Origin of the sequence: Microbulbifer sp., assembly GCF_036563125.1 — a bacterium.
In the GTDB taxonomy this organism is placed as follows: domain Bacteria; phylum Pseudomonadota; class Gammaproteobacteria; order Pseudomonadales; family Cellvibrionaceae; genus Microbulbifer.
Genome location: NZ_DATCMV010000155.1, coordinates 1 through 56,221 on the forward strand (window position 1 = coordinate 1; position 56,221 = coordinate 56,221).

At 59.9% G+C, this 56,221-nt stretch carries 48 protein-coding genes and 1 other RNA gene; 36 read left to right on the forward strand and 13 right to left on the reverse strand.

What is annotated here, in order from left to right:
• Both VIL80_RS12955 and VIL80_RS12960 read right to left on the reverse strand, forming a co-directional pair.
• On the reverse strand, window positions 1-808 hold an 808-nt coding region (locus VIL80_RS12955), incomplete at its 3' end, for a M48 family metalloprotease (RefSeq protein WP_332036517.1).
• A 9-nt stretch (window positions 809-817) separates the two neighbouring features.
• Complete coding sequence (locus tag VIL80_RS12960; RefSeq protein ID WP_332036518.1) at window positions 818-1,414, reverse strand: LemA family protein; 597 nt, start codon at window positions 1,412-1,414, stop codon at window positions 818-820.
• Window positions 1,415-1,711: 297 nt separating this feature from the next.
• Here VIL80_RS12960 and VIL80_RS12965 point away from each other — a divergent pair, with 297 nt between their 5' ends.
• Window positions 1,712-2,902 carry an acetyl-CoA C-acyltransferase gene (locus VIL80_RS12965; RefSeq protein ID WP_414684558.1) on the forward strand — a complete coding sequence of 397 codons (1,191 nt, stop codon included), beginning with the start codon at window positions 1,712-1,714 and terminating at the stop codon, window positions 2,900-2,902.
• Window positions 2,903-2,972: 70 nt separating this feature from the next.
• Here VIL80_RS12965 and VIL80_RS12970 read toward each other — a convergent pair whose 3' ends face one another.
• From VIL80_RS12970 to VIL80_RS12985, 4 genes are all read right to left on the reverse strand, one after another.
• Window positions 2,973-3,572: a BON domain-containing protein gene (locus VIL80_RS12970; protein WP_332036519.1), complete on the reverse strand. Its 600-nt coding sequence runs from the start codon at window positions 3,570-3,572 to the stop codon at window positions 2,973-2,975.
• A 3-nt stretch (window positions 3,573-3,575) separates the two neighbouring features.
• Window positions 3,576-4,169, reverse strand: a complete 594-nt coding sequence (locus tag VIL80_RS12975; RefSeq protein WP_105101674.1) for an SIS domain-containing protein — start codon at window positions 4,167-4,169, stop codon at window positions 3,576-3,578.
• A 27-nt stretch (window positions 4,170-4,196) separates the two neighbouring features.
• Window positions 4,197-4,556 carry a YraN family protein gene (locus tag VIL80_RS12980; protein ID WP_332036520.1) on the reverse strand — a complete coding sequence of 120 codons (360 nt, stop codon included), beginning with the start codon at window positions 4,554-4,556 and terminating at the stop codon, window positions 4,197-4,199.
• 76 nt (window positions 4,557-4,632) lie between these two features.
• Window positions 4,633-6,537 (reverse strand): penicillin-binding protein activator, encoded by a 1,905-nt coding sequence (locus VIL80_RS12985; protein WP_332036521.1) that lies wholly within the window; start codon window positions 6,535-6,537, stop codon window positions 4,633-4,635.
• 35 nt (window positions 6,538-6,572) lie between these two features.
• Between VIL80_RS12985 and rsmI the strand changes: the two genes are divergently transcribed.
• Both rsmI and rnpB read left to right on the forward strand, forming a co-directional pair.
• A complete protein-coding gene (gene rsmI, locus VIL80_RS12990; protein ID WP_332036522.1) occupies window positions 6,573-7,415 on the forward strand; it encodes a 16S rRNA (cytidine(1402)-2'-O)-methyltransferase in 843 nt (280 codons plus the stop codon).
• 55 nt (window positions 7,416-7,470) lie between these two features.
• An RNA gene (gene rnpB, locus VIL80_RS12995) (RNase P RNA component class A) lies at window positions 7,471-7,835 on the forward strand.
• 73 nt (window positions 7,836-7,908) lie between these two features.
• On the opposite strand, the gene VIL80_RS13000 is transcribed toward rnpB, so the two are convergent.
• Complete coding sequence (locus tag VIL80_RS13000; protein WP_332036523.1) at window positions 7,909-8,586, reverse strand: phosphoadenosine phosphosulfate reductase domain-containing protein; 678 nt, start codon at window positions 8,584-8,586, stop codon at window positions 7,909-7,911.
• 555 nt (window positions 8,587-9,141) lie between these two features.
• On the opposite strand from VIL80_RS13000, the gene mraZ reads away from it, so the two are divergent.
• The 19 genes from mraZ (at window position 9,142) to mutT (ending at window position 32,694) form a co-directional block, all read left to right on the forward strand.
• Window positions 9,142-9,585, forward strand: coding sequence for a division/cell wall cluster transcriptional repressor MraZ (gene mraZ / locus VIL80_RS13005; protein ID WP_318954903.1), 444 nt, complete (start codon window positions 9,142-9,144; stop codon window positions 9,583-9,585).
• Window positions 9,586-9,644: 59 nt separating this feature from the next.
• Complete coding sequence (gene rsmH / locus VIL80_RS13010; RefSeq protein ID WP_332036524.1) at window positions 9,645-10,571, forward strand: 16S rRNA (cytosine(1402)-N(4))-methyltransferase RsmH; 927 nt, start codon at window positions 9,645-9,647, stop codon at window positions 10,569-10,571.
• A gap of 6 nt (window positions 10,572-10,577) precedes the next feature.
• Window positions 10,578-10,853: a cell division protein FtsL gene (ftsL, locus tag VIL80_RS13015; protein WP_332036525.1), complete on the forward strand. Its 276-nt coding sequence runs from the start codon at window positions 10,578-10,580 to the stop codon at window positions 10,851-10,853.
• A gap of 107 nt (window positions 10,854-10,960) precedes the next feature.
• Window positions 10,961-12,721, forward strand: coding sequence for a peptidoglycan D,D-transpeptidase FtsI family protein (locus VIL80_RS13020; RefSeq protein ID WP_332036526.1), 1,761 nt, complete (start codon window positions 10,961-10,963; stop codon window positions 12,719-12,721).
• Window positions 12,722-12,735: 14 nt separating this feature from the next.
• Window positions 12,736-14,262, forward strand: a complete 1,527-nt coding sequence (locus VIL80_RS13025) for a UDP-N-acetylmuramoyl-L-alanyl-D-glutamate--2,6-diaminopimelate ligase (protein WP_332036527.1) — start codon at window positions 12,736-12,738, stop codon at window positions 14,260-14,262.
• Window positions 14,259-15,629: a UDP-N-acetylmuramoyl-tripeptide--D-alanyl-D-alanine ligase gene (locus VIL80_RS13030; RefSeq protein WP_332036528.1), complete on the forward strand. Its 1,371-nt coding sequence runs from the start codon at window positions 14,259-14,261 to the stop codon at window positions 15,627-15,629. Before VIL80_RS13025 ends, VIL80_RS13030 begins: the two co-directional genes overlap by 4 nt.
• Window positions 15,630-15,640: 11 nt before the next feature.
• Window positions 15,641-16,726, forward strand: a complete 1,086-nt coding sequence (gene mraY / locus VIL80_RS13035; RefSeq protein WP_332036529.1) for a phospho-N-acetylmuramoyl-pentapeptide-transferase — start codon at window positions 15,641-15,643, stop codon at window positions 16,724-16,726.
• Between the two features lie 35 nt (window positions 16,727-16,761).
• On the forward strand, window positions 16,762-18,168 hold the full coding sequence (gene murD / locus VIL80_RS13040; protein WP_332036530.1) for a UDP-N-acetylmuramoyl-L-alanine--D-glutamate ligase: 1,407 nt from the start codon (window positions 16,762-16,764) through the stop codon (window positions 18,166-18,168).
• A complete protein-coding gene (gene ftsW / locus VIL80_RS13045; RefSeq protein ID WP_332036531.1) occupies window positions 18,161-19,390 on the forward strand; it encodes a putative lipid II flippase FtsW in 1,230 nt (409 codons plus the stop codon). The genes murD and ftsW overlap by 8 nt, the downstream gene beginning before the upstream one ends.
• Window positions 19,390-20,487: an undecaprenyldiphospho-muramoylpentapeptide beta-N-acetylglucosaminyltransferase gene (gene murG, locus VIL80_RS13050; RefSeq protein ID WP_332036532.1), complete on the forward strand. Its 1,098-nt coding sequence runs from the start codon at window positions 19,390-19,392 to the stop codon at window positions 20,485-20,487. The genes ftsW and murG overlap by 1 nt, the downstream gene beginning before the upstream one ends.
• A gap of 43 nt (window positions 20,488-20,530) precedes the next feature.
• Complete coding sequence (murC, locus tag VIL80_RS13055; RefSeq protein WP_332036533.1) at window positions 20,531-21,988, forward strand: UDP-N-acetylmuramate--L-alanine ligase; 1,458 nt, start codon at window positions 20,531-20,533, stop codon at window positions 21,986-21,988.
• 18 nt (window positions 21,989-22,006) lie between these two features.
• A complete protein-coding gene (locus tag VIL80_RS13060; protein ID WP_332036534.1) occupies window positions 22,007-22,837 on the forward strand; it encodes a cell division protein FtsQ/DivIB in 831 nt (276 codons plus the stop codon).
• A 92-nt stretch (window positions 22,838-22,929) separates the two neighbouring features.
• Window positions 22,930-24,168: a cell division protein FtsA gene (ftsA, locus tag VIL80_RS13065; protein WP_332036535.1), complete on the forward strand. Its 1,239-nt coding sequence runs from the start codon at window positions 22,930-22,932 to the stop codon at window positions 24,166-24,168.
• Between the two features lie 63 nt (window positions 24,169-24,231).
• Window positions 24,232-25,440: a cell division protein FtsZ gene (gene ftsZ / locus VIL80_RS13070; protein ID WP_332036536.1), complete on the forward strand. Its 1,209-nt coding sequence runs from the start codon at window positions 24,232-24,234 to the stop codon at window positions 25,438-25,440.
• 467 nt (window positions 25,441-25,907) lie between these two features.
• Window positions 25,908-26,819, forward strand: a complete 912-nt coding sequence (lpxC, locus tag VIL80_RS13075; protein ID WP_318954889.1) for a UDP-3-O-acyl-N-acetylglucosamine deacetylase — start codon at window positions 25,908-25,910, stop codon at window positions 26,817-26,819.
• Window positions 26,820-27,097: 278 nt separating this feature from the next.
• On the forward strand, window positions 27,098-28,036 hold the full coding sequence (locus VIL80_RS13080) for a M23 family metallopeptidase (RefSeq protein WP_332036537.1): 939 nt from the start codon (window positions 27,098-27,100) through the stop codon (window positions 28,034-28,036).
• A 170-nt stretch (window positions 28,037-28,206) separates the two neighbouring features.
• Entirely contained in the window at window positions 28,207-30,942 is a 2,736-nt protein-coding gene (gene secA / locus VIL80_RS13085; RefSeq protein ID WP_332036538.1) for a preprotein translocase subunit SecA, read from the forward strand.
• Between the two features lie 136 nt (window positions 30,943-31,078).
• Window positions 31,079-32,278, forward strand: coding sequence for a bifunctional glutamate N-acetyltransferase/amino-acid acetyltransferase ArgJ (gene argJ / locus VIL80_RS13090; RefSeq protein ID WP_332036539.1), 1,200 nt, complete (start codon window positions 31,079-31,081; stop codon window positions 32,276-32,278).
• Window positions 32,278-32,694: an 8-oxo-dGTP diphosphatase MutT gene (gene mutT / locus VIL80_RS13095; RefSeq protein ID WP_332036540.1), complete on the forward strand. Its 417-nt coding sequence runs from the start codon at window positions 32,278-32,280 to the stop codon at window positions 32,692-32,694. The genes argJ and mutT overlap by 1 nt, the downstream gene beginning before the upstream one ends.
• Window positions 32,695-32,950: 256 nt before the next feature.
• Here the strand turns inward: mutT and nagX are convergent, their stop codons facing one another.
• From nagX to VIL80_RS13120, 5 genes are all read right to left on the reverse strand, one after another.
• On the reverse strand, window positions 32,951-34,048 hold the full coding sequence (gene nagX, locus VIL80_RS13100; protein ID WP_332036541.1) for a transmembrane glucosamine N-acetyltransferase NagX: 1,098 nt from the start codon (window positions 34,046-34,048) through the stop codon (window positions 32,951-32,953).
• 93 nt (window positions 34,049-34,141) lie between these two features.
• The gene (locus VIL80_RS13105; RefSeq protein WP_332036542.1) at window positions 34,142-35,122 is read right to left on the reverse strand and encodes a glycoside hydrolase family 16 protein; all 981 of its coding nucleotides are present in this window, start codon (window positions 35,120-35,122) and stop codon (window positions 34,142-34,144) included.
• A gap of 206 nt (window positions 35,123-35,328) precedes the next feature.
• Window positions 35,329-38,445, reverse strand: coding sequence for a chitinase C-terminal domain-containing protein (locus tag VIL80_RS13110; RefSeq protein ID WP_332036543.1), 3,117 nt, complete (start codon window positions 38,443-38,445; stop codon window positions 35,329-35,331).
• Window positions 38,446-38,706: 261 nt separating this feature from the next.
• Window positions 38,707-39,165, reverse strand: a complete 459-nt coding sequence (locus VIL80_RS13115) for a hypothetical protein (RefSeq protein WP_332036544.1) — start codon at window positions 39,163-39,165, stop codon at window positions 38,707-38,709.
• Window positions 39,166-39,407: 242 nt separating this feature from the next.
• Window positions 39,408-40,550: a fatty acid desaturase gene (locus VIL80_RS13120; protein ID WP_332036545.1), complete on the reverse strand. Its 1,143-nt coding sequence runs from the start codon at window positions 40,548-40,550 to the stop codon at window positions 39,408-39,410.
• A 156-nt stretch (window positions 40,551-40,706) separates the two neighbouring features.
• Between VIL80_RS13120 and VIL80_RS13125 the strand changes: the two genes are divergently transcribed.
• The 3 genes from VIL80_RS13125 (at window position 40,707) to VIL80_RS13135 (ending at window position 46,690) form a co-directional block, all read left to right on the forward strand.
• The gene (locus VIL80_RS13125) at window positions 40,707-40,883 is read left to right on the forward strand and encodes a hypothetical protein (protein ID WP_332036546.1); all 177 of its coding nucleotides are present in this window, start codon (window positions 40,707-40,709) and stop codon (window positions 40,881-40,883) included.
• A gap of 162 nt (window positions 40,884-41,045) precedes the next feature.
• The gene (locus VIL80_RS13130; protein WP_332036547.1) at window positions 41,046-43,109 is read left to right on the forward strand and encodes a hybrid sensor histidine kinase/response regulator; all 2,064 of its coding nucleotides are present in this window, start codon (window positions 41,046-41,048) and stop codon (window positions 43,107-43,109) included.
• Between the two features lie 116 nt (window positions 43,110-43,225).
• Window positions 43,226-46,690 (forward strand): EAL domain-containing protein, encoded by a 3,465-nt coding sequence (locus VIL80_RS13135; protein WP_332036548.1) that lies wholly within the window; start codon window positions 43,226-43,228, stop codon window positions 46,688-46,690.
• A 45-nt stretch (window positions 46,691-46,735) separates the two neighbouring features.
• On the opposite strand, the gene VIL80_RS13140 is transcribed toward VIL80_RS13135, so the two are convergent.
• Entirely contained in the window at window positions 46,736-47,539 is an 804-nt protein-coding gene (locus tag VIL80_RS13140) for an inositol monophosphatase family protein (RefSeq protein WP_318954876.1), read from the reverse strand.
• Between the two features lie 197 nt (window positions 47,540-47,736).
• On the opposite strand from VIL80_RS13140, the gene trmJ reads away from it, so the two are divergent.
• The 11 genes from trmJ to rlmN form a co-directional block, all read left to right on the forward strand.
• Window positions 47,737-48,549 (forward strand): tRNA (cytosine(32)/uridine(32)-2'-O)-methyltransferase TrmJ, encoded by an 813-nt coding sequence (trmJ, locus tag VIL80_RS13145; protein ID WP_332036549.1) that lies wholly within the window; start codon window positions 47,737-47,739, stop codon window positions 48,547-48,549.
• A gap of 229 nt (window positions 48,550-48,778) precedes the next feature.
• Window positions 48,779-49,270, forward strand: coding sequence for a Fe-S cluster assembly transcriptional regulator IscR (iscR, locus tag VIL80_RS13150; RefSeq protein ID WP_332036550.1), 492 nt, complete (start codon window positions 48,779-48,781; stop codon window positions 49,268-49,270).
• Between the two features lie 114 nt (window positions 49,271-49,384).
• Complete coding sequence (locus tag VIL80_RS13155) at window positions 49,385-50,599, forward strand: IscS subfamily cysteine desulfurase (RefSeq protein WP_332036551.1); 1,215 nt, start codon at window positions 49,385-49,387, stop codon at window positions 50,597-50,599.
• A gap of 45 nt (window positions 50,600-50,644) precedes the next feature.
• Window positions 50,645-51,049 carry a Fe-S cluster assembly scaffold IscU gene (iscU, locus tag VIL80_RS13160; protein ID WP_318954872.1) on the forward strand — a complete coding sequence of 135 codons (405 nt, stop codon included), beginning with the start codon at window positions 50,645-50,647 and terminating at the stop codon, window positions 51,047-51,049.
• Window positions 51,050-51,096: 47 nt separating this feature from the next.
• Window positions 51,097-51,420: an iron-sulfur cluster assembly protein IscA gene (iscA, locus tag VIL80_RS13165; RefSeq protein WP_332036552.1), complete on the forward strand. Its 324-nt coding sequence runs from the start codon at window positions 51,097-51,099 to the stop codon at window positions 51,418-51,420.
• Window positions 51,421-51,508: 88 nt separating this feature from the next.
• Complete coding sequence (gene hscB / locus VIL80_RS13170) at window positions 51,509-52,033, forward strand: Fe-S protein assembly co-chaperone HscB (protein ID WP_332036553.1); 525 nt, start codon at window positions 51,509-51,511, stop codon at window positions 52,031-52,033.
• 39 nt (window positions 52,034-52,072) lie between these two features.
• Window positions 52,073-53,953 (forward strand): Fe-S protein assembly chaperone HscA, encoded by a 1,881-nt coding sequence (gene hscA, locus VIL80_RS13175; protein ID WP_332036554.1) that lies wholly within the window; start codon window positions 52,073-52,075, stop codon window positions 53,951-53,953.
• Window positions 53,954-54,004: 51 nt separating this feature from the next.
• Window positions 54,005-54,343, forward strand: coding sequence for an ISC system 2Fe-2S type ferredoxin (gene fdx / locus VIL80_RS13180; protein ID WP_332036555.1), 339 nt, complete (start codon window positions 54,005-54,007; stop codon window positions 54,341-54,343).
• A 24-nt stretch (window positions 54,344-54,367) separates the two neighbouring features.
• Window positions 54,368-54,562: a Fe-S cluster assembly protein IscX gene (iscX, locus tag VIL80_RS13185; RefSeq protein WP_414684560.1), complete on the forward strand. Its 195-nt coding sequence runs from the start codon at window positions 54,368-54,370 to the stop codon at window positions 54,560-54,562.
• 177 nt (window positions 54,563-54,739) lie between these two features.
• The gene (gene ndk / locus VIL80_RS13190; RefSeq protein WP_332036557.1) at window positions 54,740-55,165 is read left to right on the forward strand and encodes a nucleoside-diphosphate kinase; all 426 of its coding nucleotides are present in this window, start codon (window positions 54,740-54,742) and stop codon (window positions 55,163-55,165) included.
• Window positions 55,166-55,267: 102 nt separating this feature from the next.
• Window positions 55,268-56,221 (forward strand): dual-specificity RNA methyltransferase RlmN (rlmN, locus tag VIL80_RS13195; protein ID WP_332036558.1); only part of this gene is annotated, 954 nt, incomplete at its 3' end.

Here is a 56,221-nt window from a genome sequence, read left to right on the forward strand (position 1 = left end):
GGCTGCGGGTGAACTGTACCGCTGAGGCGTCTGCGAGGTATTCCCGCTGGCGGCTCACCGCGGACTTGATCAGGTTGCCGAAAAGGGTCCCGGTGTAGCCGATTGCGACAAGGCCGGCGCCAATGCCGAAGAGCGCAGCGCGCCCACGGCTGTCGCGACTGCTGCTCCAGTAGCTGCCGCGCACCAGCCAGCTGCCGACCAGGCCGATGAACAGAATACCGTGCAGCAGGCCAACAATGCGGATATTGAGGCGCATGTCGCCGTTAAAGATATGGCTGAATTCATGGGCTACAACGCCCTGCAGTTCGTCGCGGTTCAGCTGTTCGATACAGCCGCGGGTAAGGCCGATCACTGCATCCGCAGGCTGATAACCGGCGGCAAAGGCGTTGATGGCATTGTCATCCAGCACGTAGACCTCCGGTACCGGCGTGCCCGAGGCGAGTGCCATTTCCTCTACCACATTCAGAGCGCGCTGTTCCGCCAGCCCCCTTGGTGCAATATTGATCTTGCGCCCGCCGAGGGATTCCGCCACTGCGCGCCCGCCCGCGGCCAATTGCTGCAGGCGGTAAAAACTGGCGAGGGCAATCACCGCGGTAATGGTAATCGCGATGCCGGCGACAGTATCCCAGCCCAGTGCCGCGAGCATCCCTCCAATGCCGGCTTCCGGTCCCGGTGCATCGGACGCTCGGCCTATAAAGGCAAAGAAAACGGTGGTGATGGCAATCAACCCGATTACCGCCGCAGCAAACAACAATACCAGCAGGCTGGTATTCCGGCGGGCCTTGTCCTGATATTCAAAAAAATTCATGGGGATGCGTCAGAACTGTACCCGGGGCGCGGCCTGGAACGCTTCGGAGTCTGCGAACTCCAGCAGTTTGCCGTTTTCCCGGTGGCCGAAGAAACTCGCAAAAAACACCGGCGGGAAACTCTGGCGGAATATGTTGTAGGTGGTGACGCCGTCGTTGAATGCCTGGCGCGCGAAGGAGACCTTGTTTTCGGTACTGGTCAGTTCTTCCATCACCTGCTGAATGGTCTGGTTGGCTTTCAGGTCCGGGTAGGCTTCCATCACCACACTGAGACGGCCCAGGGCGCTGGCAAGCACACCTTCCGCATTGCCAAGATCGGCGATGGCAGCAGCAGAGCCGGGGTTGTTGGAAGCGGCTTTCAGGCCTGCCAGTGCGGTATTGCGTGCGCTGATTACCGCTTCGAGGGTTTCCCGCTCGTGCTTGAGGTAGCTTTTGGCGGACTCTACCAGGTTGGGAATCAGGTCGTAGCGGCGTTTCAGCTGTACTTCGATCTGTGCAAACGCGTTCTCGTAGCGGTTCTTGAGGGAGACGAGACGGTTGTAAATGCTGATGACGTAAAACACCAGGGCGGCGAGAACTACCAGCCAGACAATGGTCGAAATATCCATAAAGTGCGCATTCCTGTGATTGTGCGTTCTTGGGTTGTACGTTCCTGGGACGAAACTGTTGTTATCGGTCATGGCAATTGAGGCGGACAGGTTTATCCGCCAATTGCGCCAGATACTAACATGGCGACCGCTGCCGGGTGCCATGGCGAATACAGCCAAGGGCTTTGGCGAATACAACGAAGGGCGGATGGTATCGAGTGCATGAGTGTGGGGTATAATCCGCCGCAAAATAACTATTCATCGCGATCCCGGTCAGCCTGAGACGGCGATGTCCGTTACAACTGGAGAAAATTCAGCATGAGCGAGCAAATTACAGACCCTGTTGTCATTGTCGGTATTTCCCGTACCCCGATGGGGGCCATGCAGGGCGCCCTGTCCGGGCTGAGCGCGCCGGAACTTGGTGCCGTTGCCATCCGCGGCGCCCTTGCCGATGCCGGAGTGGCGGCAGCGGATGTGGACGAAGTGCTGATGGGGTGTGTGCTCCCGGCGGGCCTTGGCCAGGCGCCGGCGCGCCAGGCCGCACTGGGTGCCGGTATTCCGGAAGGTACGCCCACCACCACGATCAACAAGGTGTGTGGTTCGGGCATGAAAACCGTGATGATGGCGCGGGACGCACTCCTCTGTGGAGATGCCAAAGTCGTCGTGGCCGGCGGCATGGAGAGCATGAGCAATGCGCCTTACCTGCTGCCGAAAGCCCGCGGTGGTATGCGCCTGGGCCATGGCGAGGTTTTGGACCATATGTTCACCGACGGTCTGGAAAATGCCTACGACGGTCAGCTGATGGGTAATTTCGCCGAGTGCACCGCGGATAAGTACAGTTTCAGTCGCGAAGAGCAGGACAACTTTGCTCTGGAATCTCTGGCGCGCGCCAGCGCCGCCATCGAGGCCGGCGCGTTCAAGCGCGAGATTACTCCGGTGACGATCAGCGGTCGCGGCGGAGAAGTGGAAGTCGTGGTCGATGAAGGCCCCGGCAACGCCCGCCCGGAAAAAATCCCGCAACTGCGTCCAGCCTTCCGCAAGGACGGTACCGTGACCGCGGCGAACGCCAGTTCCATTTCTGACGGTGCTGCCGCGCTGGTATTGATGCGCGAGAGTGAGGCAAACGCACGAGGCTTGAAAGTGCTGGCAGTGCTGCGCGGCCAGAGCCAGTTTGCCCATGCGCCGGAATGGTTCACCACTGCGCCGGTAACGGCGATGACCAACCTGCTGAAAAAGGTTGGCTGGCAGGCAAGCGATGTGGATCTGTTTGAAATCAATGAAGCCTTTGCCGTGGTTACCATGGCGGCGATGAAAGAGCTGGAACTGCCCCGCGACAAAGTGAACGTCAACGGCGGCGCTTGTGCCCTCGGTCATCCGCTGGGTGCCAGTGGTGCGCGCGTCATTGTCACGCTGCTGGCCGCGCTGGAAAACCGCGACCTGAAAAAGGGTGTGGCCAGCCTGTGCATCGGCGGTGGAGAGGCAACGGCGATTGCGATCGAGCGCCCGTAAACAATCCAGGCTCCACCCATAAAAAACGGAGGCTGAGGCCTCCGTTTTTTATGGGGTACAGTGCAGAAACCTAGTCGATATATTCCACGGCTTTTACCACCTTCTGCACACCACCCACGGTGCGCGCGACTTCTGCGGCATTCTCCGCTTCCTGCCGGGTGAGCAGCCCCATCAAATAGACCACGCCGTATTCTGTCACCACCTTGATGCGGCCGCTGTCGATTTCCTTGTCCGCCATCAGCACACTTTTGACCTTGGTGGTCAGCCAGGTGTCGTTGGTGCGCGCGAGCAGGGAAGAGGTGCCGCGTACCTGAATCTCGTTGTACACCTGGCGCACCGTGTGCACCTGCTGGGCAGTGCGCCCGGCGAGATCTCGCAATTCGGGGCTCTGCACCTGACCGGTGAGCAGTACCACACCGTTGAAGGCAACCACGTCGATATTTGCCGCTTTCAGGTCCGGGTGCGCCTTGCCAATGTTCACATTGGTGATGGTTTCCAGCTGCTGGTCGTCGAGAAAGGTACCAAAGGTGCGTTCACCCGGGTCCGGCTGGATCGGGCCATCGTGGGTGGCATCGAGCACCGTGGAGCAGCCGGCGAACGCGGTGAGCGTGCAGGCGGCGATGGCGAGCTTGAGCGGCTTGAAAATTCGGGTTCCTGTAATTGATTGCATGGTTCAGTCCTCGTATCCACCAAACAGGCTGCTGTCGATCAGGTCGCACAGGCAGAACAGGGTGAGCATGTGTACCTGGTGTACCTCGGAGGGAACCTCAGACGGTACATGCAGCTCGATATCGTGCACATCCAGCAACGCGGTGCAGTCACCTTCGCCCTCGCCACCGGTCAGTGCGAGCACGCCCATATCGCGGTCGTGTGCCGCGCGAATCGCCTGTACCAGATTGGAGTCGCGGCCATCGGTACTGATGATCACCAGCAAATCACCGGGGTGGCCGAGGGCGCGGACCTGGCGCGCGTAAGATTCGGCGCGGCCGTGGTTGCGGGCAACGGTGCCGGTGGTGATGGCGTCGCCATTCAGGGCCAGTGCCGGCAGACCGGGGCGCTCGCGTTCGAACCCGCCCATCAGTTGGGCAGAAAAGCTCTGTGCGAGTGCGCCGCTGAGGCCGTTGCCACAGATCAGCAATTTGTTTTCTGCGAGCAGTGTGTGCACGATCATTTCGCTGGCTTCGGCAATCAAGGGCGCCAAAAGTTCACCGGCATTCATGGTTGCTTCAATGCTGCGGTGAAACAGGGTTACAACGCGCTGTTCCATCTGTTCTGTGGTTTCCTTTGGGTGAGCCTATTGCCCGAAGGCATTTTTTATCCAGTCAATTTCCAGTGAGCCGGCGATTTTATCCTGTTCGATACAGATCACATCAAACCGGCAGGGACAGTCGAGCCGGCGATATTGCAGGTAGCCGTTGGCGGTGGCGAGCAGTTTTTTCTGCTTGCGGTGGTCAACGGATACGCCGGCGCCGCCAAAACTGCGGTTGCGCCGGAAGCGCACTTCAATAAACACCAGTGTGGCGCCGTCGCGGGCTATCAGGTCTATTTCACCAAAGCGACCGCGAAAGTTACGCTCGACAATGCGCAGGCCGGAACCGGTGAGGTGCCGCTCCGCCAGTGCTTCCATCTGGCTGCCAATACTCGTGGTATCCATGGAATTCCCTTTCTATGGATTTTCAGGGCGCCGGTTAATTTCGACGCGATCTAATTCTTGTTGCTGCCTGCCGGGATCAATCCGCGCGCACACTGTCATCGGTGAGCGGCGTTTCGCTCACAGAAGTAGTGATGGGCACCGGTTTGCCCTGGTCGATTTTTGCCCAGATCTGCTCGCGCACAATGCGGCCATCCGCCGTCAGGCTGAGTGAGCCGGTGAGTCCGTACACCCGTTGGTTGGGGAACTGGCGCAGCATTGGCAGGCGCGGATAAAGGCGGAAGGCGTCGGCGCCGAGCGCGTAGAGGCGCGCGAATGCCGGTGCCGGGTTCGCCTGTTTAACGATGTTGCGTTTGGTCTGGTTGTCATCTTCAAACAGCCACGGCAGCGCGGTGAAGCGCACGCCGTTGAGGTCGCGGTCGCGCTGTGGGTCGACGTTGCCGGCAAATACCTGGGAGGTAGAGAATACCGGGAGCTCACCGGCGTAGAAGTACGACAGCATGGGTTTGATCTGGCGTGCCTGCTGCGGTTGGGCCAGCACGAACAGCATATCCACATCGCCGCGGCGGCGCGGGGTGAACTTGAGCGGGGATGCCAGCTTGCGACGCAGGTCTGCCTCGCGGTTTTTGCTTTCCGGAATCAGCAGCGCTTCGCTCACCAGCTGGGAGAAGTTGCTGCTATCGGTGTAGTTGCGGCTGATGCTGATGGTGCCGCCGAGGCTGTTCCATTCCGCGGTGAAGGCCTCAAGGCCGCGTTGCCCCCAACTGGATTCCGGGGCCAGGATCATCGCCTGGCGGTGGCCCTGGCGATAGGCCTGCTGGGCGACCTGGCGGGCCTCATCCTCAATCGCGAGGCCAAACTGCACCAGGTCGCCGGTAAGGCGGCCCTCATCGCCATAATTCAGTGCCAGGGTGGGCACGGGCAGTTTCTCTGTGGCCAACAGGTTGGCCACCTTGTCCTTGTCCAGTGGGCCGACAATGGTCTGGGCGCCGTTGTTGACGGCGGTCTGGTAGATTTCATCAAACGCCTGCGCAGTGCCGGTGTCGTACACCTGTACCTGCGGTGTGGGGGCGCCGGCATCCAGCGCACTGTAGTAGGCCGCCATGAATCCGTCGCGGATGGCGCGACCGGCGGAGCCCAGGGGGCCGGACAGCGGCAACAGCAGGGCAACATTCTGTGCGCGCTGGGATGCCAGCTGTTCCAGCAGTTGCAGCGCCTGGGGGGGGTGGCTGACCGCAGTGTGGCCAGGCCACTGCTGGCGCCAGCGGCTCAGAGCTGTGAGCTGGGTGCTGATGTCCGCCTGGGTGTCGCGACCGAGCAGTGCCAGCTGGTACCAGGCGCGCATTTTCGTATCCAGGGTTTCTTCCGCACGATTGCGCAGTTCGCTGGAGGGCAGCTGGGTCAGCAGTTGCCACAGACCGTCGTTGTTGCGGGAGATGGCATCATCTTCCCGCGCCAGGGTGGCGATGCGCTGGCGCTCGGCGATACCGCTGTCGATGTCGCCCATCAGGTTCCACAAATCCGCGCGCAGCACACGCAGCGGCAGTGCGGTTTCCGCGGGAATCTGGTACCAGGCCTGTTCCAGTCGCGGGGCGCTGACCAGGTCGAGGGCAGTGAAAAAGTCATCATCCGCCGCCAGTGCGCCACCGTAGACCTGGGCGTAGCGGGCGTACTCGGGATCCGTCAGCTGCTCGGCGTCGATGGCGCTGGCCGCTTGCCGGGCCGTCGCGTTATCGCCCAGAGTGTATAGAATGGCGGCCGCCTGCAGCTGGGCCTGATCCTTTGCCGGCGATGGCAGCTGGCGCGCACTATTGAGCAGACGGATGGCATTTTGCCGACTTGCAGTCGCGAAGTTGCCGCTATCTGCAGGGATCTGCGCGTTTGGCTCGCTACTCGGGGTCTGGCAGCCGGCCACGGACAGCGCCAGAGCGCCGGCGGCGAGACTATGAATGATGAAGGGGATGCGCCGGTGCAGGGCGGACATATTCTTCTCCCACAAAACTTATTCTGGAGTGAACTATGGGGCTGGATAAAGCAGTGCTTTATATCGTCGCGACGCCCATTGGCAATTTGGCGGATATGGTACCGCGAGCCGTTGAAGTTCTACAATCCGCGGATCTGGTGGCTGCGGAAGACACCCGTCACAGTCAGAGACTTTTTTCGCATTTTTCCATCGATTCGCCGCTGGTGGCCTACCACGATCATTCCGATGACCAGCGCACCGAGAAGATTCTCGAGCGCCTGCAGCAGGGGCAGACCGTGGCCCTTATCTCCGATGCAGGTACCCCATTGATCTCCGACCCCGGCTACCGGCTGGTGCGGGAAGCCCGCGAGCGCGGCTTTGCGGTGGTGCCTATTCCCGGCCCCTGTGCTTTTGTCGCGGCCCTGTCCGCCGCAGGTCTGCCCAGCGACCGCTTTACCTTCGAGGGTTTTCTGCCCGCCAAACCGCTGGCACGTGAGAAGGCTCTGCAGGCACTGGCGGGGGAAACCCGCACCATGGTGTTTTACGAAGCCCCGCACCGGGTGCTGGATACCCTGGATGCGATGCGCCAGAGTTTTGGTGATACCCGCGAAGCGGTGATCGCCCGCGAGCTCACCAAGGCATTCGAAACCATCCATCTGCTGCCGCTGGCGGAGCTGGTGGAGTGGGTGCGCGCCGACAGCAACCAGCAGCGGGGCGAAATCGTTCTGCTGGTGCGGGGTGCCGACGAGACGAAGGCATCCGAGCTGGATGCAGAGTCGGAGCGGGTGATGAAGCTTTTGTTGGCCGAGCTGCCGCCCAAGCGCGCGGCGGCGGTGGCGGCAGAAATTACCGGGGTTAACAAGAAACTGCTGTACAACTGGTCGCTGGAGCAGAAGTAGGCGCTGTCACCGTTTAGCGCTTGCATCTGGCGTCAGTGGTTATTAACCTTCGCGCCGAGTCAGCCAGGCAATCGCTGTTGCGCCGCTTTCGGGTGGTGTGATGGAGGAAAGTCCGGGCTCCATAGGGTGGGACGCCAGGTAACGCCTGGGGGGCGCGAGCCTACGGAAAGTGCAGCAGAGAGTAGACCGCCGATGGCTTCCTCGGAAGCACAGGTAAGGGTGAAAGGGTGCGGTAAGAGCGCACCGCGCGACTGGTAACAGTTCGTGGCACGGTAAACCCCGTTCGGAGCAAGACCAAATAGGCCCTCTATAGGTGTGACCCGCACTGAGGGCGGGTAGGTCGCTTGAGGTGTGTGGTGACACACATCCCAGATGAATGATTGTCCTCGACAGAACCCGGCTTATCGGTTGACTCACCTAATTCCCGGAGACCGGCGGCCGCGGCACCCGCGCCGCTGGTCGACCGGTTTCTATGCTTCTGCTGGCAAATGCATTATTTCTGCAGCAGTAACCCGCATTCCCTGTGCTCTTCCCCTTTCGTCGGATCGAAGTACACATCGTTGTCCGGCAGGTCGTTTTCGTACACGTACTCTTCCACGTCGATTTCCTTGAGGTGGAACATCGGTGCCACGCGGATGGTGCCGTGGTTGCCCTTGGTGAAAATATCCAGTCCTTTGCGATGGGCATTCTGGTCGTGGCGGATACCATTCAGCCACACATCGGGTTTCAGCTCCTGCATGGCGCGGTTGAAGGGTTCGAGTTTGACGGTGCGCGAAAAGAAATCGTGTTCCGGGGTGTCCAGCGGCGGGATGCCACCGTAGACCGCGTTGTAGTGAGCGGCAGACATTTTTGGTGAAAAGGTGTGCAGGTTCAGGTCCAGCAGTTTGATGACCTTCTCGATGTGGCGGTAGGTTTCCGGTGTGTTGTAGCCGTGGTCTACCCAGATCACCGGGATGTCCGGTTTGGCACGTGTGACCAAATGCAGGAAGGCAATGGCCAGCGGGCGGAAGTTGGTGAATACCACCGGGTTTTCCGCCTCGGCGATGGTGAATGCCATGATTTCGCTGGGCTTGCTGGATTTGAAGCGCTGGTTGAGCGCATCCAGATCCGCACCGTGATGAAAGGTGCGGGAAGGGGGTGTCTGTGTGCTCAGTCCTGCTGAAAAGCCCATGGCTGGAATCCTGCTGGTTGTCGGATAGCGCAAAGCTACAGGCACTTGAATTCCATTAAAAATAATAAAAGCTGATTTTTATATGCTTCCTCGTTCTATGCGACCCGCTTGACGGCTGGTTCCCTGTCGTTGCGGCATCCCGTCGAGGCTCCAGTGGAGCACGGCAATGTGGTGACTGCCCGTAAGTGCCTGCTCACTTTTCGCCAATTCTTTGTTCATCAGTGAGCTTCCGTACAAAGTTAAAGTAACTTGTCAGCTTGCCAAAGTAAGTGCTTGCTCTGTTGTACATTTGCTCACCGGTGCCCGTGGGTGAAATGTGAACACTTCGCCTGTAGGCCGCGAAATTACTGGGTTTTTTACTTCCACGTGCTGTGTATTTCCTTGACTTTATGCCGCCCAGATTTATAGTGTCCCAAGTGGAGAAAAGTGGAAAATTGTGGGTCTCAGTGGGATTGAAGTGGTAGTGAGTGGTTAATCACGCTTCATTGGGGCAAAGCACATGGATTTCACTTTGCACAAAGAACACACAGCCAAGGCAAACGAAGAACCCGATCCATGTATCTGGGAAGTCACGCAATCAATATGGACGCCAAGGGGCGTCTGGCCATTCCGGCGCGGGTCAGGGACTCGCTGCTGGAAGATTGCGGTGGCCGTCTGGTCGTTACTGCGCATACGGAAGAGCGCTGCCTACTCGTCTATCCTGAACCACAGTGGCGCGAAATTTTGCCGAAGATTGAGGCCCTGTCCAGTTTCAACAAAGTGGCGCGTCGCGCCCAGCGGCTGCTGATCGGCTACGCCTGTGAATTGCAGGTGGATGCCAACGGTCGCGTGCTGATTCCGCCGACCCTGCGCGAGTACGCGGGGCTGGAGAAGAAACTGATGCTGGTGGGGCAGGGCAAGAAGCTGGAGCTCTGGAGTGAGGATCGCTGGATGTCGTGGCTCGACGACAGCGAGGGCGACGGCGATATGCCGGAGGAGATGGCCTCCCTGTCCCTTTAGGTGGCGGGTGAACAAGTGGCCGCACAAACGAATTTTTGACAATCACAGGAGAACACCGGGTGTCCCAGGAACTGCATCGCAGTGTGTTGTTGCGCGAGGCTGTGGACGCCCTGGTGGTGGACCCGGACGGCTTTTATATAGATGGGACTTTTGGCCGCGGCGGCCACAGTGCGCTGGTGCTGGAGCAGCTCGGCGAAGCCGGCCGTTTGCTGGCGGTGGACAAGGACCCGCAGGCCATCGAATTTGCCCGCAGCCGCTTTGGCGGTGAATCGCGCTTCCAGATCTGGCACGGGTCTTTCGCGGATATGGACCAGGCCGCAGCGGGCATGGCGGGGCAGGTAACCGGAATCCTGCTGGACCTGGGTGTGTCTTCGCCGCAGCTGGATCAGCCCGAGCGTGGCTTCAGCTTTATGCAGGACGGCCCGCTGGATATGCGCATGGACACCAGTCGTGGCATCAGTGCGGCAGATTGGGTGAACGGTGAGTCCGAGACTGAGCTGGCGCGGGTGTTCAAAGAGTACGGCGAAGAGCGTTTTGCGCGCCGCATGGCGGCCGCCATCGTGCGCCGCCGGGTGGAAAAGCCGTTTGAGCGCACCCTGGATCTGGCGGAAGTGGTCAAGGCGGCCAATCCCGCCTGGGAGAAAGGCAAGCACCCGGCCACCCGTGTGTTCCAGGCGATCCGGATCCATGTGAACGGCGAGCTGGACGATCTGCAGCAGGCGCTGGAGAAGTCGCTGACACTGCTGAAACCGGGTGGTCGCCTGGTGGTGATCAGCTTCCACTCACTGGAAGATCGCATGGTTAAGCGGTTTATTCGCGAACAGGAAAAGGGGCCGCAGTTGCCTCGCGGGCTGCCGGTGATGGACAGCCAGATTCACAAGACTCTGCGCTCCGTGGGTAAGGCGGTTAAGGCTGAGGCCCAGGAAGTGGGGGAGAACGTGCGCTCCCGCAGCGCGGTAATGCGCATTGCCGAGCGTCTGGGATAGCGCGCTGTGAGCGGAAACAGATTATTGCTGGTGTGCCTGTGGGGGTTGGTGATGATGTCCGCCCTGGGGGTCGTGCACACCACCCAGCAGAGCCGCGCGTTGACCGCGCAGCTGGGGCAGGCGCAGAGGCATCGCGATGAGCTGCGCTATGAGCAGGAGCGACTGCTGCTGGAGCGCGGGGCCTGGTCGGCCTACAGCCGTATTGAGCAGGTGGCGCGGGAGCAGCTGGATATGCGTGCTCCGACACCGGCCGAACGGGTGCTGGTGCGCTCCGGGCGCTGACGCCGGCTTAGCCCCGGTAGGCAGCGGGAATACGACAAAAGCAAAAAGGCACGACCGCGGGAAGGGGTGCCGAATCGATAACAACAGGGTAGGGACAGGGATCTGCCATGGGCGCGGTGAAAAAACAGCAATCACAGCCGGGTATTGCCCGCTGGCGCTTCGCGCTGGTGGCCGGCATGCTGTGCCTGCTCGCCGTAGCTCTGGTGGTGCACCTCGCTGGTCTGCAGGTGCTGCCGGAGCAGGACAAGGGTTACCGTTTCCTGCAAGACCAGGGGCGTGCCCGCACCATTCGCACCGAAGAAATTGCCGCCTATCGCGGCTCCATCGTCGACCGCAACGGCGAACTGCTGGCGGTCAGCACTCCGGTCCAGACCATCTGGGCCAACCCGCAGCTGCTTAAAGAAGCTACCGAGCAGGAATTGCGCGCACTGGCGTCCGCGCTGGGAACGCCCGCGGCGAAATTCGCCAAGCGTCTGGAAAAGTACCGCAACAAGGGGTTCATGTACCTGCAGCGCCATATGACGCCGGAGCAGGCGCAACAGGTGTTGGCACTGGATCTGGCCGGGGTATACAGCAAGAAGGAATACCGCCGTTTTTACCCCGCCGGTGAGGTCACTGCCCAGTTGCTGGGCTTTACTAATATTGACGATCGCGGTCAGGAGGGGCTCGAACTCGCCTATGAGCAGTCTCTCGCCGGCGAGCCGGGCAAGCGCCAGGTGGTGAAGGATCTGAAGGGACGTACGGTGCAGGATCTGGCGGTGAAGCAGGAGGCGCGCCCCGGTCGCGACCTGCAACTCACCATTGATATGCGCCTGCAGTACCTCGCCTATCGCGAACTCAAGAAGGCTGTGGCAGATAACGGCGCCGCAGCTGGCTATATGGTCATTCTGGATACCCGCAGCGGCGATGTGCTGGCGATGGCCAATCAGCCCTCATTCAACCCGAACAATCGCCAGGGGGTGAAGGCGGCGGCCATGCGCAATCGCGCGCTGATCGACCAGTTTGAGCCGGGCTCCACCGTCAAGCCGCTGACCGCACTGGCGGCACTGGAGAGCGGGCGCTACCAGCCGCATACACCAATCAATACCAGCCCGGGCTACATCCGCCTGCCGGGGAAGACCCTGCTGGATCCGGTGAACTACGGCGAAATCGACCTGACCAAGGTGATTACCAAGTCCAGCCAGGTGGGTATCACCAAAGTGGCAATGGATCTGGAGCCGGAAACACTGCGTGAACTTTTTTACCGCATGGGGCTCGGAGAAGCGGTTGGCACCGGATTCCCCGGGGAGGCCCCGGGGATACTGCCCAGCCGGACACGCTGGCACCCCATTGAGCTGGCCAACTTTGCCTTCGGCTACGGTTTAACAGTGAATGCCGTGCAGCTGGCCCAGGCCTACAGTGTGGTCGCCAACGCCGGGCTCAAGCGCCCGGTTTCCCTCATTATGGAACCGGGTAAACAGGTCGCCGAAGCGGAGCGAGTGGTCGAGTCGAAACTGGCGCGGGAAGTAACGACGATGCTGGAGACGGTGATCAGCTCCGTGGGTACCGGCAAGCGTGCCGCGGTGGAAGGTTACCGCGTGGCCGGCAAGACCGGCACCGTGCACAAGGTGGGCAGCGAAGGCTACGCCGACAGTCGCTATCGCTCGGTATTTGCCGGTTTTGCGCCCGCAGAGAACCCGCGCCTGGCGGCGGTGGTCGTGATCGAGGAGCCCAGTACGGTCAAATACTCCGGTGGCGAAGTCGCCGCGCCGGTATTTGGAAAAGTCATGACCGGCGCCATGCGGCTTTTGCAGGTGCCGCCGGAAGAAATTACGCCCGCTGAGCAACAGCTGGCGAAGCAGCTCGACGAGAGAGGTACAGCGTCGTGACCCAGCGCAACCCAATGCAAGATCGCACCGCCACCCTGTCTGCTCTGGTACCAGGGTACGCGGGCATACCCGACATTCAGGTCACCGGTGTGGCCCTGGATAGCCGCCAGGTCAAGGCCGGCGACGTATTTATGGCGCTGCGCGGCACCCAGGTGGACGGCCGCCAGTACATCGATGCCGCCATCGAACAGGGCGCCGCCGCGGTGCTGGCCGATGGGGAAACTCTCGGGAGCGAAGAGCGCAACGGCGTACAGGTAATTACCGTACCCGGTCTCGCCGCGCGCGTGGGCGAAATTGCCGCGCGCTTTTACGGCCACCCGACCGAGTCCATGTATCTGGTGGGTGTGACCGGTACCAACGGCAAGTCCACCTGTGCGTTCCTGACCTCGCAACTGCTGGCGCGCCATTTCGGCAGCGCCGCGGTGATGGGCACCATCGGCAATGGGGTGTGGACAGACGGAACCATCAGCCTTGAAGAAACCGGGCTGACCACGCCCGATCCCGTGCGCCTGCAGGCGGATTACGCCGCGTTCTACGCGCAGGGCGCGCGCGCGGCCGCAATGGAGGTTTCGTCCCACTCCCTGTCCCAGGGGCGGGTACACGGGCTGGTATTCGATACCGCGGTATTTACCAATCTCACCCGTGATCATCTGGATTACCACGGCAACATGGCCGCCTATGGTGCTGCCAAGGAAAAACTGTTCGGACTGCCGAAACTGAAACGCGGCGTCATCAATATCGACGACCCCTTCGGTGCGCAGATGGTGGAGCGCTGCAAGCTGCGCGGGGTGAAGGTCATTACCTATGGCCTGCAAGCGGGCGACGTGCAGGTGCGCAACCTGAAGCGCCTCGACAGCGGCTTCTCGGTACACCTGATCACCCCCTGGGGTGAGGGCGAACTGCGCGCGCCATTGATCGGCGACTTCAATATTCACAATGCACTGGCGGTTGTTGCTGCCGCGGCCGCAGCGGGCATGCCGTTGGTGGATATTCTCGCGGCGTTTCCGCACATCCTGCCGGTGCCCGGGCGCATGGAGCGCGTTTCTATCGGCGCAGATGGCGCCGAGGATGTCAGCGTGCTGGTGGATTATGCCCACACGCCGGATGCACTGCGTGCAGCACTGGAGGCGGCGCGTCCCTACTGTCGCGGCAAGCTCTGGTGTGTGTTCGGCTGCGGCGGCGATCGCGATGCCGGCAAGCGCGCTCCCATGGGGCGGATTGCTTCGGAGCTTGCGGATTTCGCCGTCGTTACCAGCGACAACCCGCGCAGTGAGGATCCGCAATCGATCATCGACGGTATTCTCGAAGGCATCGACGGCAGTGCCGACGGTGAGCGCTGCACGGTAAAAGTGGATCGTGCCGAGGCCATCCGCCATGCAATTACCCATGCCGCCGCTGGCGACACCGTGCTGATCGCCGGCAAGGGCCACGAGGATTACCAGCTGATCGCGGGCCAGAAGCTGCATTTCTGCGACCGTGAACAGGCTGCGGCTGCGCTTGAGATGCGCGCCACCGGAGAAGTGGAGGCCAGCCGTCAATGATTGCCCCCATTTCCCTGCAACAACTGCAACAGCGCTTCGGCGGCGAACTGATCAACGGATCGGTAACCTTTGACGCCGTATGTACCGATACCCGCAAGCTCGACGCGGGCGCGCTGTTTGTTGCACTGCGGGGAGAGACCTTCGACGCGCACGATTTCCTCGCGGACATCGACGGCAAGGTTCTGGGTGTGGTTACCGAAAAGGCCATTGAGGGTTCATCGCTGCCGCAGTGGCTGGTGGCGGACACCACGATGGCCCTGGGACAGATCGGGCGCCTGTGCCGCGAACAGTTTGACGGCCCGGTGATCGGCATCACCGGTTCCTGTGGCAAAACCACGGTAAAGGAAATGCTGGCGTCGATCTTTGGTCAGCATCACCGGGTGTGCGTCACCCGCGGCAACCTGAATAATCACTTTGGCGTGCCCATGACCCTGTTTTCCCTTGCCCCGGAACATCAGGTGCTGATCGTGGAGATGGGCGCGAGCGGTCCGAATGAAATCGGTTATCTGTGTGGCATTGCGAAACCGGGGATTACCGCGGTCAACAACGTGATGCCCGCGCATGTGGAAGGGTTTGGCTCCGTCGATGGCATCGCCACCGCCAAGGGCCAGATCTACACCAGTCTCGAACCGGGCGCCGTGGCGGTACTGAATGCGGACGACAACTACGCAGATTACTGGCGCGGTGAAATGCCGGAAGGTGTGCGCATGCTGGAAGTGGGCTTTGGCCACCAGTGTGCGGTGCACGCGGACAATATTGAACTCGACGCGCGCGGTTGTGCGTCCTTCGATCTGGTGGTGGAAGGTGTAACCCATCCGGTGCAGCTGCAACTGCTCGGTGAACACAATGTTCACAACGCGCTGGTTGCCGCCGGTTGCGCCTACGCCGCCGGCCTGCCGGTTGCGGAAATTGCCACTGGCCTCAGCTCGCTCGGAGGTGTCGGTGGTCGCATGCAGTCGCTCAGCGGAAAAGGCGGCGCAGCGGTGATCGATGACAGCTACAACGCCAACCCGGGTTCTGTCAGCGCCGCCATAGAAATGTTGGCGCAGCGCGCGGGCAAGAAAATTCTGGTGTTGGGCGATATGGCGGAGTTGGGTCCAGAGGCGGACAAGGCGCACCGCGACATGGGCAAGCTGGCACGGGAGCGCGGTATCGATCAGCTGTTTACCCTCGGTACCTTGAGTACTGCGGCGAGTATCGAATTTGCCGCTGGCCGGCAACATACACAACGGAATTTTTCCGAGCGCGAAGCCCTGATAAAGGCACTGGCGCCGGAACTGGATGAAAACACCACTGTGCTGGTGAAAGGTTCCCGCAGTGCGCGCATGGAACTGGTAGTGCAGGCACTCACCAACGGGAATCATTAAAAGGTAAAACAATGCTGCTTTGGCTGGCTGAACTCTTACAGAACTATGTGAAGGGCTTTTCGCTCTTCAACTACCTGACCGTACGCGCGATTCTGAGCGCGCTGACGGCGCTGGGTATTTCCCTGCTGGTAGGCCCGCGCATGATTACCTGGCTTAATCGGCTGCAGGTGGGGCAGGCGGTGCGCGACGATGGCCCCCAAACCCATCTGAGCAAATCAGGCACACCCACCATGGGCGGCACCCTGATTCTCGCCGCGATCTTTTCCTCGTCGCTGCTGTGGTCTGACCTCAGTAACCGCCTGGTGTGGGTGACCCTGCTGGTGACGTTCGTATTCGGCGCGGTTGGTTTTGTGGACGACTACAAGAAAGTGGTGGAGAAAAATTCCCGCGGCCTGATCGCACGCTGGAAATATTTCTGGCAGTCGGTCGCCGGCCTCGGAGCGGCGATTTATCTGTATATGACGGCTACATCGCCGGCGGAAACCCAGCTGTTCGTGCCTTTCTTCAAGGATGTGGCGATCAACCTGGGGCCGGTGGCCTTCATTCTGCTGACTTATTTCGTGGTAGTGGGCTCCAGTAACGCGGTCAACCTCACCGATGGCCTCGACGGCCTCGCGATCATGCCTTCGGTGATGGTTGGTGGTGCTCTCGGTGTGATTGCCTACCTGGTGGGCCACGTGGAGTTCGCTACCTACCTGCATATTCCGTCCATTTCCGGTGCCGGTGAGCTGGCGGTGTTCTGTGCCGCCCTGGGTGGGGCCGGGCTCGGGTTCCTATGGTTCAACACATATCCCGCGCAGGTATTTATGGGGGATGTGGGTGCACTGGCGCTGGGTGCGGCGCTCGGCATCATCGCGGTGATTACCCGTCACGAAATCGTGCTGTTCATCATGGGTGGGGTGTTTGTGATGGAAACCGTTTCCGTAATCCTGCAGGTGGCGTCTTTCAAACTGACCGGCAAACGTATTTTCCGTATGGCGCCACTGCACCACCATTTTGAACTGAAAGGCTGGCCGGAGCCGCGGGTGATTGTGCGCTTCTGGATTATCACCGTGGTACTGGTGCTGGCGGGCCTGGCGACCCTGAAGATTCGCTAAGAAAAGACAGATAGTTAAAAAACAGAAAAGATCGAATGAACCTCATCGCAACCTCAGAGAAAAAAGTGGTGATCGGAATGGGCGCTACCGGGCAGTCGGTGGTGCGCTTTCTGCTGAGCCAGGGTTTCTCTCCGGTTGTGGTGGACAGCCGCGATGCGCCGCCGGCACTGGAGACCTTCCACAAGGAGTTCCCGCAGGTATCCGTAGAGTGCGGCCCGCTGAATCCGGAAACCTTGCTGGCAGCGAGCGAAATCATCGCGAGTCCCGGGATTGGTGTGGCGGAACCCGCGATTGCCGCGGCGGTGGCAGCCGGTATCCCGGTGGTCGGTGATATCGAGCTTTTCGCGCGCGAGTTGGCAAAGGCAGAGCCTGCGCCCCAGGTCATTGCCATTACCGGCTCCAACGGCAAGAGCACTGTCACCACCGTGGTGGGGCTGATGGCGGAGGCCGCCGGTGTAAGCGTCAAGGTGGGTGGCAATATCGGCGTACCGGTACTGAATTTTGTCGCGCCGGGTACAGAGCTACCGCAACTGTTCGTGTTGGAGCTTTCCAGTTTCCAGCTGGAAACCACTTACTCGCTGGCGCCCGACGTGGCAACGATCCTGAATATCAGTGCGGACCATATGGACCGCTACCCGGATCTGGGTGCATATCACCGCGCCAAGCAGCGGGTCTACCGCCACGCGCGCCAGATGGTAATCAACCGTGCGGATTCCCTCACTCGCGGCCCGCTGTCCCGCGACAGTCGCGAGTGGAGTTTCGGCCTGGATCGCCCGGACCTGAAGCAGTTTGGGTTGATCACCGAAAATGGTCAGCAGTGGTTGGCGCAGGGCCACGAAAAGCTGATGCCGGCGAGCGAAATGGCCATGGTGGGCAGCCACAACGTGGCCAATGCGCTGGCGGCGCTGGCGCTCGGCAATGCGGTGGGGCTGCCGATGGCGCCGATGCTGCAGGTACTGCGCAGTTTCGCCGGTCTCGCGCACCGCTGCGAGCGGGTGGCAGATCTCGACGGCGTTACTTTTGTGAACGACTCCAAGGGTACCAATGTGGGTGCAACCCGCGCGGCGCTGGATGGGCTGGCGGATGGTGAGCGCAAGATCGTGCTGATCGCCGGTGGCGACGGCAAGGGCGCGGATTTTTCACCACTGGCGGAGGCCGCCGGTGCGTTGCGCGGACTGGTTACCATCGGTGTCGACGGCCCGAAAATCGCTGCGGCGTTTGGCGCACTGGTAGCGCAGCAGGCGGCTGGCGATATGCGTGATGCCATCGCCAAGGCAAAGGCGCTCGCCTGTCACGGCGACTATGTACTGCTGTCTCCCGCTTGTGCCAGCTTTGATATGTTCCGCAATTTCGAGCACCGCGGTGAAGTGTTTCGCCGCGAAGTCGCTGAACTGGTGCAGTCCTCCAACGGCGCGCAGTGCGCGGGAGGGTTGAATGAGTAAACCGGTACTGAAGCAGGCTGCAAACGAACCGGTCGATGACTTCGCCTGGGTGTTGCCGTTCTGTGTAGTGGCGCTGGCGAGTATCGGTGTGGTCATGGTGGCGTCCGCATCCATCGCGTTTGCCGCGGATGTGTACAACGACCCCTGGTACTTCCTTAAACGCCACCTGGTGTTTCTGGCTGCTGGGGCATTCGGTGCGTTGCTGGTGAGCCGTATTTCGCTCGCCACCTGGTCGAATTTGTCCTGGACGCTGCTGTTTTTTGCGCTCGGCATGTTGCTGGCGGTGTTGATTCCCGGTGTCGGGCGCTCGGTCAATGGCAGTATGCGCTGGATCGCGCTGGGGCCGATCACCATTCAGCCGGCGGAGATCGCCAAGTTCTGCTGTCTGGTGTTTTTTGCAAGCTTCCTGACCCGGCGCAATGAACGGCTGCGGCACTGGAGCAGTTTCATGATTCCCATTTCGGTATTGGGGATTGTCGCGCTGCTGTTGTTGCTGGAGCCGGATTTCGGTTCGGTGGTAGTGATATCCGGTACTGCGCTGGCGATGGTTTTTCTCGCCGGTGCGCGCCTGCCGCATACCTTTATGCTGGTGGGGGTCGCCGCCTGTGGCCTGGTGACGATGGCCTTGGTCAGTCCCTACCGATTGCAGCGTTTGACGACATTCCTCGACCCTTGGGGCGAGCAGTTTGCCGGCGGTTACCAGCTGACCCAGTCGCTGATCGCCTTCGGCCGCGGTGAATGGTTCGGAGTTGGTCTCGGCAACAGTGTGCAGAAACTGTTCTACCTGCCGGAAGCGCACACCGATTTTGTGTTTGCAATCCTGGCCGAAGAGTGGGGTATGTTCGGCGGGCTGGTGGTGATCAGCCTGTACGCGGCACTGACCTGGTCGCTGCTGCGCTTGGTGCGCAAGGCGCTGGTGAAACAGGCGTTTTTCACCGCGCTGCTGGTGTTTGGTATTGCCGTGCTGTTCGCCGGCCAGGCGTTTGTGAATATGGGTGTCGCATCTGGACTGCTACCCACCAAGGGGCTGACCCTGCCGTTTGTCAGTTCCGGCGGCTCCAGCCTGGTGGTGTGCTTTGCGCTGTTCGCGCTCGCCTGGCGCGCACAGAATGAATTGAACAGCGAGGCCGAGTCGGGTGAAGACAGTCTCGCCAAAATCCGTCAGTTGCCGATTTTCAATCCGCTGCAACTGGGCGACAGGAAAACCGGGGAGGCTGCGTGATGGAGCAATCCACAAACGCCACACCTTTCGCCGGCAAGAAATTTCTGGTGATGGCCGGCGGTACCGGCGGCCATGTGTTTCCCGCACTCGCGGTGGCGAAAGCGCTGCAGGCACAGGGCGCGGAAGTGGAATGGCTGGGTACCATGCGCGGTATCGAATCGCAGCTGATTCCGGCAGCGGATATCCCGCTGCACTTCATTACCGTGGAGGGTGTCCGCGGCAAGGGTTCGGCGGCGCTGTTGAAGGCGCCGCTGCAGATCAGCCGCGCTATCTGGCAGGCGCGCAGTGTGGTGAAGGCGGTGCAGCCGGATGCCGTTCTGGGTTTCGGTGGATTTGCCACAGGTCCCGGTGGCGTGGCAGCACGACTCAGCGGTGTTCCGCTGATTATTCACGAACAGAATGCAGTGGCAGGCACCACCAATCGTTTACTGGCGAAGATCGCCAGCCGCGTGCTGGAGGCGTTCCCCAGTGGATTGCCTTCTGCACAGCTGGTGGGCAATCCGGTGCGTGCGGAAATTGCCGCGCTGCCCGCGCCCGCTGAGCGGGTCGGCAAACAGCGGCCGCTGCGGCTGCTCGTACTGGGCGGCAGCCTCGGCGCCGTCGCCATCAATGAGCTGGTGCCGCAGGCGCTGGCAAAAATGGATGAATCAAAGAGGCCCCAGGTGGTGCACCAGGCGGGCCAGCGGCACCTGGACGTGGCGAAGGAAGCTTACGAGCGCGCCGGCGTGGAAGCCGAAGTGGTGCCATTTATTGCGGACATGGCCGCGGCCTACGGCCAGGCGGATCTGGTGATTTGCCGCTCCGGCGCACTGACCGTCTCGGAAATCGCCGCGGCGGGAGTGGGGGCCATCATGGTGCCTTTCCCGTTCGCCATCGACGATCACCAGACAAAAAATGGTGAGTGGCTGCAGCAGGCGGGCGCGGCAAAAGTAATCCAGCAGGACGCACTGGACGCGGAGCAACTGGCGGCCTTGCTAGAGGAACTGTTCGCTGCTCCGGAAAAATTATTGGCCATGGCGGAGGCCGCGCGCGGCGTCGCCCGGCCTGATGCCACCGACCGTGTGTTGGCGGCATGTCGCGAAGAGATGGGGTGTTGAAATGTCTCGCGAAAACCAGAATCAAACGAGTGTTGGAAGAAATATGAGTGATAGCGGCGAAAGCAATTATCAGGTACCGGCCATGCGCCGTATCCGCCGGATTCACTTTATCGGCGTCGGCGGCGCGGGTATGAGCGGTATTGCCGAAGTCCTGCAGAACCAGGGCTACGAAGTTTCCGGTTCAGACCTGCGCGAGAGCAAGGTCACTGAGCGCCTGCGTAGCCTTGGCATCAAGGTGCTGATCGGCCACAGTGCGGAAAATATCAACGATGTAGATGTGGTGGTGAACTCCTCCGCGATTTATGGCGATAACCCGGAACTGACCGCGGCGCGGGAAAAACGTATCCCGGTGGTGCGCCGCGCGGAAATGCTCGGCGAGCTGATGCGCTACCGCTACGGCATCGCGGTGGCTGGCACCCATGGCAAGACGACAACCACCAGCCTGATCGCGTCAATTTTTGCCGCTGACGGCAAGGATCCTACATTCGTGATCGGTGGCCTGGTGAACAGTGCGGGGGCCAATGCCGCGCTGGGCGAGGGCCGCTATCTGATTGCCGAGGCGGACGAAAGTGATGCTTCTTTCCTGCATCTGCAGCCGATGGTTACGGTGGTGACCAATATCGACGCGGATCACATGGAAACCTACGGCGGCGATTTTGAAAAGGTAAAGCAGATCTTTATCGACTTTATCCAGAATCTGCCGTTTTACGGTCTGGCGGTGGTCTGTGGTGACGACGCCAATGTGCAGTCGGTCATCCCGAAACTGGCGCGCCCGGTGACCACATACGGTTTTGATGAAGGCAATGACTTCCGCATTAGCGGTGTGCGCCAGGAACCCCTGCGCAGCTTCTTTACCGTGCACCGCCCGGACGGCAGCACCCTGGATGTTTGCGTCAACGTGCCTGGCATTCACAATGTGCTGAATGCCACCGCGGCGATTGCGGTGGCCACCGAAGAGGGAATCAGCGATGCGGCAATCTGCGAGGGGCTGAAAGGTTTCCAGGGCGTCGGCCGCCGCTTCCAGATTTACGGGGAGTACCCGTTAAGCGAGGATGCCGCTGCGGAAAAAGTCATGCTGGTGGACGACTACGGCCATCACCCGCGGGAAGTGGCCGCCACCATCAAGACCGTGCGCGATGGCTGGCCGGAGCGTCGCCTGGTGATGGTGTACCAGCCCCATCGCTACACCCGCACACGCGATCTGTTCGAGGATTTTGTCCAGGTTCTTTCTCAGGTCGACAAACTGGTATTGCTGGATGTATATAGCGCGGGCGAAGCGGTAATTCCGGGTGCGGATGGCCGCACGCTGGCACGCAGTATTCGCAATCGCGGCCAGATTGATCCGATTTTTGTGGAAAAAGTGGACGAGGTTCCGTCGATTCTCGCGGACCTGCTGGAACCCGGTGACATAGTGCTGACCCAGGGCGCCGGCAATGTTGGAGGACTGGCGCAACAGCTGGCGGAAGCGCAGTTGGGCGATAAAGCCGGGTCCGGACAGTAACGGCGCGGAATTAACATCGTGGCCAGAGAAACCTCGACGCAGCGGCAGAAACAGGCGAAAGGCAAACCGGCACTGCGCGGTGCCCGTGCACTGCCGGACCCGAATGCGGAGCCGCCTGTGCGACCGCTGCGGGTCGTACTGCTGAGTGTGTTGTTGCTGGCAGTGGCGGCGGGCATCGGTTACGGAGCGCGCTGGCTATGGCAACAGGTGCCGACGGCGGAACTGAGCCGGGTGGATGCACTGGAAGATGTGCGGGTCAAAGCGCCGTTTCGGGCGGTGACCGAACGGGAGGTGGAAGAAATTCTGCTGCCGTATCTGCGGCGCGGCTTCTTCTCCCTGGATATCGACGGGATGCGCGCGGCACTGTTGAGCAATCCGTGGATTGTTAATGCCTCGGTGAGTCGCCGCTGGCCGAACGGTGTGGATGTGGTGGTGGATGAGGCCGAGCCTCTCGCCATTTGGGGTGGCGACCGGCTGTTGATCGCAAATGGTGAACTGTTGCCGCGACCGGAAAATTTAAAGGATCTGCGCTTGCCGGAACTCGCCGGCGACGCGGAGCTGGTGGAGCGGATCATGGCCCAGTACCAGGCACTGGCCGGACTGTTGACCACCAAGGATATGGAAGTGCGCCGCCTGTCATTTGACGACCTGTCGGGCTGGCAACTGGAGTTGGTAAGCGGTATCCGCTTGCAACTGGGTCACGACGAACTGCTGGAGCGGGTGGGCCGTTTCCTGCGTCTGACCCGCGGCGTACTGGCGCCGCATCTGCAGAAAATTGCGGGCGTCGATACCCGCTATAACAATGCAGTTGCGGTGCAGTGGAAAGAAAAAGACAAAACAGATAACTGACAACAAAACAGGCAGATAAAAAGGTGGGTGCTCCCCTGATCCGACATGTCACATGTGGGTCGGCGTGACTGCCCAGCGAGGTTGAAAATTCAATGACACAATCAACTGAACCACGCATGATCGTCGGTCTGGATATCGGTACATCCAAGGTCGTGGCGATTGTCGGTGAGGTTGCCGGAAATGGCGATCTGAATATCGTCGGTATCGGCTCCCATCGCTCCACCGGTATGAAACGGGGCGTGGTGGTGAATATCGAGTCCACAGTACAGTCCATCCAGCGCGCGGTAGAGGAAGCGGAGCTGATGGCAGGTTGTGAGATTCACTCTGTGTATGCGGGCATCGCCGGCAGCCATATCCGCAGTTTGAACAGTCACGGGATTGTGGCGATCAAGGATCGCGAAGTGACCCAGCAGGATCTGGACCGGGTAATCGATGCGGCACGTGCGGTGGCGATTCCTGCTGACCAGAAGATCTTGCATACCCTGCCGCAGGAATACCTGATCGATAGCCAGGAGGGCGTGAAGGAACCCTTGGGAATGTCCGGTGTGCGCCTCGAGGCCAAGGTGCATCTGGTAAGCGGTGCGGTGAACGCGGCGCAGAACATCGAGAAGTGCATCCGACGCTGCGGCCTGGAAGTGGAAGACATCATTCTCGAGCAGCTGGCCTCCAGTTATGCGGTGCTGACCGACGATGAAAAAGAGCTGGGTGTGTGTATGGTAGATATCGGTGGCGGCACCACTGATATCGCGGTGTTTACCGGTGGCTCCATCCGTCATACCGGTGTTATCCCTATCGCCGGCGACCAGGTTACCAACGACATCGCCATGGCACTGCGTACACCAACGCCGCACGCGGAAGAGCTGAAAATCAAATACGCGTGTGCGCTTGCAAAACTCGCGCGCGAAGGGGAAACCATCAAGGTGCCGAGCGTGGGTGACCGCGCACCGCGGGATCTCTCCCGTCAGGCGCTGGCAGAAGTTGTGGAGCCCCGCTACGACGAATTGTTTACGCTGGTACAGGCGGAACTGCGCCGCAGCGGCTTTGAAGATCTTTGCGCGGCGGGAATCGTGCTCACTGGTGGTTCTTCAAAAATGGAAGGAGCGGTGGAACTGGCGGAGGAAATTTTCCACATGCCGGTGCGCCTCGCGGTACCCCATGGCATTGCAGGCCTGACGGATATCGTTAGCAATCCGATTTATTCCACCGGCGTCGGTCTGCTGATGTACGCGCTGAAATCGGAAGAAAACAAACGCAGTCGTCCGCGCAGCGTGCAGCGCAACGAAAACCAGTGGTGGGACAAGGTCAAACACTGGTTCAGAGGCAATCTCTGAGCCGGAAAATAATTACCGGGATCGATAATTAAATTTAGACATGAGCAAAAAAGGGGAACAGCAATGTTCGAACTCGTAGATAGCGTACAGGACAAACCTGTCATTAAAGTGATCGGTGTTGGTGGCGGTGGCGGTAATGCCGTCAAGCACATGATCGCGTGCGATGTCGACGGTGTGGACTTCATCTGTGCCAACACCGATGCGCAGGCGCTGAAAGATGTACAGGCACACACCATCCTGCAGTTGGGTAACACTATTACCCGCGGCCTGGGTGCCGGTGCCAATCCGGAAGTGGGCCGCCAGTCCGCGCTGGAAGACCGCGAGCGCATCGCTGAGGTGCTGACCGGTGCAGATATGGTGTTCATTACTGCGGGTATGGGCGGTGGTACCGGAACCGGTGGTGCTCCGATCGTGGCGGAAATCGCCAAGGACCTGGGCATCCTCACCGTTGCGGTGGTTACCCGCCCGTTCATGATTGAGGGCCGCAAGCGCGCGACCGTGGCGGAAGAGGGCATCCTCGAGCTGCGCGACAAGGTGGATTCCCTGATCACTATCCCCAACGATCGCCTGCTGGAAGTGCTCGGCAACAAGATCACCATGAAGGCCGCTTACAAAGAAGCGGACAACGTGCTGCTGGGTGCGGTGCAGGGCATTGCCGACTTGATGATTCGCCCCGGTATCATGAACGTGGACTTTGCCGATGTGCGCACCGTCATGTCCGAGATGGGTATGGCGATGATGGGCTCCGGCGCCGCCGTCGGTGAGAACCGCGCGCGCGAAGCGGCGGAAAAAGCCGTGCGCAGCCCGCTGCTGGACAACGTCAACCTGCAGGGCGCCCGCGGTATCCTGGTAAATATCATCACCGGCAGTGAAGAGGGCGGCTGTCAGGAGCTGACCCTGGGTGAGTACTCCGAAGTTGGCCAGATCGTGCAGGAGATTGCCTCCGACGACGCCACGGTGGTTATCGGTACCGCGGTAGATGACAAACTGGGCGACGAAATGCGTGTAACCGTAGTGGCCGCCGGTCTCGGCGAGGCAACTGCGCAGGTAGCGCGCCCGACCAAGGTTGTGGATAACACCAGCGCGCGCCGCCCGGAACCCCGCGAAACCGTACGTCCGGTGAGCAGTGAACCCACCCGCGAGACTCAGCAGGAACTGCGTGGCACCCGTATGGACGGCGAGCGCAAGCCGCGCTCCATGCCGCCGCTGAACCCGGATCAGGACATGGAATACCTGGATATTCCCGCATTCCTGCGCCGTCAGGCCGACTGATCCGCCCCGGGGAGTGGGGCGGAACATCTGCTCATGTCTTCGCCCGACCGTGAGGTCGGGCCTCCGCCCCCCTTTCCGGGCGCGGTACCGTTCGCGGAGGTGATCGGTACCGCAGGGTCAGGAAGAGCTAGGACAGGCAGGGACGCTAGGTATTCAGGCGCAATTCAGGGATGTTGTGGAAAATATTGGGTGGCTGAGAGGTTTTTCGGCGGAAGTTAACACTTGTTAACCGTCGTAGAACTGGTAAGAGCGTACAATATGTGACGGTCCTGCGCGCTGTTTGGCGTTGCAGTCTTCGCGCTGGGCTATGCTTGAAAAGTCAGAGGCCTGTTCATAGAACGACGGGCTTTGCCTGAACCCCGGATATGACTAAAGCGGTATCTGTAGTTTTGGCGTATATTTTCTGTTATTATCGCCGGCTCGCTGCGACTCGTGCGCGGCCTACCGACCTGGGAACCTGGATATAGATGATCAAACAGCGCACTCTCAAAAATGCCATTCGAGCCACTGGCGTTGGTCTGCACACTGGCAAGAAGGTCGTTCTGACCCTGAAGCCGGCGCCGGTCAATAGCGGTATCGTCTTCCGTCGGGTTGACCTCGACCCGGTAGTTGAGATTGAAGCGCGTGCCGAAAACGTGGGCGACACCCTGCTTTCCACCACTCTGGTGAAAGGCGACGTGCGTATTGCCACCGTTGAGCACCTGCTGTCCGCCATGGCGGGTCTGGGTATCGACAATGCGATTGTCGAACTGTCCGCCCAGGAAGTTCCGATCATGGACGGCAGTGCTGGTCCATTCGTGTTCCTTATCCAGTCTGCGGGCATTCAGGAGCAAGCGGCTCCGAAGAAATTCCTGCGGATCAAGAAGCCGGTAACCGTGGAAGAAGGCGATAAGGTTGCCAGCTTCCTGCCGTTCAATGGCTTCAAGGTGTCCTTCACCATTGATTTCGACCATCCGGTATTCCAGGGGCGCAATCTGACGTCCTCCGTGGATTTCTCCAGCACCTCCTTCGTGAAGGAAGTGAGCCGCGCGCGCACTTTCGGTTTCATGCATGAAATCGAGTACCTGCGTTCCAAGGGCTTGGTGCAGGGCGGCAGCGTGGACAACGCGATCGTGATCGACCAGTACCGTATCCTCAACGAGGGCGGTCTGCGTTACGAAGATGAGTTCGTTAAACACAAAATTCTCGACGCCATCGGCGACCTGTACCTGCTGGGTACCAGCGTCATTGGCGAGTTCAAGGCCTTCAAGTCCGGCCACGCACTGAACAACAAGTCCCTGCGCACCCTGATGGCGCAGGAAGATGCCTGGGAAATGGTAACGTTTGAAGACGAGCAAGAGGCGCCGATCTCTTACGTCAAGCCGATCCTGGCAGTGTAACTACTCGTAAAGCCGGTACCCAAATACCGGCTTTTTTACGTAATCAATTTACGTAACCGCTTTACGTACCTGCCGCGCAGTTTGGACCCTGTGTGGATTTGTGCGTTTGTAAACTTTTTGTGTTGCCAATTGCTGTTACATTGGCGGCATCCGGCCATTGGGATGGCCAGGGGCGCAGCAGGATGCGACAGTCCCGACACCGTGGAAGGCAAGCCCGTGTATGCCTCCGGTGAGCAAGCAATACAACAACAAAATGTCGCAGATCTAGCACGCCTGATATGAAAGTAATTCTGGTCAGTGAGCGCGGAGGCATCTCCCGCAGCTTCAACTTTGGTGGACTGAGCAAAGCCCTGCTCAGCCTCTGCCTGCTTGGTCTGCCTGTCGGTGCGCTGTGGGTTGGTGCAAATTTGCCCGCGGCGGAGTCCGATGTTTTCGATTCCCGTGCGGTAAAGGCCTGGAACAAGGCTCTGCGCAAGCAGCAGGAAGATATCACTGAAGCGGACCGTCAGGCCCGCGAGCAGCTTACCGCGCTGACCGTCAAACTGGCGGAAATGCAGGCCCGCCTTACCCGTCTCGATGCGCTCGGCGAGCGCCTTACCACACTGGCTAAGCTGGATGAGGGCGAATTCCAGTTCGGTAGCACACCTGCGGTTGGCGGTCCGGAAGATCCGGGTATCGCCGGTGCCGGTGAAATGCCCTACCAGCCGCCGGAATTTATCGAGGCGATCAGCGAGCTGTCGGATCAGATCGAAGACCGCCAGATGCAACTCTCCACCCTGGACACCCTGATGGCCAGCCGCCAGCTGCAGGACGAGCAATTCATCGCCGGTCGCCCGATTTCCCGTGGCTGGATGTCATCCCGCTATGGATACCGCACGGACCCTTTCAGTGGTCGCCGCTCCTGGCATAAAGGTGTGGACTTTGCGGGCAAGAGCGGCTCGGATGTAGTCTCGGTGGCGGCGGGTGTAGTGACCTGGGCGGAAGACCGCAGTGGCTACGGCCAACTGGTGGAAATCAACCACGGTAATGGCTACAAAACCCGCTACGGTCACAACAGTGATATCAAGGTTAAACTCGGCGATGTGGTCAAAAAAGGCCAGGTAATCGCCCAGATGGGCTCCAGTGGTCGCTCCACTGGCCCGCACGTGCACTTCGAAGTCTATAAAGACAACCGCCCGGTAGACCCTGCCACCTACATCCGCCGCACCGGTAGATAACAACTATCCTCTATCATTGCGCGGCAGGAGACTTGTAATCCTGCACTGGCGCCCGCAGTTCCCTATTCGGTTGCGGCGCCTGGCGCCTTCCTGTTTACTTGCACTCTTTCACGCGGGCCCCAAAGCGCTGGGAACGCGGGCACACTCAGCTTTAATGTGGTTTCTGAATAATGATTGGCAAACTGATAAAGACGGTCTTCGGCTCAAAAAATGACCGCGAACTCAAGCGCATGCGCAAGGCAGTGGCGAAAATCAACGCGCTGGAAGAGGAATACAAGGCGCTCGACGATGCCGCGCTGAAAGCCAAGACCGACGAATTCAAACAGCGCCTGGGGCAGGGTGAAACACTGGATCAGATACTGCCAGAGGCGTTCGCCGCTGTGCGCGAGGCCAGCTCCCGTACCCTGGGGATGCGCCACTTTGATGTGCAGTTTATTGGCGGTATGACCCTGCACGAAGGCCGCATTGCCGAGATGCGCACCGGTGAAGGTAAAACCCTGGTGGCGACCCTGCCCGCCTACCTGAATGCGCTGGAAGGCAAGGGTGTCCACATCGTTACCGTGAACGATTACCTCGCCAGCCGCGACGCGAACTGGATGCGTCCGGTGTACGAATTCCTGGGCCTCAGCGTGGGTATCGTGGTGTCCCAGCAGCACCCGCTGGAAAAGCGTGCGGCCTATGAGTCGGACATCACCTACGGCACCAACAACGAATTCGGTTTCGATTACCTGCGCGACAACATGGTGCTGCGCAAGGAAGACCGGGTACAGCGCCCACAGAATTTCGCCATCGTCGACGAGGTGGACTCGATCCTGATCGACGAAGCGCGCACACCGCTCATCATTTCCGGTCAGGCGGAAGACTCATCCCATCTTTACATGGCGATGAACAAGCTGGTTCCGCAGCTGGAGCGCGCGGAAGAGGGTGGTGAAGGCCATTACACTGTGGACGAAAAGACCCGTCAGGTGGAAATGTCTGAAGACGGCCACCAGCTGATCGAAGACCTGCTGGTGCGCAATGGCCTGCTGCGCGAGGGCGAATCCCTCTACGCCCCGGGCAATCTGGGCCTGATGCACCACGTCAATGCCGCGCTGCGCGCCCATGTGTTGTTCAACAAGGATGTGGATTACATCGTCCAGAACGGCCAGGTAGTGCTGATCGACGAACACACCGGCCGCACCATGCCCGGCCGTCGTCTCTCCGAGGGCCTGCACCAGGCACTGGAGGCGAAGGAGAACGTGCAGATCCAGAGCGAGAGCCAGACCCTGGCGTCCACCACCTTCCAGAACCTGTTCCGCTTCTACCCGAAGCTGGCCGGTATGACCGGTACCGCGGATACCGAGGCCTTCGAATTCCACCAGATCTATGGTCTCGACGTGGTGGTTATTCCCACCAACCGCGAAAAGCAGCGCCAGGACCTCAACGACCTGGTGTATCTGACCAAAGAGGAAAAACTCGAAGCGATCATCGAGGACATCAAATACTGCCGCGAGAAAAACGCGCCGGTGCTGGTGGGCACCGCGTCCATTGAGACGTCCGAGGAAATGTCGCGCCTGCTGCAGAAGGCCAAGATCGAGCACCAGGTTCTGAACGCCAAGTACCACGAGCGCGAGGCTCACATCATTGCCCAGGCCGGGCGCCCGGGTACCGTCACCATCGCCACCAATATGGCCGGCCGGGGTACCGACATCGTGCTCGGCGGTAACTGGGAAGCGGATGTCGAGGATCTGCAGCAGCGCGAGGGTCGCGAGGCCTCTGCGGAAGAGATCGCCGCGATCAAGGCCGAGTGGCAGAAACGCCATGAGATGGTCATTGAAGCTGGCGGCCTGCACATCATCGGTACCGAGCGCCACGAATCCCGCCGTATCGACAACCAGCTGCGCGGTCGCGCCGGTCGCCAGGGCGACCCCGGTATGACCCGCTTCTACCTGTCGCTGGAAGACAACCTCATGCGCATCTTCGCCTCTGACCGGGTGAAGAACTTCATGCAGATGCTGGGCATGGAACGCGGAGAGGCCATTGAGCACCGTATGGTTTCCAATGCCATCGAGAAGGCGCAGCGTCGCGTAGAGGGCCGTAACTTCGATATCCGCAAGCAGCTGCTGGAATACGACGATGTCGCCAACGACCAGCGCCAGGTCATCTACTCCCAGCGCAATGAGCTGCTGGAAGCGGAAAACATCAGCGATACCATTACCGCCATCCGCGAGGATGTGGTGAACGACCTGATCTCTACGCACATGCCGCCGCAGAGTGTGGAAGAACAGTGGGATATTCCCGCATTGGAACAGCAGCTGGCCTCTGAACTGGGCCTGCAACTTCCGGTGAAGCAGTGGCTGGATGAAGACCGTACCCTGCACGAAGAGAGCCTGCGCGAGAAAATCGTCGCCGAGGCCGAGCAGGCGTACCAGCGCAAGCTGGCGCGCATTGCGGAAAGCACCGGCGATGCCAACCTGATGCCCACCATCGAGCGCCAGGTCATGCTGCAGGTACTGGATCAGCTGTGGAAAGACCATCTCGCCAGCATGGACCACCTGCGCGCTGGCATCGGCCTGCGTGCCTACGCCAACAAGAACCCCAAGCAGGAGTTCAAGCGCGAGTCCTTCCACTTGTTCCAGGGACTGCTGGACAGTCTCAAGCACGAAGTGGTGCGTGTACTGGCCCATGTTGAGCCGATGACCCGCGAGCAGATGGAAGAGATGGAACAGCGCCGCCTGGAGGCCCAGCGCCGCCAGCAACTGGAGCTGCAACACGCTCAGGCGTCTGCCATGCCACAGGCGGAAGAGTCCGCTGACGCCGAGCCGATGCGTCGCGGCCCACGCGTGGGGCGCAACGATCCCTGTCCCTGTGGTTCCGGCAAGAAGTACAAGCAGTGCCACGGCAAGCTGACCTCTTCCACCACCTGATGATCCGGTGGTGGATACGAAAGCACTGCAGTAAACAATGAAAAAAGGCCCGCGGAGAAATCCCCGGGCCTTTTTGTTTGGCGCATCCCGTTTATATAATTCCGCCCCGTTTGTTCAATTCACAAGGCCAATGACCATGGCGCAGCCACTCCCCCAGATTCCCGGTGTCCGTCTCTCCGCCGTCCCCGCCAAAATCAAAAACTGGCAGCGCGACGACGTCCTGCTGATCGAAATCGCCGAGGGCGCCAGCGTCTCCGCGACCTTCACCCAGAATGCCTTCTGTGCGGCGCCGGTACTGGTGGCGAAAGAACATATCCGGCGCGGCAATATCCGCGCGCTGCTGATCAACGCCGGCAATGCCAATGCCGCAACCGGCGAGCGCGGCCTGCAGAACGCGCAGCAGTGCTGTGAAGGCCTTGCCGCTGTGCTCGGCATCGACGCCGCGCAGGTGCTGCCGTTCAGCACCGGCGTGATCGGGGAGCACTTGCCAGTTCAGAAAATTCTCGACGCGCTGCCAGCGGCGGCCAGCGGCCTGCGCGCCGATGGCTGGGAGATGGCCTCGCGCGCCATCATGACCACTGACACCCGCCCGAAAACCGCGAGCCGTACGCTGGAAATTGCCGGCGAAACGGTTTCCGTTGTGGGCATCGCCAAGGGCGCGGGCATGATCCAGCCGAACATGGCCACCATGCTGGCCTATGTGGCCACCGATGCGGCCATTCCGCAGCCGATGCTGGATCAGCTGGTGAAAGAGGCGGTGGGACAATCCTTCAACCGCATCAGTATCGATGGCGATACCTCCACCAACGACGCCTGTGTACTGATCGCCAGTGGCGCCACCGGCGAAGTAATCGCGGATACCCACAGTGACGCCTACGCGCGCCTGAAGGCGGCCATTGTGGAGGTACATATCGAACTGGCCCAGGCCATCGTCCGCGACGGCGAGGGTGCGACCAAGTTTGTCACCGTACAGGTGAACAACGCCGCGAGCTCCGAGGAAGCGCTGCGGGTGGCATTTGAAATCGGCGAGTCACCGCTGGTGAAAACCGCCATGTACGCCTCCGATCCCAACTGGGGCCGCCTGATCATGGCGATTGGCAATGCGGGTGTGGATAACCTGGATACCGGCAAGGTCAACGTGTTTCTGGACGATGTGCAGATCGTAGACGCCGGTGGCCGTGCGGAGGGCTATACGGAGGAGCAGGGCAAGAAGGTATTCCAACAGTCCGACTTCACCATTACCGTGGACCTGCAGCGCGGTGATGTCTCCGAGCATATCTGGACCTGCGACTTCTCCCACGATTACGTCACCATCAACGCGGAGTACCGCACCTGATGGCGGAGTCGCTGCACAAGAAGTGTGTGCACGTCGCGGTGGGCGTGATCATCGGCGGCGATGGGCGCATCCTACTGGCCAAGCGCCCCGACCATTTGCATATGGGCGGGCGTTGGGAGTTTCCCGGCGGCAAGGTCGAAGAGGGCGAGTCTATCCAGCAGGCGATGATGCGTGAGTTGCGCGAGGAGCTGGATATCGGCGTGGTGGCGATGGAGAAACTCATCGAAGTGCGCCACGACTACGGCGAGAAACAGGTGTTTCTCGATACCTGGTGTGTAACGGAATTTTCCGGCGAAGCGCGGGGTGTGGAGGGTCAGGCCTTGGCTTGGGTTACCGCTTCTGAACTCTCTGACTATGAATTTCCGGATGCGAATCAGCCCATAGTCGAGGCAGTTCAACGGAAATTTCCATACTGAGTACTCGCCTAAGAGTCTGTGGTTCCGCTTAGTTATCCCGGTGGCGGCAAAGCACCGGGTATCCGTTTTCGAAAACGGATCCCCGGCACTTTCCCTTCGCTTAGACATTTTCACTTCGTTCGTGCGAAGAAAGCTTTCAACAGAGTTAAGAGTTCGAATTGAAAGCCCGTACCCAGTGCTTTGCCGCCAACGGACCAGCTTCGAAGCCATTCGGGCTTTCCGCCAGAAATTTGGGTAGACGTATGGTGGCAATGCCTCAAGGGCTGATAAAAATCCCGCGCTTGTATAGAAACCTTAACACCAGCCACTGTAGCAGAATTACTCCGACAGCAATTACCAGAGCGCCTGCCGGCTCAGAAAGGGCAGCCGCAATCCCTCCAGACAGACTCTTACTACTGTACTGCCAGTTAACCAGACTGGTGCCGAGGTACACCAGAATCGCATTGCAGCCGATCACCGAGAAAAAATAGGTGAAGGTTTTCCAGTGCCACATATCCACCAGCAGGTAAAAAATACCCAGCAGTAGCAGGCAGCAGCCGCAGGTAATCAGTACAAACGAACTTGTCCACAGCTCCTTGTTCACCGGATACACCCAGTGCCACAGGTAGCCCGCAACCAGACAGATCGCCGCACCGATAAACAGGCCCTTGAGTATTGCGACATGATTGCCCGCGTGCCTGGCGAGCCAGTGACCGGCGAACACGCCGAACAGCGCATTGACGATGGCGGGGATGGTGGAGAGCAGGCCTTCGGGGTCATAGGCGCGGTGCTGGTAGGTAATACCCGGTAAAAAGTGCTGGTCAACCCACGCATTGACCGAGCCCGTCGGGGTGAAGTCACCGGCAGAAGCCTGCAACAGCCAGTAACCTGCGAGAATGCCTGCGGCGATGCCGTACTGGGTGCGCACACCAAAGTGCCAGACGATCATCGCCGCAAAGAACCAGGCGAAACCGATACGCGCGAGTACACTCGCGTAGCGGATTTCACCGAGATCTGCCGGAATACCCGTTCCCCAGCCGTGGTTGTAAACGATGCCCAGTAATATCAGCAGGAACAGGCGTTTAATCGCCTTGCGATAAACCGGGCTTCGCTGCTCGAGAGTCAGGCCGCGCAAGGATTTGTTGGCGAGCCCTAGGGTGACGCCGGAGAGGAAAATAAACAGTGGGAAAATCAGGTCGTAAAAACTGAAACCGTGCCACTGGGTGTGCTGCATCTGCCCGTGGCCAAAGTGGAAGATGGACCAGCCGGTGAGTGCGAACAGAGGCAGAAACAGCGCCTCACCACCGATGATCCAGAACATGTCGAAGCCGCGCAGGGCGTCTACCGACGCGAGTCGCTGTTTTTTACTGACCATGATTACTACTTCTTAATTCAGTCAATTTTGTCGTAACTAAACATGCGGGACGGCCACAAGCCACTCCACATGCAGGGAATGTATTGCGCTTATTCAGAGGCCGCAGGGAGACTCCAGTTTCGGACTCCAGTCCGGCACGCTATCGGTGAAGGCAACCTGCTGAGAGCGCAGGCGCTGTACTTCCTGCTCGACCTGCTCTGCGCTCAGCACCTGATCGGCGATGTGGTAAACCCAGTCCACTTCCTGCTGATAGGTACGGAACTCTGTTGAGTCGATCAGCCCTTCCTGGGTAAACCACAGGTTGAAGTTGATCGACATGGGTTCCTCCGGAAATACATGTTCACTGTGCTCGGCGAACTGTACCCCGTCAACAAAATAGCGGAGCTGGTTGTCTGCGGCCTGCAGCACCAGGGTATGCCAGCCAGAGAAGCTGCCGGGCTTGGTGGTGTACTCGTTGTCTTTTTCAAACGGGTTCAGCTTGAACGTTTCCCAGCTGGTGGCAAACAGGGCGTTGTCCGGTTCGCCCCAACCACCGTTGGCAAGATATTCAAAATCCATCTCGCTGTAATCCGGGTCCATGTCGGCCTTCAGCGGGCTGATGGTGTAGAAGGTCTCGATAATCTGGTCACCATCCGGGCCGGAGGTCGGCTCGTCGCGGAAGAAAACCCGCGCGGCGTAGGTGCCGGCGAGATATTTGCGCTGGTGGCAGAACTGGGTGTGCTGGGTGTTCTCGCCACTGCCATCGGTGGAGGAAGTCATGCGCAGCAGGATGTTGTCCGGGTTTTCCGCATCCGCCAGAAAGCTGATGCCATCGCCGGACCAGCGCGCACCGGTGACGCCGGGATGACCGGTTTCACTGCGGGCTTTCCACTGGTTATTTGCCATCGCCTCCAGCGATTGATAAGAGAAATCGTCAAAAAATATCTTGTCGCCTGTTCCTGAGGCCGTCATATCCGCGGAAGGCACTACGGTGGCCTGTTCGCTGCCACCGTCGCGAACGCCGCAACCGGTGAGCACGAGTGCACCGATCACGGCGGCAAGGTGCCGGGTGCGAAGGGATGAAAAATATTTCATGGTGATTTCCTTATATTTTTTGCGTTTTTTTGTCACATCATTAAACGAAAAAAGCCCCGGCCGAAACCGGGGCGAAGATAGGAGCATTTCCTGTACAGGAGTTCCTATGGTCACAACGCAGAGAGATTTAAACGTTACTGCTACCCATCCTGTGAGAGGGGGCCGGCGCTGCGTCGCCGGCCGGTGATTTCTTTTTCACTTTCATGTCAGATTGAGCAGACGAAAGACCAGCTGCCATCGGCGGTGCCCGGTACCGACTGGGTCCACCAGTTGGCTTTGAACACGCTGCCGTCGTGGATGATCTGGTCACCACCGACGGCGTAGCTGCCGCGCGGCCACTCGGGATAGGTCACGAGGCCCGCGGTGCTGACGCCGGCACTGGAGCAGGTTTGACCGCCACTGCCGCTGGAGCTGCCGCCACTCGAGCTGCCGCCGCCACTGCTGCTGAGTTCACCCAGCGGCAGGTCGGGATACTCAAAAGCCAGGGCGTAGGTGCTGCCGTTTACGGTGGCGGTGTAGGCCTGCGGGCCGGAGACCGGCAGGTAGTAGTTCAGGGTCATGTCCCAGGTTTCACCGTCTGCCAGGTTCTGCCAGGCGGGGAGACTGAAGCGCACGCGGTGGAATTCGTGTTCCAGGCCGCCCACGTTACCGCCGCCGGCATTGGCGCCGTCTTCAATCACTTCCAGACCGGCACCGCTCTGGTCGGTGATGATGTTGGAGGTGGAGGTCGGCATATCGAACTCGAACACGGTGCCACCGGGCAGAGTGCCGCCGGTGTTGTTGGTGATGTACAGCTTTGGATTCAGCGGGTAATTCTGGTCGCCCAGTTTGAACTCGGTGATCTCGATACCGATGTCCAGTGCTTCCTGCGGAATGACACGGTCGCTACGCAGGTGGCGGTACTTGGCGGCGCTGGCGAACTTGTCGTAGGCGAGGGTGGTGAGGGTGTCGCCCATGTAGTACTCGCCCTTCGCCGCATCCCAGTCGTAGTCGCCGGCCAGCTCCCAAAACATGATGCCGCCCACGCCTTGGTCGATGACGTATTGCACCTTGGCGTCCATGGACTCCTCATCTTCGGTGGAGATGAACACGTTCTTCTGTGCGTTCCACAGCCACGGTGCTTCGGAGACGCTGTCATAGTTGCGCACATAGGTGCCGGTAAGCGCGTCGTCCGCGTCGTTGGCAGGATCCAGGCCATAGTCGCCCACGTAGCTGCCGAGGATGCCGTTTTCCAGGTTCTTGGCGTGCCACATGGGGTTGGAGCCCGCGCCCATCTCGTTGCCGGCCGCGTCCAGGTCGTGCCACATGTTGTCGATGCCGATGGCGCCGTTGCCACAGTCGGAAGCGCCGCCGGTACCTTCGGGGCACTGGGACTGTGCCGGCAGTGCCGCTGAGCCGCCGAGACCGCTGTTGCCACCGGTCACGCCCTGCCAGCCGCGGGTGTAGTACGGAATACCCACATTGATACGGCCTGCGGGCATCGAGCCGCGGAAGTATTTCACTGCCCAGTCGATGTTCAGGTAGCCGATACCACCGTACTGGGAGGTGGTGTACACACTCGCCGCCGCCAGCTCCGGATCGTTGCCGTTGTCGAACAGCGCCGAATTGTGGCCAACGTATTCATTCCACGCCCCGTGCAGGTCGTAGGTCATGATGTTGACGTAATCCAGGTACTGGGTGATCTGCATGGTTTCCATACCGCGCAGCAGGTAACCGGAAGACGGCGAGGCAATGGTCAGCATGTAGTGGGTGCCGTCTGCCTGTCCCGCCTGATCCAGTTTTTCCCGCAGTACGCGCATCAGCTCCACGTAGGAATTCATCAAGCCGCCGCGCAGCGGGTTGGAGATACCGAAGTCCAGCGGGTTGCCGGCGTCGTTCATGGAGGTGGGATATTCGTAGTCGATATCCACCCCTTCGAAGCCGTATTTGCGGATAAAGCTCACCGCGGAATTGGCAAAGGTCTCGATCCCGGTGTGGTTGATGCTGCCGTCCGCATTGGTGGTCATGCTGTAGAAGCCGCCGTCGGCCACGCGATCGCCGTTATCGTTGAAGTGGCCACCGGTCTCGGCCCAGCCGCCCACAGACACCAGGGTTTTCACCTCCGGGTACTGTTCCTTGAATTTGGACAGCTGATTGAAGTGGCCCTTGTAGGTGTAATCAGGATCGGTTTCCGCGCCGGCGATGCCTGGCCATTCCATACCGGTGGCCGGGTTGTCCGGGTTGTCGGTGTTGCCGACGGATACGGAGTAATCGCTGCCGACATGGGCGAAGGCGTAGTTGATATGGGTGATCTTGCCCCAGGGAATGTCTTTCACCAGGTAGCTCGGCTGGCCGTTGGCGCCATTACGCCAGCTGGTGAAATAGCCGATGATGCGGCGTGGGTGATCGGCCCCCATATCCTCGCGTCCCTCTGCGTCGTAGATGTCGCAGTAGTTGGGCGCGGTACCCGGGGTGGTGTAGAGCCCGTCCGGGCGGCAGGGATGATCGCCGACGACGATCTGCTCGTCGGCAACACTGATGGTGGCTTCGGCACTGGCGCTGAGGTCGTCATTGTCGGTGGCGGTCGCGGAAATGGTGTGGCTGCCGAGAGTGGCGGTCCATGCGGTGCTGTAGGGGGCACTGGTATCGGTGGCGATCAGGTTGCCGTCGACGAAGAACTCCACCTTGCTGACACTGCCATCGCTGTCAGAGGCGTTGGCACTGATGGTGAGGCTGGCACCGGTAACATGGCTAGAACCGTTCGCCGGTGCGCTGAGGCTGACCGACGGCGGCACCGGGCCCACAACCACGTCTTCTACAGTAATCGACACAGGTGCGGTGGTGGTGGACAGATCGTCGTTGTCGACGATGCGCGCGGTAAGCGACGCGCTACCCACGGTGGCCGCAGTCCAGGAGGCCTGCCAGGGCGCCGCGGTGTCGGTCGCGATCAGTGTATCGTCGACGAAAAACTCAACTGTAGTGACCTGCCCATCCGCATCACTGGCGGAAACAGATATGACAACGTTGTCATTTTTGTTGAACAAAGAACCTGCGGCGGGCGCGCTGATGGAACCCTCGGGAGGCAGCAGCGGGTCCACGTCACCTTCACAGGCACCGAGCAGGCTCCACTCCTGGTACTGGCCGGAAAACTGCTCCGGGTTGTGATTGCTGGTCCACCAGTTTGCTTGGTAGGCATTGCCATTGTGCTGGACCTGGGCGCCACCGGAATAAGACTGGTTTGCGCTCCATGTCGGCAGCGATGTGCAGTCTACGGCGGCGTAGCCGTGCCCTGCAGTCAGCATGGCCGCGGTCATCAGACCGAGGCTGAGCTTGTAGTTGTTCATGAAATGTTCACCTTGCGGCAGATTATTTTTATAGGAATTCGACGCTAGAACCTCGGCGCCACGAAATGACATCGCTGTCAAAATAGCAATGGCCGCTAGTGGAAGGCAATACCGGCTTTTCACAAATCGGTCACATTTGAGACTTTTCGCGCCAGTTTCGCCAAATTCAATCTGACATTGGGAGTTCGGTCACGTCGCCCGCACCCCGGAAGGCGGGTGAGCGGGCGCCACAGGTGGGCAAATAGCGGTAATAGGCGGGAATTACATGTCCCACAGCGAATTGGTGGCCATGGAGAGGGTGATCCGCTCTTTGTCCTGGATATGTTTGAGGTTTTCAAACACTTCCTTCACTTCCGCAGACTCGATGGTGCCGTATACGGCGAGGTACAGCTCTGAAAAATAGCGGTCTACCTCTTGTCCGAGCTGGTTTATCTCCTCAATGCTGGGCTTTTCGCTCAGGTACTGGTTTTTCACCAGATCGCCGGCACTCTCTTCGTGGGTGTACTGGAGCCAGGTCTGCATCACCTTTTGCTGTGCCACCGCACCGTAGTTCTTGAGGTTATTGGCCATACGCAGCTCGTGCTCGTGCAGGTGTTTCAGCAATAGCTCTGTGCGCTTGTCCTGGGCGTTTTCCAGCAGCTGCTGGTAAATACCGGCCATATCCAGATGAAATTTCTGGGCGTTCTTGAGAATCTCGTGGGCCTGTTTGAACGTCTTCATCTCTGCGCCTTCTCGTTGACGGATTTCATTATGGTTTTAGCGGGAGAGGCATCGGGGAAGCAAGTGCGATGTCTCTTCTATGGTTATAGTGCATTTCCCGCGGCGTTCAACTCTTCACCGGCTCGTGAGTACTATTTGGTCACCACAATTTGGCCAGGGCAATGGCGCGCCTTCCACGGCCCCGGCGTTGTTGCGCGCATAAAAAAAGCGGCCCGTGGGCCGCTTTTTTTAGCTGGTAACGTTTACGCCGCTACCGGTGCCAGATGGAACTGTTCCATCATGATCTGCAGGCGCTTGCGCTGCATTTTCAGGCTGTATTCCAGTTCTTTTACCCGGGTACGGATGGTGGCGTTTTCCCATTTGCTCACCAGGCGCTCGCGGGCGTTTTCGTAGCGCTGCTGCTGCAGTTCCTTCCACTCGGCGAGGGCCGCAGAAAAGTCCTGTGCTTCGCGCTCCAGCAGCTCTTTCCAACTCTCCTTGTGTTTGGAGTTCGCCAGCTTCTGCTCTGCCCGCTTGAACTGCATAGACAGCATGGCGCGCTGGATACGCATCGCCGGCACCGTCTTCAGGTTGCTCGCCAGGCCCAGCCAGCTTGCGGTTTTGATCAGCCACTTGGTGGGATCCCACTGGTACCAGCGGATGCCGTTGCGGTAATCCGTCTGAAAAATATGGTGGTAGTTGTGGTAGCCCTCGCCGAAGGTGAAGAACGCCAGCAGGTCGTTGTCGCGGGCGGTGTTTTCATCGGTATAAGGGCGGCGGCCCCAGATATGTGCCAGGGAGTTGATGAAGAAGGTGGTGTGGTGGTTGACCACGATGCGCAGTACACCGGCGAGCAGCAGCATACCGAGTACATCACCGGTCAGCAGGCCCAGAACCACGGGTACGCCAACGTTCATCGCTACGGTGATGGGGACATAGTGATTGTGTTGCCACATCACGATCTTGTCGCGCTGCAGGTCCTTGGCATTGTCGAAATCCACCGCGCCGCTGGGATATTCACGCAGCATCCAGCCAATATGGGAGAACCAGAAACCACGATTGGCGGAGTAGGGGTCGTGGTCATTGTCATCACAATGGCGGTGATGGCGGCGGTGACCAGAACACCAGATCAGCGCACTGTTCTGCAGCGCGGCAGCACCGAACAGGGCGAAGAACAGGCGCAGAGACCAGTGCGCCTCATAGGTGCGGTGCGACCACAGGCGGTGATAGCCCGCAGTAATGGAAAATCCGCAGAAGGCACCGAGCACGGCAAATGCCAGCCACTGGTACCAGTGATAGCCGACCATCACACCGTACAGCGGAACCAGCACCAGGGCGGCCAGTGCGGTACTGGCAAACAGGATGGTGGTCAGCCAGATGCGGGGAGCTTCGGGAACAGCTTTCATATTTACAACCTTGTTAGAGCCAACAGGGAGATGCTAACCCAGATACCCCCGGCGAACATCTTCCTGGGAGGACCTGCACGTTAATTTTGAGAACAGTTAGTCAGTTAATCCTGAAACGAATGGTTGTGTGCGCCTTTTTGGTGCGGAAGAGGAATTTTGCGTTCCGAATTGGGTCAAGCGCTGTCATTTTTCCTTAACATGGTGCTCGTCGACAGAATGCTGGTGATTCGCGCCGTTCTCGATTGGATGAATTTTGTTCGCAAACGGCTGGTGGAACAAGTTTTTAGTGGTTTTTTAAAAGTTGGCACAGCGATTGCTTTAGCTAGTGTGTAGGCCACATGGCCTGCGCTCCGGGAATCCTTCACGGGTTATGGCAATCGAAATAATGCGTGACTTCCCGTTTTCTCTCATCATCGCTATTTTGGGCCCCGCTTTGCGGGGCCTTTTTTTATCTGTCGATAAGTGATTCACTAGCCAAAGATCATCCCCCAAATTGTGAGGCCCTCCGGCAACTGGCTGGACGAGCCCGACGGCAAGACGGTGTCGAACTCTGCATCACCCTTATCTACAGTGGTCGGCCTGAATCTCGCCACCCCAGGCGAGCTTGAAGGTTTGCCGCCCGCACAGGCGCTGACACAGGTGCAGTATCTGCACAGTCTGCTTCTGAGTGCCAACCGCGGCCTGTGGGAATGGCACCCGGTCAGCGGTGTGCAGCGCGCTATAGGAAATCTGTGGGGGCAGCTGCACCTGGACCCGGAAACCGCCCTCGCTGGTGTCTGGACCGGAGACCTGGCGCTGGTGCACTCGGACGACCGCGACAGTCTGCTGTCTCTGCGCAACCGCCTGTGCCAGCAGGGCAAATTTGTGGATACCGCCATTCGCGCTTACGCCCGCGATGGCCAGCCGGTGTGGTTGCGGCTGTGGGGGCGCGCCTTCAGCGATCCCCAGGGCGAGCGTTTCTGCCTCGGCGGCTGTACCGATTACAGCGAATCCATTTCTCCCCGCTCCCTCTCGTATTTCTCCGGCGAGCGCTTTCACTACGCGCTGGAAGCGGTGGGCGATGGTCTGTGGGAGTGGGACCTGCGTGTGGATGAAGTGGTGATCGATGCCACCTGCTGGCGGCTACTGGGCTACCCCCGCGGTTCGGTTGACTCAGATGCACGCGCGGCGCTGGCGCGCTGGAAGACCCATATGCAGGCGGACGAATACCCGGATGTAAAGCAGGCGATGGAAGACATTGTGCGCGAGCAGCTGCCGCTGGATGTTGAGTTTCGTCTGCGCCACCGGGAGGGCAACATCATCTGGGTACGCTGTCGCGGCAATGTGCAGTGCAGCAGTGCCGGGCAGCCAATACGGGTGCTGGGTACGTTGCAGGACGTCACCGCGAGCAAGAAAAAACAGCTTCGAATGGAGGAGGAGCTGCGGCGACTGAAGCAGGAGAGCCAGGATCGCACTGCGCTCATCTCCAGCCTGAGCCACGAACTGCGCACACCGCTAAACGCCATTCTCGGTTATAGCCAGATGGTGGAGCTTGACCAGAGCCTGAACCCAGACCAGCGCCTGCGCCTGGCGGAAATCCGCAAGGCCGGTCAGCACCTGCTGCATCTGGTAGGTGACGTGCTGGATCTCGCGCGTACAGACAGCAACCGCCTGGCCCCAACCATCGAACCGATTCAGCCCGCTGCGCTGGTGGCGGATTGCCGCCAGCTGTTGGAGCCGCTGGCGGAGACCCGCAAGGTCAGTCTCACCTTCGAGCCGCTGGGCTGGGAGCACGCTTACATCCTCGCGGACAGGGTGCGCTTCAAACAGGTGGTGCTGAACCTGGTGGGTAATGCCATCAAGTACAATCGCGAAGGTGGCCGGGTGATGATTACCTTTGCACCCCAGGCGGAGGGATGGTTGCGGCTCAGTGTGCTGGATACCGGTTGCGGTATCGCTACCAATAACCAGGCCCATGTGTTCGAACCCTTCAATCGTCTTGGCGCCGAGCGCGGAAAAATCGAGGGTACCGGGGTAGGGCTTGCCATCGCCAGGCAGCTGACGGAGGCCATGGGTGGCCGGATCGGCTTTGATAGCGAAGAGGGGCAGGGCTCGGTATTCTGGATTGAGTTCATGATGAACGATGCCCCGGACGAAGTACTGCAAATGGCCGCGCGCCCGGATTACGCGCGCATGCTGCCGAGTTGTCGGGTACTGTATGTAACCGGCAGGACGTCCTCCGCCAGCCGTATGAAGTCGATGTTGGCAGCCGTGCCGCAAGTGGAAGTCCAGATCGCTACGGATGCCATGCGTGGCATCTTTGCCGCACGTACTGGCAAGCCGGACGTGATTCTGCTGGATGGTGAGTTGCCGGGCGTATCCCTGCAGGACTTTGCCGCTATCGTCCGCGGCGACAGTAGCACTGCGCATATACCGCTGCTGGGAATTGTCGATCAGCGCAGCCCGCATGTGGATGTATGTGTGCCCACCTCCTATGATCTCGCATCACTGGCAGAGGGGTTGCGTAACAGCCTGACCTCTGTGGATGTCAGCGGTGCGGTCAAGCAGACTGACAGGTAAACCTGACGTTTTCCCCCGAATTGAATTACACGCGCGGCGCCAGCGACAAAATCTGGAAGTATTTGGCAGCGTCCGTCAGACCATAACAACAAAATTGCAACAGGAAGTTGTGCTCGATGTCCGTTCACGACCCAGGTGGATATTCCAAGGCCGGCCCGGCAGCCACGGCGCAGACACAGCGGGAAAGCACGCTGCACGATGCCCTGATACTGCTGGTGGGCAGTTTTTGCCTGGCGTACTTCTGTAAAAACTTCCTCTCTCTCAGCAACGGCGTCGCCATTATCTGGCTGTCTGATGCTCTCGCCATCGCCATGCTCTACCGCCATAAACTGCGCGCCTGGCCGCTGTTGCTGAGCGGTTCCTTTGTGGGCAACCTGCTGGCTGCGCTTGCCAGTGGGCTGGAGCTGTTCATTGCACCACTCTATTCCCTCGCCGGCGTCGTGGAAGTGATCGCCGCCGCGGGCATGCTGCGACTGTTCTGCGCCGACGGCGATTTCTTTGGCAGCATGTGGCGCTGGATCAGGTTCATTTTCTTCGGTGCTTTTCTTTCGACCCTGGCGGGAGCGAGCGTGGGCGCCGGCATCGCCGCCTATTTTCGCGATATCCCATTCGGTCAGGTGTTCCTGTTCTGGTATCTGGCGGATGCCATCGGCATCTGCATGTTTCTGCCGCTGATCCACCTGCTTACCGGTGAATCCGCGCCGCGGGAACGGTTTGTGCGCTCTTATCTGCGCCTGTTGTCCGTGGGGGCGACAGCACTGGTCAGTAGTCTGTTATTGCTGGAGGTGTTTCCGGACCCGTTCGTATTCATCACGTTGCCGCTGATCTGGGCCGCCTCCCGGCTGGAGCTGCCTCAGGCACTGCTGGTGATTTTTTCCGCGGTACTGATGCTGCTGCTGCTGCTGGTCCATGGCAGTCAGTGGTTACCGGAAAACTTGCAGAGAGTGCGCAATATTCTGGATTTCCTGCCGCTGTTTGTGGGTATGGTGCCGGCCTATGTGATGGCGGTTACCTCTGGTATCGAGCGCAAGCGCAGCCAGCGAATCATCGAGGTGGAGAGCAGCTTCCGCACCGCCATGGGGTCCTCCCGTATCGGCATGCTGCTGGTGTCACTGGACAATCGCATCATCCAGGCCAATCCCAGTTTCTGCCGTTTTATCGGGTATTCCGAAGTGGAGCTGCGCGGGCTCAATATTCGCGAAGTGGTGTGCCTTTCCGATTCTGCTGGAAACCTGGATGGGACTGATTCGCGGACACCGCAGATTGACTTCGAACTGGGTTTTGTCCAGGACGCGGAGTGGCGCTTCCTGCGCAAAAGTGGCGAGCAGGTTTGGGGCCACTGGTCCTGCAGTCTCGCACGTGGCATGCGCAACGAGCCGCTGTATGCGGTGGTGCAGGTGGAGGATATCGACTGGCGGAAACGCAGCGAGGCGCAACTGGCGAGAGCCGAGGAGCGCTGGAAGTTTTCTCTCACGGTAACCGGCCAGGTGGTGTACGACTGGGATCTCATTACCGGAAAAACCTTTTTCTCTGAGTGGCTTAACAGTGGTGTCGGCATCGATGCCGCCTACCTTGCCAGCCGCCAGGATTGGCTCGATCGCGTCTGTCTTGAAGACCGCCAGCGGCTGTTACTGGCGCAGCGCAGGCACTTTTCCGGACTCGCGCGGGATATCGACTGCCAGTACCGGGTGCGCACCGATTCCGGTGCAACACGCTGGATTCACGAGGTCGCCCACGTCATGGAATCTGGTGATCGCGGCGAACCACTGCGTCTTATCGGTGTGCTGCGGGATATCACCGAAAACAAAAACATGGCGCGCTCACTGGAGGAAGAAAAGGAACACCTCCAGGTTACCCTGAATGCCATCGCGGATGCGGTGATTGCCACCGATCCGCTACAGCGGATCACCTTCATGAATCCGGTGGCGGAACAGTTAACCGGCTGGGCGCTGGCGGAAGTGAAAGGCAAGGTGGTTGGTGCAGTTTTACAAATGACCAACGGCCGTGAAGGCGGCCCTATTTCGTGCCCGGTTACCGAGTGCCTGCGCAGTGTGATGCCCGTTTTTTCCGTCGAGGGTACCGTGCTGCACAACCGGCGTGGTCACATTTACGACGTGAAATGTTCGGCGTCACCGCTGCGCACTGGCAACGGGCAATTGCTCGGCGCGGTGCTGGTATTCCAGGATGTTACCGAAACCCGTGAGCTGATCCGGCAGTTGCGCTACAAAGCGAGCCACGACGACCTTACTCACCTTTCCAACCGCGAATCGTTCAAGCGGGACCTGCTGGACGCCGTCGCCAGCGTGCGCAACAGCGACACCGTGCACGTGCTCGCCTATATGGATCTCGACCGCTTCAAGGTCATCAACGACAGTGCCGGGCACCAGGCCGGCGACGCGCTGCTGCGCAATGTGGCGCGTTTTCTTCGCGGTGAGTTGCGCGAGAGCGATAGCGTGGCGCGGCTCGGCGGCGACGAATTCGGCATTCTGCTGCGGGATTGCAACAAGGAGCAGGGGCGGCAACGCTGTGAGCAACTGGTGCGGAAAATTGCTGCGCTGCGTTTTCCCTGGGGCGGGCGTATTTTCGATGTCGGGGCCAGTGTGGGGGTGACGGAGGTCCGCCGCGACAACAGCCAGATTGCAGACCTGATGAGCCAGGCGGACGTGGCCTGTTATTCCGCGAAGCACGCCGGGCGCGGTGTGGTGATGTTGTACGAGGCCGACAGCAGCGCCGCCGCCGAGCAGCACCGGGAAATCCATATGGCATCGCGTATTCGCGAGGCGCTGGATGAAAGCCGCCTGCGCCTGTTCGCGCAGCCCATCGCCAGTGCCGATGACCCGAAAAATATCAGCCATTACGAGCTGCTGGTGCGCATGGTGGATACGGATGGCACCCTGATCCCTCCCGGTGCCTTTATTCCCGCCGCCGAGCGCTACGGACTGATGCTGCAGGTGGATAACTGGGTGATGAATGAATTCCTGCGCGAGCAGGTGCGGGCGGTGGCGCAGAGTGGCCTGAGCTTTGCGATGAATCTGTCTGCGGAAGCCATCGGCGACGGTGCCTTCCAGCAGCGTCTGTTCGCGTTGCTGGAAGATTCGGCACTGCCGGCCGACCGCCTGGGTATCGAAATTACCGAAACGGCTATGGTCAACCAGATGGAGAGCGCCAGCCAGTTCGTAGAGGCGCTGCGGGAAATGGGCTGCAAGGTGGCGCTGGACGATTTCGGCAACGGCCTGAGTTCCTTCAATTACCTCAAGGCGTTTGCCATCGATTACATCAAGATCGACGGCAGTTTTGTGCGGCAGGTGGAGTCGAACTTTGTCGACCTGATGATCGTCGAGTCCATCAACCAGGTGGCCCACCGCCTGAAGGCGCGCACCATTGCCGAATACGTGGAGGACGCAGCTACCGCGGACAGGCTGAACAGAATCGGTGTGGATCTGGTGCAGGGGTACTACATCGGGCGGCCGCTACCGCTGGAGGACTTGTTGGCTGAAGCCGGTGAGAAACGAAAAGTACGCTTGGCAGAGAACACCGGGCGGGTGCGTCGGGACCAGACCCAGCTTGAACTGGAGAGCTGAACCGGCCCTGCGGCCGGTTCAGTGCGAGCAAGTGGAGCGTATTGCTCAGCGGATCTTGCCGAGGTGCTTGCCGACGATCTGCAGCAGCGGCTTGAAGGTTTTCGGCGTGGCGCACACCAGGTTGCCGGTGTCCAGGTAGTCGTTGCCACCGCGGAAGTCGCTGATCAGGCCGCCGGCTTCCTTCACCAGCAGGGAACCCGCGGCGATATCCCAGGTGTTCAGATACATTTCCCAGAAACCGTCAAAACGGCCGGCGGCCACATAGGCGAGGTCCAGCGCGGCGGCGCCGGGACGGCGGATACCGGCGGTCTGGCCGGCAATTTCTTTCAGCGCGGCGAGATAGGGGTCGATGTTTTCCAGCGAGTGGCCGTTAAACGGAATGCCGGTACCGATCAGGGCGCCGTTCAGGCCCTGGCGGTTGGATACGCGGATGCGACGGCCATTGAGCGCAGCGCCGCGGCCGCGGCTCGCGGTGAATTCCTCGCGCTTGATCGGGTCGAGCACTACGGCGTGTTCGATCTGGCCGCGGTAGCGGCAGGCGATGGAAATGGCGAAGTGCGGGCAGCCGTGGATAAAGTTGGTAGTGCCGTCCAGCGGGTCGATGATCCACTCATACTCGGGCTCGGCGCCTTCCTGCAGGCCGCTCTCCTCGCCGCGAATGCTGTGTTTGGGGAAGGCCTTGCGCAGGTGATAGATGATTTCCTGCTCGCTGGCGCGATCCACTTCTGTCACGTAATCGTTGCGACCCTTCTCTTCAAACTTCATCAGGTCGCCGCGCTCCCAGGCACGTTCAATCAGTTCACCGGCCTTGCGCGCCGCGCGCAGGGCAATATTCAGCATGGGTTCCATAGGAATTCCGCGATCAGTTAGTGGATTCTAAAAAAGCAGCACCGGGCTGGCCGGGCGGGCGCGATTGTAGGGATTCCTGTGCAATTTTGCTACACTCCGCGCCCGTTTTGTAACACGCAAGTGTAGGCTCGGTGTTCGGCACTTCCTGTATCAAATCCCGACATTCGATAGTCCTACCCCAGTACCCGGTAATCTCCATGGCGACCTCTCCCTCAGAAACCGCAACTTCCACCGCCTCCCAGTCCGCGCTCGACGCGCTGCACAATATTCGCGTGGTGCTGGTGAACAGCGCCCACCCGGGCAATATTGGCGGCGCTGCCCGCGCGCTCAAGAATATGGGCCTGAGCCAGCTCTATCTGGTGCAGCCGCGAGAATTCCCTGCTGCCAACGCGGTGTGGCGCGCCGCCGGTGCCGCCGAGCTGCTGGACAGCGCGGTGGTAGTGGAGACCCTGGAGGAGGCGGTAGCCGACTGCGGTCTGGTGGTGGCCACCAGTGCCCGCGAGCGCCGTATTCCCTGGCCGCTGCTAACCCCACGGGAATGCGGGGTGCGCGCAGTGGCGGAAGCGAAGACCCACCCGGTGGCGCTGGTGTTCGGGCGCGAGGATCGCGGGCTCACCAATGAAGAGTTGCAGGCGTGCAATTTTCACGTGCACATTCCGTCAAATCCCGAGTACAGCTCGCTGAATCTCGCGACCGCCGTGCAGGTGCTGGTGTACGAGGCGCGCATGGCTGCGCTTGAGGCGGATCGCGGCGAATCGCTCAGCTACTCCGACTGGGATCGCCCGCCGGCCAAGGCGTCAGATATGGAACTCTATTACGAGCATCTTCAGGTGGCGCTGGCGGAGCTAGGTTTTATTGACCCCGACAACCCCCGTCAGACCATGACCCGTTTGCGTCGACTATTCAGTCGGGTGCGCCCGGACGATATGGAGCTGGGAATCCTGCGCGGCATGCTGACCGCAATCCAGAACCATATTCATCGGTCCGGCGGCAAGGGGCGCCCGGACTGACAAGTTCCGAGGCTGGGGCGGTATTCGGGGGCTATATGCCCTCGAATAGGGCGCGGATAACCAATCGGTATAACCACCTGCCAAATACCCGACTAGTTCGCTCGGCTATATACTTGACCACAGTAGTGGGTTATTTCATACTCGCGCCCCGATTCAGTGGTGCTGGCTCGGGTCTATAGTCCGCGAAAGGTCTGTAAAAGACCCGCGAGCCGGAGCGACAGGAGGGGATATGCGTTTGACAACTAAAGGGCGGTATGCGGTCACAGCCATGCTCGACCTGGCGTTGCATGCAGAGCGCGGTCCCATCAGCTTGGCGGATATTTCCAAGCGCCAGGATATTTCCCTGTCTTATCTAGAGCAGTTGTTCTCCCGTTTACGCCAGTCCGGCCTGGTTTCCAGCGTGCGCGGCCCCGGTGGTGGTTACCGCCTTGCGCGTCCCAGTGCTGAAATCTGTGTGGCGGAAATCATCGATGCGGTCAATGAATCCGTTGACGCTACCAGCTGTGGCGGCAACAGCGACTGCTCCGGTGGCGAACAGTGCCTTACCCATTATTTGTGGACGGATCTCAGTCGCCAGATTCACAGCTTCCTGAACGGTATCAGCCTGGCAGACCTGGTTGAGCGCTCCGAGGTGCAGGAAGTGGCTCGCCGCCAGGATTGCCGCAGCGGCGCTGACGGAACGATTGAACAGAAAGTAGCGATTATTGGTGGCTTGCAGTAATGTGCCGGCCGCCCGATCAGGCCTTGGGCACTGATAGGCGCTTTTCAGACAGTAAAAGCAGCAAGTGACAGCAGTATGGCGCCGGCAGTAACCGGCGAGTGGAGACCAGAGACTATGAAGCTTCCCATTTACCTGGATTATTCGGCAACCTGCCCGGTAGACCCGCGCGTCGCCAATAAAATGGCGGAGCAGTTGACCATGGACGGCAACTTCGGCAACCCGGCATCCCGCTCTCACCTGTTTGGCTGGAAGGCCGAGGAAGCGGTCGAGGATGCGCGCCGCCAGGTAGCGGAACTGGTTAACGCCGACCCGCGTGAAATTGTGTGGACCAGTGGTGCCACCGAGTCCGACAACCTTGCCATCAAGGGCGCTGCCCACTTCTACCAGGGCAAGGGCAAGCACATCATCACCTCCAAAATTGAGCACAAGGCGGTACTCGACACCTGTCGCCAGTTGGAGCGTGAAGGCTTTGAAGTCACCTACCTGAACCCGAAGGAAGACGGCATCGTCTACCCGGAGCAGGTAGCAGAGGCGCTGCGTGAAGACACCATCCTGGTCAGCCTGATGCACGTCAATAACGAGATTGGCGTGGTCAACGACATCGCGGCGATTGGTGAACTGTGTCGCGCGAACAAAGTCATTTTCCACGTGGACGCGGCCCAGAGCGCCGGCAAGATCGACATTGACCTGGAAAACACCAAGGTCGACCTGATGTCCTTCTCTGCCCACAAAATTTACGGTCCCAAGGGCATTGGTGCCCTGTATGTGCGCCGCAAGCCGCGTGTGCGTATTGAAGCCCAGATGCACGGCGGTGGTCACGAGCGCGGCATGCGTTCCGGTACCCTGCCCACCCACCAGATCGTGGGCATGGGTGAAGCATTCCGCATCGCCAAGGAAGAAATGGCAGAAGAGGCCAAGCGTCTGATCGCCCTGCGTGAGCGCTTTTGGAGCCAGATCAGCGATATGGAAGAGGTGCACATCAACGGCTCCATGGAGCATCGTGTACCGGGCAACCTGAACGTGAGCTTCGCGTTTGTTGAGGGTGAGAGCCTGATCATGTCCCTGAAGGATCTGGCGATCTCCTCCGGTTCCGCCTGTACTTCCGCCAGCCTCGAGCCCAGCTATGTGTTGCGCGCGCTGGGTGTGAACGACGAGCTGGCTCACAGCTCCCTGCGCTTCAGTTTTGGTCGTTTTACCACGGAACAGGACGTGGATACCGCGGCCCAAGAAGTAAGGAAAGCAGTGGAAAAGCTGCGCGAGCTGTCCCCGCTCTGGGACATGTACAAAGATGGTGTTGATCTCAGCACCATCGAATGGGCAGCACATTAATCGCTGCCCGGGGCGGCATTGGAAACGAATTGAGAGGGTACAGTCATGGCCTATAGCGATAAAGTAATTGACCACTATGAACACCCCCGCAATGTCGGCCGCATGGACGACAAAGCGGACAACGTGGGTACCGGCATGGTCGGCGCGCCGGCTTGTGGTGACGTGATGCGTCTGCAGATCCAGGTGAATGACGCCGGCATCATCGAAGATGCCAAGTTCAAAACCTACGGCTGCGGTTCCGCCATCGCCTCCAGTTCCCTGCTTACCGAGTGGGTGAAGGGTAAAACCCTGGACGAGGCGGTGCAGATCAAGAACACCCAGATCGCCGAAGAACTGGCGCTGCCGCCGGTGAAAATCCACTGCTCCGTGCTGGCGGAAGACGCCATCAAGGCGGCAGTGCGCAATATCCGCGAAAAACGCGGCGAGCAGGTGGAAGAGTCCGCGGGTTAAGCGCGGATCTGTCCATAGTCATCAGGCGGTAAGGAGTAGCAGAGCACATGGCCATTACCATGACCGAAGCGGCCCAGGCACACGTTGCCAAACAGCTGGCCAATCGCGGCAAGGGCATCGGAATTCGCGTCGGTGTAAAAACCGCCGGGTGCTCCGGTATGGCTTATGTACTGGAGTTTGTCGACCAGGCCGAAGCGGAAGATGAGGTGTTTGAAGCTGGCGGCGTGAAACTGGTGGTAGATCCGAAAAGCCTCGCTTACCTCGACGGCACCGAGCTGGATTTCGTCAAGGAAGGGTTGAACGAAGGCTTCGCCTTCAAAAACCCGAACGTGAAGAATGAGTGCGGCTGCGGCGAAAGTTTCCACGTATAAACGGGGAGATTTTTCTGGCAGCAGAAGGCCGGATGCCCGAGTGCATACCGGCCTTTTTGTTATTTTTTGCAGCGGGCGGACTGACTGAATGAAACTGCAACAGAACCACTTTGAAATTTTCGGCCTGCCGGTGGCCTACGAGGTGGACCGACAGCTGCTGACCAAGCGCTACCGGGAGTTGCAGCAGGAATTTCACCCGGACCGGTTCGCGGCCAAATCCGATCGCGAGCAGATGCTGTCCATGCAGTACGCAGCGCAGATCAACGAGGCCAACAATACCCTCAAGGATCCGGTGGCTCGCGCGCAATACCTGCTGCAGTTGTTCGGTGTCGAGATCAAGCCCGAGCAGACCACAGCCGATGGCGAATTCCTGATGCAGCAGATGATCCTGCGCGAGCGTCTGGAAGAGGTACGCGATGCCGCTAACCCGGAAGTGGAACTGGATGAACTGGGCAGCGATGCCGCAGACCTGTTCCGCAGCCAGGAGCTGGCGTTTTCCACAGGCCTGAAAAACCGGGAGCTGGAGCAGGCGAAGTCTGCGCTGCTGAAGATGCAGTTTCTCGCCAAGTTGCGCCGGCAGATCGACGCGCTCGAAGAAGAACTACTCGACTGAACGCATTTAAGTTATCGAAGCACTGTTGTTTAAAGAATTATGGCACTACTGCAGATTTCCGAACCCGGCCAGACCCCCGAACCGCACCAGCGCAAGCGCGCAGTAGGTATCGACCTCGGCACCACCAACTCCCTGGTGGCCACGGTGCGCAGTGGCAGCGCGGAAGCCCTGCCGTCGGCAGACGGTCGCGTGATCCTGCCCTCCGCGGTGCGCTACAGTGAAGCCGGTGTAGACGTGGGCTACGGCGCGCGCGCCGCGGCCGGTGACGACCCCTACAACACCCTGATATCCATCAAGCGCTTTATGGGGCGCGGTCTCGCCGATATCAAAAATTTCGGCGACCAGCTGCCCTACAAATTCGCCCCTGATAACGGCGGCATGCCGGCCATTGAGACCGTGGCCGGTGCGGTCAACCCGGTGCAGGTGTCTGCAGAAATCCTCAAGGTGCTGGCCCAGCGCGGTGCGGACTCCCTCGGTGGACCGCTCGACGGCGCTGTGATCACCGTGCCCGCCTATTTTGACGAAGCCCAGCGTCAGGCCACCAAGGACGCGGCCAAACTCGCCGGCCTCAAGGTGCTGCGCCTGCTAAATGAGCCCACCGCCGCGGCAGTGGCGTACGGCCTCGACAAGTCCGACCAGGGCGGTGATGTGGCGGACAAGACCATCGCCGTGTACGACCTTGGTGGCGGTACCTTCGATATTTCCATCCTGCGCCTGTCCAAGGGTGTATTTGAGGTGCTCTCCACCGGTGGCGACAGCGCCCTCGGCGGCGACGACTTCGACCATGCGGTGGCGGAGTGGGTGGCCTTGGAGGCTGGCCTCGGAACCGATCTGGATGCGGCTACCCAGCGCCAGCTGCTGAACCTTGCCTGCGCGGCAAAAGAGGCGCTCGCGGGAGAGACTTCGGTGCCGGTGGCCTTCGGCAACTGGAGCGGCACACTGACTCGCGACAAGCTTGCGGAGCTGATCGACCCACTGATCAATAAAACCCTGCGCGCGTGCAAGCGCGCGCTGCGGGATGCCGGCCTCGACGCGCAAGACGTCGAAGAGGTGGTACTGGTGGGCGGTTCCACAAGGACCCTGCGGGTGCGGGAAACGGTGCAGGAGTTTTTCGGGCGCGAGCCCCACGCGGATATCGACCCCGACCAGGTGGTCGCTATCGGTGCCGCAATCCAGGCGGACGTGCTGGTGGGCAACAAGTCCCGCGAGGACCTGTTGTTGCTGGACGTGATTCCCCTGTCCCTTGGCATCGAGACCATGGGGGGGCTCACCGAAAAGCTGATCCACCGCAATACCACTATCCCGGTGGCCAAGGCTCAGGAATTCACCACCTTCAAGGACGGCCAGACGGCCATGGCCATCCACGTGGTGCAGGGTGAGCGTGAACTGGTAACAGACTGCCGATCGCTGGCGCGCTTTGAACTGCGCGGTATCCCGCCGATGGTGGCGGGGGCGGCGCATATCCGCGTGACCTTCCAGGTGGATGCGGATGGCCTGCTGGCAGTGAGTGCGGTGGAGAAAAGCAGCGGCGTGGCCGCGGAAATCACCGTGAAACCGTCCTACGGTCTTGAGGATACGGATATCACCCGCATGTTGCAGGATTCCTACGCCAACGCTGCGGAAGATATTGCTGCGCGCGCCCTGCGTGAGGCTCAGGTAGAAGCGGAGCGCACCCTGGAGGCAATGCTGGTGGCGTTGCGGGAGGACGGTGCAGAGCTGCTGGATGAGCGCGAACTCGGCGAGCTGGAGCGGGCCATGGAGGCATTGCGCCTGGCACACAACGGCGGTACTCCGGAAGAGATTCGCAGCCGCATCGAAGAGCTGAATACCCTGTCCGAGCCCTACGCCGCCCGCCGCATGGACAAGTCCATCAAGCGCGCCATGCAGGGCCACAGCCTGGATGAATTCGACAAGCCCTGAGAGAGCAATTCGACAAGCCCTGAGGGCGGTCACTGAGTGAGAGTTTGAGTTATGCCGAAGATTGTTTTCCTGCCCCATCCGGAGCTGTGCCCGGAAGGCAAGGTCATCGAAGTGGAGCCGGGTATCACGGTGTGTGACGCTGCGCTGCAGAACGGTGTCGAGATCGAGCACGCGTGCGAGAAGTCCTGCGCCTGCACCACCTGCCACGTGATCGTGCGCGAGGGTTTTGACTCCCTGGGAGAGCCGGATGAGCTGGAAGAGGACCTGCTGGACAAGGCCTGGGGCCTGGAGCCGGAGTCCCGTCTGTCGTGTCAGGCGGTGGTAGAGGACGAGGATCTGGTGGTGGAGATTCCCAAGTACACCATCAACCAGGTTTCCGAGCGCCATTAAGCGCATAAAGACGAGGGTTTGACCATGAAGTGGACGGATATTCACGATATCGCCATCGAACTTGCCGACAACTACCCGGACGTAGACCCGCTTGCGGTCAACTTCGTCGACCTGCGCAAATGGGTGATGGACCTGCCGGACTTTGACGACGACCCCGATCGCTGTGGTGAGAAGATCCTGGAGGCCATCCAGGCGGCCTGGATCGAAGAAAACGAATAGTCACATCTGCAGTACAAACTTCACCCTACTACGCGTATAATCCGCGCTCCGCGAATCGAGATTGGTTAAATAATCATCAATTCGCCGCGAAGAGAATTCAGGGAAGAGCAACTCCGGTTGCTCTTTTCGTATCTATAGCAAACGCAATTGTCATCAAACCTGAAATTGGAGAAAACCATGGCCCAGGAACGTACTCTGTCCATCATCAAGCCGGACGCAGTAGCCAAGAACGTAATCGGCGAAATCGAGAGCCGCTTTGAGAAAGCCGGTCTGAGCATTGTTGCCATGAAAATGGTTCAGCTGTCCCGCGAGAAAGCCGAAGGCTTCTACGCCGAGCACAAAGAGCGTCCTTTCTTCAAGGATCTGGTCGATTTCATGACTTCCGGCCCGGTTGTTGTACAGGTTCTGGAAGGCGAGAACGCCGTTAAGGCCAATCGCGACCTGATGGGCGCAACCAACCCGAAAGAAGCCGAAGCCGGCACCATCCGCGCGGACTTTGCTGACAGCATCGACGCCAACGCGGTACACGGTTCCGACTCCACCACTTCCGCTGAGCGCGAAGTGAGCTACTTCTTCTCTGCAGAAGAAATCTGCGCGCGCTAATCCTTCGATTTAGCTGTGCGCTCACCGCGCAGGTCCTGATCAAGGGTGCCTGCGCGGTGAAACCCCACTTATTCCGCATCGATGTCGATGCAAGGTGAATCCATGAGCGACGTACAAGTAGTGCAAGCTGCTACCGAACAAACCGAAAAAGTGAACCTGCTGGGGCTGTCCGTGGACAAGCTCGCGGATTTCTTTGACGGTCTCGGCGAGAAGCGTTTTCGCGCGGTACAGGTGCTGAAGTGGATTCACCAGAACGGCGCGGACGATTTCGAGCAGATGACCAATGTCAGCAAGGCGCTGCGTGCGAAGCTGGCAGAAGTGGCCGAGATCCGTGCCCCCAAAGTCCTGAAACAGATGGACTCCGCCGACGGCACCCGCAAATGGTTGATCGAAGTGACCGGTGGCAATGTGATCGAGACCGTATTCATCCCCGACGGCGAGCGCGGCACCCTCTGTGTGTCCTCCCAGGTGGGGTGTTCCCTCGACTGCAGCTTCTGCGCCACCGGCAAGCAGGGGTTCAACCGCGACCTGACTGCGGCCGAGATCATCGGCCAGGTGTGGATCGCATGTAAGTCCTTTGGCCAGTTGCAGCCGAAAGGCCCGCGCAAGGTGACCAACGTGGTGATGATGGGTATGGGTGAGCCCCTGCTCAACTTCGACAACGTGGTCGATGCGATGAACCTGATGATGGAAGACAATGCCTACGGCATCTCCAAGCGTCGGGTGACCCTGAGCACCTCCGGTGTGGTGCCGGCACTGGATCGCCTGGCAGAGGTGACCGATGTCAGCCTGGCCATCTCCCTGCACGCGCCCAATGACGAGCTGCGCAACGAGCTGGTGCCGATCAACAAGAAGTACCCCATCGCCATGTTGCTCGACAGCGCCAAACGCTATATCGAGAGCATGCCGGACAACCATCGCAAGATGACCATCGAGTACACCATGATCCGGGACGTGAACGATCGCCCGGAGCACGCCGAGCAACTGGGCGAGCTGTTGCGTGATGTGCCGGTAAAGATAAATCTGATACCCTTCAACCCGTTCGAACTGTCCGAC

Excerpts from the sequence above, each read along its gene's own strand:
- iscR (WP_332036550.1), top strand. The coding sequence starts at position 48,779 with ATGCGTTTGACAACTAAAGGGCGGTATGCGGTCACAGCCATGCTCGAC.
- mraZ (WP_318954903.1), top strand. The coding sequence starts at position 9,142 with ATGTATCTGGGAAGTCACGCAATCAATATGGACGCCAAGGGGCGTCTG.
- nagX (WP_332036541.1), bottom strand. The coding sequence starts at position 34,048 with ATGGTCAGTAAAAAACAGCGACTCGCGTCGGTAGACGCCCTGCGCGGC.
- VIL80_RS13135 (WP_332036548.1), top strand. The coding sequence starts at position 43,226 with ATGTCCGTTCACGACCCAGGTGGATATTCCAAGGCCGGCCCGGCAGCC.
- VIL80_RS13115 (WP_332036544.1), bottom strand. The coding sequence starts at position 39,165 with ATGAAGACGTTCAAACAGGCCCACGAGATTCTCAAGAACGCCCAGAAA.
- murC (WP_332036533.1), top strand. The coding sequence starts at position 20,531 with ATGAGTGATAGCGGCGAAAGCAATTATCAGGTACCGGCCATGCGCCGT.
- VIL80_RS12985 (WP_332036521.1), bottom strand. The coding sequence starts at position 6,537 with ATGTCCGCCCTGCACCGGCGCATCCCCTTCATCATTCATAGTCTCGCC.
- lpxC (WP_318954889.1), top strand. The coding sequence starts at position 25,908 with ATGATCAAACAGCGCACTCTCAAAAATGCCATTCGAGCCACTGGCGTT.
- rsmI (WP_332036522.1), top strand. The coding sequence starts at position 6,573 with ATGGGGCTGGATAAAGCAGTGCTTTATATCGTCGCGACGCCCATTGGC.
- argJ (WP_332036539.1), top strand. The coding sequence starts at position 31,079 with ATGGCGCAGCCACTCCCCCAGATTCCCGGTGTCCGTCTCTCCGCCGTC.
- fdx (WP_332036555.1), top strand. The coding sequence starts at position 54,005 with ATGCCGAAGATTGTTTTCCTGCCCCATCCGGAGCTGTGCCCGGAAGGC.
- VIL80_RS13080 (WP_332036537.1), top strand. The coding sequence starts at position 27,098 with ATGAAAGTAATTCTGGTCAGTGAGCGCGGAGGCATCTCCCGCAGCTTC.
- VIL80_RS13030 (WP_332036528.1), top strand. The coding sequence starts at position 14,259 with ATGATTGCCCCCATTTCCCTGCAACAACTGCAACAGCGCTTCGGCGGC.
- ftsA (WP_332036535.1), top strand. The coding sequence starts at position 22,930 with ATGACACAATCAACTGAACCACGCATGATCGTCGGTCTGGATATCGGT.
- VIL80_RS13000 (WP_332036523.1), bottom strand. The coding sequence starts at position 8,586 with ATGGGCTTTTCAGCAGGACTGAGCACACAGACACCCCCTTCCCGCACC.
- murD (WP_332036530.1), top strand. The coding sequence starts at position 16,762 with ATGAACCTCATCGCAACCTCAGAGAAAAAAGTGGTGATCGGAATGGGC.
- iscA (WP_332036552.1), top strand. The coding sequence starts at position 51,097 with ATGGCCATTACCATGACCGAAGCGGCCCAGGCACACGTTGCCAAACAG.
- VIL80_RS13105 (WP_332036542.1), bottom strand. The coding sequence starts at position 35,122 with ATGAAATATTTTTCATCCCTTCGCACCCGGCACCTTGCCGCCGTGATC.
- VIL80_RS13155 (WP_332036551.1), top strand. The coding sequence starts at position 49,385 with ATGAAGCTTCCCATTTACCTGGATTATTCGGCAACCTGCCCGGTAGAC.
- VIL80_RS13020 (WP_332036526.1), top strand. The coding sequence starts at position 10,961 with ATGGGCGCGGTGAAAAAACAGCAATCACAGCCGGGTATTGCCCGCTGG.
- VIL80_RS12980 (WP_332036520.1), bottom strand. The coding sequence starts at position 4,556 with ATGGATACCACGAGTATTGGCAGCCAGATGGAAGCACTGGCGGAGCGG.
- ftsW (WP_332036531.1), top strand. The coding sequence starts at position 18,161 with ATGAGTAAACCGGTACTGAAGCAGGCTGCAAACGAACCGGTCGATGAC.
- mutT (WP_332036540.1), top strand. The coding sequence starts at position 32,278 with ATGGCGGAGTCGCTGCACAAGAAGTGTGTGCACGTCGCGGTGGGCGTG.
- VIL80_RS13025 (WP_332036527.1), top strand. The coding sequence starts at position 12,736 with ATGCAAGATCGCACCGCCACCCTGTCTGCTCTGGTACCAGGGTACGCG.
- mraY (WP_332036529.1), top strand. The coding sequence starts at position 15,641 with ATGCTGCTTTGGCTGGCTGAACTCTTACAGAACTATGTGAAGGGCTTT.
- VIL80_RS12970 (WP_332036519.1), bottom strand. The coding sequence starts at position 3,572 with ATGCAATCAATTACAGGAACCCGAATTTTCAAGCCGCTCAAGCTCGCC.
- VIL80_RS13140 (WP_318954876.1), bottom strand. The coding sequence starts at position 47,539 with ATGGAACCCATGCTGAATATTGCCCTGCGCGCGGCGCGCAAGGCCGGT.
- VIL80_RS12965 (WP_414684558.1), top strand. The coding sequence starts at position 1,712 with ATGAGCGAGCAAATTACAGACCCTGTTGTCATTGTCGGTATTTCCCGT.
- hscA (WP_332036554.1), top strand. The coding sequence starts at position 52,073 with ATGGCACTACTGCAGATTTCCGAACCCGGCCAGACCCCCGAACCGCAC.
- murG (WP_332036532.1), top strand. The coding sequence starts at position 19,390 with ATGGAGCAATCCACAAACGCCACACCTTTCGCCGGCAAGAAATTTCTG.
- hscB (WP_332036553.1), top strand. The coding sequence starts at position 51,509 with ATGAAACTGCAACAGAACCACTTTGAAATTTTCGGCCTGCCGGTGGCC.
- trmJ (WP_332036549.1), top strand. The coding sequence starts at position 47,737 with ATGGCGACCTCTCCCTCAGAAACCGCAACTTCCACCGCCTCCCAGTCC.
- ndk (WP_332036557.1), top strand. The coding sequence starts at position 54,740 with ATGGCCCAGGAACGTACTCTGTCCATCATCAAGCCGGACGCAGTAGCC.
- VIL80_RS12960 (WP_332036518.1), bottom strand. The coding sequence starts at position 1,414 with ATGGATATTTCGACCATTGTCTGGCTGGTAGTTCTCGCCGCCCTGGTG.
- VIL80_RS12975 (WP_105101674.1), bottom strand. The coding sequence starts at position 4,169 with ATGGAACAGCGCGTTGTAACCCTGTTTCACCGCAGCATTGAAGCAACC.
- iscX (WP_414684560.1), top strand. The coding sequence starts at position 54,368 with ATGAAGTGGACGGATATTCACGATATCGCCATCGAACTTGCCGACAAC.
- VIL80_RS13120 (WP_332036545.1), bottom strand. The coding sequence starts at position 40,550 with ATGAAAGCTGTTCCCGAAGCTCCCCGCATCTGGCTGACCACCATCCTG.
- ftsZ (WP_332036536.1), top strand. The coding sequence starts at position 24,232 with ATGTTCGAACTCGTAGATAGCGTACAGGACAAACCTGTCATTAAAGTG.
- secA (WP_332036538.1), top strand. The coding sequence starts at position 28,207 with ATGATTGGCAAACTGATAAAGACGGTCTTCGGCTCAAAAAATGACCGC.
- VIL80_RS13110 (WP_332036543.1), bottom strand. The coding sequence starts at position 38,445 with ATGAACAACTACAAGCTCAGCCTCGGTCTGATGACCGCGGCCATGCTG.
- iscU (WP_318954872.1), top strand. The coding sequence starts at position 50,645 with ATGGCCTATAGCGATAAAGTAATTGACCACTATGAACACCCCCGCAAT.